The sequence below is a fragment of the Amycolatopsis xylanica genome (assembly GCF_900107045.1).
In the GTDB taxonomy this organism is placed as follows: Bacteria; Actinomycetota; Actinomycetes; order Mycobacteriales; family Pseudonocardiaceae; genus Amycolatopsis; species Amycolatopsis xylanica.
The window spans coordinates 1366444-1424114 of the sequence record NZ_FNON01000001.1 but is presented as its reverse complement, the minus strand read 5'-3'; the positions used below and the strand labels follow the sequence as shown (position 1 = coordinate 1424114).

Sequence of the window (57671 nt, the reverse complement as noted above, 5' to 3'; positions counted from 1 at the left end):
TGCGCCCGGGGTCGTGAGTGTTCTGACCGGTTAGAACCGGCCGCGCCACTCACGACCCGGCTGTACGATCCGGGCGTTGCTGCGAGCCGGTGAACTGGGGGCGTTATGAGCGGTATCAGGGTTTTGGTGGCTGGTGCGAGTATCGCGGGGCCGGCGCTGGCGCATTGGCTGCGCCGTCGTGGCGCCGAGGTGACCGTGGTGGAGCGGGCGCCCGGGCTGCGGCCGGGTGGGCAGGCGGTGGACGCGCGCGGGGTGGCCAAGGAGGTCATCGCGCGGATGGGGCTGGACACCGCGGTACGCGCGGCGTGCACCGATACCGCGGGCGCGTACACGGTGGACGCCGAGGGGAACGTGCTGGAGACGTTCCACGCGGAGGATCATGGTGGTGATGGGTACATCGCGGACATCGAGATCCTGCGCGGGGATTTGTCCCGGGTGCTCTATGAGGACACCCGGGATGGTGTCGAGTACGTCTTCGGTGACCGGATCGCCGAGGTGGCCCAGGACGCGGACGGGGTCGACGTGGTCTTCGCCGGTGGTGATCGGCGGCGTTTCGAGCTGGTGGTCGGGGCGGACGGGTTGCACTCGGCGTTGCGGGAGTTGGTGTTCGGGCCGCGGGAGCGGTTCGTGCATCATCTCGGGCTGGTGCTGGCCTTCTACAGCATGCCCAACGAGTTCGGGTTGGATCGCTGGCTGATCGACTACCAGGAGGCCGGGCGGTCCGCGGGGCTTCGGCCCATTCAGGACGCGACGCAGGCGATGGCGATGTTCTCGTTCGCCTCGCCCGATTTCGAGGTCGACTACCGCGACATCGAGGCGCAGAAGCGGTTGCTGCGTGAGCGGATGGACGGGCTGGGCTGGCTGGCGCCGCGCATGCTCGCGCATCTGGACGACACGCCGGACTTCTACCTCGACCAGGTCGCGCAGGTGAAGATGGAGCGCTGGTCGAGCGGGCGGGTGGGACTGCTGGGGGACGCGGCGTTCAGCTCGTCGCCGATGTCGGGGCAGGGCACCGGGCTGGCGCTGGTCGGCGCCTACCTGCTGGCCGGGGAGCTGGCGGCCGCCGGGTGGGACTCGGAGGTCGGGTTCGCCGCTTATGAAGGGCGGATGCGGTCGTTCGTCGAGGCCAATCAGGAGATCGGCCGGTTGCACGCGCTGAGCCGGGCGGTCCCTGAGGCGGAGGTCCAGCCTGGCTCCGAGTGGGGCCCGAAGCTGATCGAGCGGGCGATCAACGGCGTGGAGCTGCCCGCCTACGCCGGGCTGCCGGACTCCGCGTAGGCGGTCATGAGGTTGATAAGGCTGTGAGGCGCGTTCGCGTCGAAGCACAGCTTGAGGTTGTCCGCCGACTCTGCCGCCGAGGCCTCGCTTCGCGGGAACAGTGCCGCTTCGTAAGCCCCGAGGGCCTTCTCAAGGTCCTCGGGGGAAGCGAGGATCGCGGCGGCGAGTTCGGCTCCGTCGAACATGGCGAGGTTGGCGCCTTCTCCCGCGAAGGGTGACATCAGGTGCGCCGCGTCGCCGAGGAGGGTGACGCCAGGGGTGCGTGGCCAGGAGTGGCCGACCGGGAGCGCGTGGATGGCGCGGGGGATCAACGGCCCGTCGGCGTCGGCGATGAACGCGCGCAGGCTGTCGTCCCAGTCCTCGAAGTGGCTCAGCAGCGCGGTTTTCGCGGCCGCGGTGTCGGTGAAGTCGATCGTGGTGAGCCAGTCGGCGCTGGTGGCGAGCGCGCAGTAGACGTGCAGGCGGGCGCCGGGTTCGCGGTGGGCGAGGAAGCCTTGGCGCTCGCCGAGCGCGAAGAGCATGCCGCCGCCGATGATCGCGGCGGCCTCGGGGTGCTGGATGTCGGCGTCGTCGAGGTTGAGCTCGACGAAGGACAGGCCCGAGTAGGCCGGGGTCGCGGGGGAGACCAGCGGGCGGATCTTGGACCAGGCGCCGTCCGCGCCGATGAGCAGGTCGGTGGTGAAGGTGGTGCCGTCGGCGAGTGTCACCTCGTGGCGGCCGTCGCCGAGCGCGGTCGCTCCGGTGATTTTGGCTCCCCAGCGGATGGTTCCGGCCGGGAGTGAGTCGAGGAGGAGGCCGCGCAGGGTTTCGCGGTTGATCTCGGGGCGGTCGCCGGTGCCGTCGTCCGGCTCGGCGAGGTGGACCGTGGCGTGCCGGTCGATGATGCGCGTTTCCTGGCCGCCGTGGTGGACGGCGGCCAGGAAACGGTCGTGCAGGCCTGCGGCGTGCAGGGCGGCTTGTCCGGTTTCGCCGTGGATGTCGAGCATGCCGCCCTGGGTGCGGGCGGCGGGGGAGGCTTCGAGGTCGAACACGGCGGTCTCGATGCCGCCCAGGTGCAGGATGCGGGCGAGGGTGAGGCCGCCGAGTCCGGCGCCGATGATCGCGATGGGGTGATGGGTGGTCATGGTGGCTCCTTGGTGGTCAACGTGCCACCCACCCTACACGAACATGTTCGTGACGAACATGTTCGTTCACGCATTCACCTTGTCGAGGAACCCGGCCAGGTTCGCCGCGGTCCGCTCGATCAGCTCGTCGACACTGAGCGACTCGTGCAGCCGCCCGCCGTTGCCCGCGTCCTTCTTCCCGCGCAGGTACAGCGAACACGCCAGGTCGGCGCAGATGTACGAGCCCACCGAATTGCCCTGGCGCCCCTCCGGGCCCGCCTTGCGCGCGGTCATCAGCGAGACGCCGTCGCCGGAATGTGTGGTCAGGCACAGTGAGCACATGCTGCGCCGCGCCAGCCCGGCCTGCGCGGCCCGGCGCAGCGCGACACCCACGAGCCCATCGCCGGATTCGGCGACGATGTACGAGCGCTCCGGCGACGCGGGGTCGCGCCAGCCGAGGAAGTCGAGGTCGTCCCACGGGCGCTCGGCGAGGTCCTTGGGCACGGCGAGGCGCTTGGCCTCCCCCTTGGTGCAATTGATGAACGAGTTACGGATTTCCTGCTCGGTTACTGGTCTCACACGACCGAAGCTAGCTTTCCTAGTGGTCTTAGGCAAATAATTAAAGCCTCTAGGAAACGGGGGGTGAGCCATGGCACGTGCGGGCCTGACCGCGCAACGGCTGACCGAGGCGGCGGCCGAGCTGGCCGACGAGGTCGGCTTCGAGAACGTGACCGTCTCCGCGCTCGCCCGCCGTTTCGGGGTGAAGGACGCGAGCCTGTACTCGCACGTGCGGAACGCGCGTGACCTGCGAGTCCGCACGTCGGCGCTCGCGCTGGCCGAACTCGCCGACCGGGCGGCTGCCGCGCTCGCGGGCCGGTCCGGCAAGGACGCGCTGGTCGCGTTCGCCGACGCCTACCGCGACTACGCGACCTCACATCCGGGCCGCTACGCCGCCGCGCAGCTCGAGATCGACCCGGACACCGTCGCCGCCGAACCCGCGCGCAGGCACGCCGAGCTGACCCGCGCGGTCCTGCGCGGCTACGCATTGCCCGAACCCGCCGAGACCGACGCGGTTCGGTTGCTGCACAGCACTTTCCACGGCTACGTGAGCCTGGAACGCGGCGGCGGCTTCAGCCACCAGACCCGCACCGCGGACGCCTCCTGGGCCGCCGCCCTCGACGCCCTCGACACCCTGCTCCGCCAGTGGCCCGAACCCCGAAAGTGACTTTCGTCAGGTCGCATCTGACGGAAGTGGCTTTCGGGCTTTCCCCGGTACCCCGAAAGCCACTTCCGTCAGGTCTTATCTGACGAAAGCCACTTTCGGGGTTTCAGCAGGTGGTGAGGAAGCGCTCGAGGACACGGGCGCCGAAGCGGAGGCCTTCGACCGGGACACGCTCGTCCACGCCGTGCGCCATCGCCCGGTACGGGAAGCCCGGCGGCAGGTAGAGCGGGGCGAAGCCGTAGCAGTCGATGCCGAGCGGGCTGAACGCCTTCGCGTCCGTGCCGCCGCCCATGCAGTACGGGACCACGACGGCCTCGGGGTCCTCGGCGCGCAGCGCGTCGGCCATCGCGTCGAACCACGGTGAGTCGATGCGGGCCTCCACCGGCGGCTGGTGCGCGACGAACTCGCGTTCGACGTCGCCGAGCAGCACGTCCAGCTCCGCGAACAGCGCCTCCTCGGTGCCGGGCAGCACCCGCACGTCGAGTTGCGCGGTCGCGATCGACGGGATCACGTTGACCTTGTAGCCGGCGTTGAGCATCGTCGGCGTGGTGCTGTTGCGGACCGTCGGCACCACCAGCGCGCCCGCCGGGCCGAGCCGCGCGACCGTTCCGTCCACATCGGACAGATCGACCGGGACGCCGAGCGCCTGACCGGTGCGCTCGAGGAACGCGCGCACGGTCGGGGTGAGGTTGACCGGCCAGCGGTGCGCGGCGACCCGGTGCAGCGCGCCGACGAGCTTGGTCACCGCGTTGTCGTCGTTGGGGCGGGAGCCGTGCCCGGCCCGGCCGCGCGCGGTCAGCCGCAGGTGCGCGGTGCCGCGCTCGGCGGTGCCCACCGGATACAGCCGCACGTCGCGGCCCGAGGCGTCGGGCACGTGGTAGGTGTAGCCGCCCGACTCGCTGATCGACGCCACGCAGCCTTCGAACAGGTCGCGGTGCTCGGCGGCGAGCCAGTGCGCGCCGTACTCGCCCTTGTCCTCTTCGTCGGCGACGAACGCGAGCACGATGTCGCGGCGTGGGCGCAGGGTCGGCGCGAAGGACAGCACCATCGCGATGAAGTCCTTCATGTCGACCGCGCCGCGGCCCCACAGGTAGTCGTCGCGCACCTCGCCGGAGAACGGCGGGACCGTCCAGTCGGCGGCGTCGGCGGGCACGACGTCGAGATGGCCCTGCACCAGCATGCCGGGCAATGTCGGGTCGGTGCCGGGGATGCGGGCGAGCACGTTCGCCCGGCGCGGCGCCGACTCGATGATCTTCGGTTCGATGCCCGCGTCGGACAGGCGCGCCGCGACGTACTCGGCGGCGTCGCGCTCGCCCTCGGCGTCACCGCCGCCGCGGTTGGTGGTGTCGAAGCGGATCAGGTCCGCGCACAGCTCGACGACGTCAGCCATAGATTCCCTGCACAGCCCCCGCCGCGATGGCGGTCACGATCTTGAAGGCCTTCATGGCCTCGGTCATGTTCGGCGCGTCGAAGCCGACCCGGCGCACCCCGATCTGCTCGACGGTCGGGATGACCGCGGCCGCCGCGGCGAGGTGGCTCGCGTCGAACTCGACCTCGATGCGGTGCGTGCCCGGCGCGGGTTCGTTCCGCCCGGCGCGTTTCATGCTCTCCTCGGCCGCCCCCGTGAGCAGCGACGCGGTCACCGACGGCGGCGAGCAGATCGCGGCGTAGCGGCTCACGCATTCCTTGACCTGCACCATCGACGCGCCCGGCGCGTAGTCGAGCGCGTCCTCGATGGTCTTGTCGTCGCCGGTCACCATCAGGACCGGCACGCCGTACTCGGCGGCCATGCCCGCGTTGAGCCTGCCCTCGCTGGCCAGCGTCCCGTCGAGCCACACCCCGGTGATCTGGTTCTCCAGGTAGGTGTGCGACAGGACCCCGTCGACACCCGCCGCCGCGTGATAGCCGAGGAACACCACACCGTCCACGCCCGACTCGATGCCCTGCATCATCGACAGCGGTTTGTGCCGCCCGGTGAGCATCCGCGCGCGGGGGTCGAGATCCTCCAGCAGCAGGTTGCGCTGCGACGAGTGCGCCTCGTTGACCAGCACGTCCGTCGCGCCGCCCGCGTGCAGCCCGGCGATGGTGGCGTTGACGTCACCGGTGAACATCCGCCGGAATCGTTGCCACTGCTCGGTTCCCGGGATGACGTCGTCGGTCCACGTGACGCCGGTGGCGCCTTCCATGTCGGCCGAGAGCAAGATCCGCATGGCGGGCACTCTAACCGAAACTCACGGCGAAGCCCGCTCTGCTCGGCGAAGAAGACCGGGATAAAGCGGGCTTAACTCCGCGGCGGGATAAAGCCCGCTTTATCCCGGGCTCAGCCGACCGAGGGGCCCAGGCCCAGCGACTGCGGGGTGGAGGAGTCCGGCGAAGGTTGATGCAGGCCCTCGTCGAGTGGACCGAACTCCGTCATCAGCGCGGCGCTTCCACCCCAGGCGGTCTGCTCCTCGGCGACCAGCGTGTTCGTGGTCAGGAGCAGCCCGGCCACCGAGGCGCCGTTCTGCAACGCCGACCGCGCCACCCGCAGCGGATCCACGATGCCCATCTCGATCATGTTCCCGTACCGGCCCTCCAAGGCGTCGAAACCCTCGTCGGCGCCCAGCTCGCTCACCCTGGCGACCACATCGGAAGCCGGGAACCCCGCGTTCGCCGCGATCAGGTACGCGGGCAACGGCAGCACCCGGCGCACGATCTCCACCCCGGCCGCGTAGTCGTCCTTCACCTCCAGCTCGTCGAGCACGGGCGCGGCGTGCAGCAACGCCGCCCCGCCACCGGCCACGATGCCCTCGGCCATCGCCGCGCGTGTCGCCGACAGCGCGTCTTCGACACGGTGCTGGAGTTCTTTCAGCTCGGCGTCGGTCGGCGCGCCGACCTTGATCACCGCGACCTTGCCCGACAACGCGCCGATCCGTTCGGTCAGCACGTCCTCGTCGATGCCGAACGTCGCCCGTTCCAGCTCCGAGCGCAGCTGCGTCAGCCGGAACTCCACGTCACCCGAGGCGCCGATGATCGTGGTGTTGTCCGCGGTCACCCGCACTTGCGCCGCCCGGCCCAGCTGCTCGAGGGTCATCGTCTCCAGCGTGAACCCCGAATGCCGCGAATACACCGCGCCGCCGGTGATCGCCGCGATGTCCTCCAGCTTGTGCAGCCGCCGGTCACCGAACCCGGGCGCCTTCACCGCCACACACTGGAAGATGCCGTTGACGTGGTTGTGCACCAGCATGCTCAGCGTCGTGCCCTCGAGGTTCTCCGCGATGATCACCAGCGGCTTCGGCGCCCGCATGATCTTGTCCAGCAGCGGCATCAGCTGCTGCAACTTGGTGATCTTCTCGCTGCACAGCAGCAGATACGGGTCGTCGACGACCGCCTCCAGCGACGCCGGGTTCGTCACCATGTACGGCGAGAGATACCCGTTGTCGAACTCGAACCCCTCCACGAACTCCACAGCCATGCCATGGCGCGGCGACTCCTCGACGGTCACGATGCCGCCGTCGCCGACCGTGTGCAGCGCCTTCGCGATCACCGCGCCGACCGTGTCGTCGTCGTTGGCCGAGATCGCCGCGACCCGCGCGTAGTCCTCTTCGGACACCACCGGATGCGCCACCGACCGCAGCCGCTCGACCAGGCGGCTCACCGCCAGGTCGATGCCGCGCTTGATCAGCACCGGGTTGCCGCCCTCGGTGATCGCGCGCATGCCCTCGCGCACGATGCCCTGCGCGAGCACCGTGGCCGTGGTGGTGCCGTCGCCGACGATGTCGTTGGTCTTGATCGCGGCTTCCTTGACCAGCTGCGCGCCCATGTTCTCGAACTGGTTCTTCAGATGGATCTCCCGCGCGATCGTCACCCCGTCGTTGGTGACCACCGGCGACCCGGTGATCTTCTCCAGGATGACGTTGCGCCCCTTCGGGCCGAGTGTGGACTTCACGGCCTCGGCGAGCTGGTCGACCCCCGACAGCAGCAGGTCACGAGCGGCCGGGCCGAAACGCAGTTCCTTGGACATCGCTGGCTCCCTACGGGACGAGGATGGCTCGGCCGCGGACCCGCCCCGCGGCCAGATCGTCGAGTGCTTCGGCCGCCGCGGCCAGCGGATACGCCTTGGTGTGCAAGGTGACCTTGCCCGCCTGCGCCAGCTCCATCAGCTCCGCCAGCTCGGTGTAGGTCCCCACGATGTTGCCGATGATGTTGCGCTCGGTCGAGATGATGTCCAGCGTCGGGATGTGCACCGCGCCGCCGTACCCGATCACGAAGTACGACCCCGCCCGCGCGGTCATCGCGAACCCGTCGGCCTCCGCGCCCTCCTCGGCCACGAAGTCGAGCACCACCTCGGCGCCGCCGGTCAGGTCCAGCACGGCTTCGACGTGCTTGCCGTCCGCGACCACCGTTTCGTGCGCGCCGAGCTGGGACGCGAGCGCCAGCGCGTCCGGATTGCGGTCGACCACGACGATCCGCGTGGCCGTGAGTGCCGCCAGGCACTGGATGCCGATGTGCCCGAGCCCGCCCGCGCCGATCACCACGCACGACGTGCCCGGATACAGCAGCGGGATCGCCTTGCGCACCGCGTGATAGGCGGTGATCCCCGCGTCCGCCAGCGCGGCCACGTCTTTCGGCTGGGTGGCCGGATCCAGCTTCACGCAGGCCCGCGCCGACGTGAGCAGGTACTCCGCCATCCCGCCGTCGGAGTCCAGCCCCGGGAAACTGCTGGACTCGCAGTGCATGTCGTTGCCCGAACGGCACGCCCGGCACAGCCCGCATGTCGGCGTCGGATGCAGGATCACCGTGTCCCCGACGGCCACATTGGACACCGCGGCCCCGACCTCGTGCACCCAGCCCGCGTTCTCGTGCCCGAGCGTGTACGGCAGCGCGACACCCATCGCCGCCGCCCACTGCCCCTCGATGATGTGCAGATCCGTGCGGCACACCCCGGCGCCGCCGACCCGCACCACCACGTCGAACGGGTTCTTCACCACCGGCTCGGCGATCTCGTCGAGCACCGGCCGCTGGTGGTACCCGTGCAGACGAACCGACTTCATGGCTCCTCACCTTCTCCCGCGTCCGGGTACCGGTGGCGCAGCATGCCCCGGCAGATCCCGGTGTTGGCCTCGATCCCTGCCCGCGTCAGCCGCGCCTTGCCCAGATGCCGCGGCACGGCGCCCTCCTCGACCCGTGACCCCGTCACCGGGTCGATCAACAGGGCCGAGCCGGGGTACGCGGGCAGACCCAGCTCGGCCCTGCGCCGCCGGAGCCGGTCGAGCCCGGCCGAAGGCGGCGGATCGCGCAAGGTCATGGCCAGCAGCTCGGCCGGGGTCGTGCCCGCTGCCAGCAGCGGCCGGCAGACCGCATCGGTGCCGGCCAGCACGGCCTTGCGCAGGAAGTCGGCGCGCAGGCGGTCCAGCTCACCCGCGGCCTCACCCGGGAACGACCCCGCGAACCCGGCCCTCGCGGCGACGCCGGCGTTGATCTGCTCCGCCGCGAAATGATCGACCAGCACCACCTCCACGCTCGCGGCCCCGGTCGCCGCCACCGCGTCATAGGCGTCGGCGACCATCAGGAACGCGAAATTCGGCGCGCAGAAATACGTCGGCAGCCGCAGCCGGACCCGCGCCCGCCCGTCCGGGGTGACCGTGCACGCGGCCACGAAGCCGAGCGAGGTGATGGGCTCGTCCAGCTCCGGGTCTCGCACGGTGCCCAGCGCGCCGAGCAGCTCGGCGACGCCAGGCCGCTCCGTCGTCGTCATCCCTGCTCGACCAGGTGCGCGTCGTCCCGGGCCGCGGGGGTGGCGTCCTCGAGACGGCATTCGGCGGGCACTTCGAGGTCGTAGAGCTTCGCCGCGTTGAGCCCGAGGATCTTCTTCTTCGTCGCCGTGGTGACACGCGGGTAGTCGGAGTACTCGTCGCCGGGGTAGTCCCAGTCGACGAACCCCTCGATCTGCCAGCGCGGCTCCCAGATGCCGTAGTCGCTGCCGAAGGTCATCTTGTCCTCGCCGACCCAGAACAGCAGCTCACCCATGACCTTCGCGAAGAACCGCGGCCTGGCGTGCATCAGGCCGCCGATCACCACCGACAGGCCCGCGTAGACGTTGGGCTCCTGCGTGGCCATGAAGCAGAAATCCTCGATCCTGGGCAGCCCGACGTGCTCGACGATGAAGTTGAGCTCCGGGTGATCGGTCGCGGCGTGGTCGATGTCCGAGACGTCGAACGCGTCCTTGTCCAGCGGCCAGATCGTCGGTCCTTTGTGGACATGGATGTTCTTGATGCCCAGCTCCTGGCACGCCTCCAGATATCGGTAGGCGTCCGGATCGCTGAGTTTCCACCCGCGCGAGCCCTCACGCCACTCCGCGGTGTAGAGCTTCACGCCCTTCGAACCGAAGCGTTCCACGTTGTGCCGCAACGCTTTCAGCCCGTCCTCACCCTCACGCGGGTCCCAGCGGGTGTTGAGGACGAACTTGCCGGGGTGCTTCTCGCCGAGCGCGGCATTGCGCTCGGTGGTGTTGAAACCCTCCTTGTACCACTCCTTCAGATAGGTCGGCTGGAACACCGCGACGTCGACGTAACCGTCCTCGAAGACGTCCTTCAGCAGGTCGTCCTCGGAGTACTTCTGGAACTTCTCCAGCGTCCAGTGCGTCTCCGGCGGGCCGAGGCCCTGATAGGCGTGGAAGCACTCGATCCAGCCCTTCGCGTACTGCTCCGCGCCGGGCACCCAGTTCTCGGGGGAGGCGTCCCAGAAGTGCATGTGGCTGTCCACCACGAAGTACTTCTCGCCGTCTTTGACGTACATCACGTGGCCTTGAGGTCGAAGCCGATGAACTCGGCGGCGTCTTCGGGATTGGCGAACATGATCGTGCGGTCGTCCTCGTGGATCATCCGCCCGTAGTGCGTCGACATGCTCTCTTCGAACTCGGCGGCGTTGAACCAGCCCTCTTCCTCGCCTGCCTCGTCGTCGATCTCGGCGTAGACCACGTCCATCCGGCCCTTCGCGTCGACGCGGATCATCGACGGCAGTGGAGTGACCGTGACGTTGTCGAGGCGGTCCATCACCTTGGCCACGATCGCGCCGACCTGGTTGTTCATCAGCGTGAACCCGCACATGTTCGACGCGGTGTTGTCCGACTTGAACGGGCTCTCGGCCGTCTTGAAGGTCGTCTTGAGGGAGGTCACTGCTCCAGCTCCTTCGGGATGTCGAGGTCGAACCCGGCCAGCAGCGCGCTGAACCGGTTCTTCACGCGGTCGAGCCCGTCCTCGAACCTCGGCGGCCTGGTGTCCGGCTGCGACCACAGCGGCTGCAGCGTCCGCGCGGCCTCGATACAGCGCGGCACCCACGCCTGCGCCCAGTCCTGCAGCAGGTCCTTGTTGTGGCGCGCGAACTCCTTGTCCGTGACCAGCAGGTCGAACATCGCCTTCGTGTAGCGCAGGTCCCGCTCGGCGAAGTCGTACTCCTCCGCGCCGACCACCGTCGGGGTGACGAAGTCGCCGTTGCCCGGCGCCGCCTGCTGCACCAGCCCGCTGCGGAACAGCTCGCCGACCAGCGGCTCGAAGATCACGTTCGCCGCGAAGACCGCCTCACACCAGTCGTCGATCCCGGTGAGCTGCTCGGCGACCGTCCGCACGCCCTGCCACGCCGGGTCGTCGTTCCACGTGCTCAGGTGCGCCGAACCGTCGAAGTCCTCGATCTCCTCCGACAGCGTCAGGTTGTAGAGCGCGAGGTCCTGCGCCGCGCGGATCCGGTGCATGCTGTTCACCGAGATCGCGTTGTTGTGCATATTCGTCGGCGCGCGGCGGTTGGCGTTGGCGAACAGGTACAGCCCCAGGCCGTGGTCGACGTGCATCCACGCGCCGACATGCTGCGCGACGAACGCCACCCAGTTGCGGTTCCACTGCGCGAACGCGCCCGACCGCCTCGCCGCCTCGATGTTCTGGTTGAGCTGGCGCACCACGTTCGAGTTGTAGCGGTAGAGACTCAGCTCCCATTCCTCGTTCGGGTCACGGAACTCGTGCCAGCCGTGCGCGGGCCACTCGTAGCCCTTGCCGCCCGACCCGGGGAAGCGCTCCGGCTCCGGCCGGTCGCTGCCCCACGCCTTGAGCGCGGTCCACTCGAGCGGATACCCGCCGCGGCCGTCGGAGAACCCGTACAGCCAGCCCTGCGCCAGGTAGTGCCGCGGATCGGGCTGGACCTCGACGGTCACGTCCTCGTAGTGCGTCTGCTTGCGCTTCTGCGGGGTGAAATAGTTGTACTGGCGTGCGAGCGAGTCCGGGAACACCTTGGCGCCGGCCTCGGCGTCGGTGAAGACCGGTTTCGGCACGCTGCGTTCCTGCGTGGCTGTCATGGCTTCCTTTCAACTCTCGTCATCGCCGGTGGTGGTGAACTTGTCGTAGAAGACCCGCTTGCCGTCGACACCCAGCGCGGGCAGCAGCTCGATCGCCGCCTCCACCATCGGCGGCGGCCCGCACACGTACGCGTCCGCGTTCTCCAGGTTGCTTTCCCTGCGGCGCAGCACCTCGGTGATCAAGCCCGTCTCGCCGTCCCAGTCCTCTTCGGACAGTGCGGGCACATAGCGGAACCCGGGCAGCGTCCGCTCGAGCTCGTGCAGCTCCTTCTCGAAACACAGGTCCCGGCGTTTCCTCGCGCCGTAGTAGAAGACGGCCTTCCGGTCGATCCCGCGCTCGGCCATCGACCGCAGCAGGCACAGGATCGGCGCCATCCCCGCCCCGCCGCCCACGAACACCAGCCGCTTGTCCGGCGCGTCCCGCAGCGTGAACACCCCGAACGGGCCGGTCAGCGTCAGCCGGTCACCCGGGCTGATGTCCTTCGCGAGCCTCTCGGAGAACAACCCGCCCGGGTAGACGCGGATGACGAACTCCAGCCCGCGCGTCGCCGCCATCGAGAACGACCGTGTGTGCTCGGTGCCCGGCACGCCGATGTCGACGTACTGGCCGGGGAAGAACTTGAGCTCCGTGTCCGCCTTGAGCACCAGATGCCGCAGATCGTGGGTGACCGGCTCGTTCTTCACGACCTCGGCCTCGACGGTCTCGATCGGCAGCCCCGACCGGATCATCTCCTCGTCGTAGTTGAGCAGCTCGATCGTCAGGTCCTCGTACGCGTGCGCCCGGCACAGCAGCGTGTAGCCCTCCTCCTTCTCGTAGTCCGGCAGCGCGAACGTCGAATACCGGTCCAGCTCGATGTCGTCCCCGTCCAGCACGAACGACTTGCACGACGCGCACTGCCCCTCCTTGCAGCCGTGCATGAGCATCACCCCCTGCTCGGCCGCCGCCCGCAGGATCGTCTGCTCCTCACCGGCCTCGACCTCGATCCCCACCGGCTCGAACCGCACGACATGCTTCTCCGCCATCCCAATCCCTCACCCTGGTGCTCAGAAAAGCCCGAAAGTGGCTTTCGTCAGATCGCATCTGACGAAAGTGGCTTTCGGGCTATCGCACCTGACGAAAGCCACTTTCGGGGTTCGGACGCGGGTCAGGCGTCGGCCGGGGCCGGGCGACCGGCGGGACCGCCGCGGACGTAGCGGGCGTGGAAGGCGTCGCGCTCGGCCGGGGTCATCTCGTTGAGCAGGACGTTGGGCGACTGCAGCGGCGGGCAGCGGCGCAGGTGGTCCAGCGTCCACATCTTCGACGGATCCAGGTCCAGGTGCGGCTGGGCGACCATCGTCTTGCCGTCGTCACGGACGAAGCCCATGTCCGACACCACATCGGCCCAGTTCCAGCCGTGATACAGGGTCTCCCACTCACGGGCGCCGATCAGCTGGCCCATGTTCGGGGTGTTGCGGCCCTGATACGTCGGGCGGAACGCGGTCGTGTCGGTCCACCGGCACATCTCATGGCAGTACGTGCGGACCTGGCCGTCGACCTCGTCCATCACCATGTCCTCGCGCACCAGGCACGGCACCATGCAGGTCCAGCAGCGATGCGGGTACTCGTAGTCGACGTCCTCGAACACGATCGGGTTATGCCCGTTCGGCGTCGCCAGCCGGTTGTAGTTCTCCCACCACTTGCCATAGCGGTCGTACCAGCCGGGGTACTTGTGCTCGAACCACTCGAAGTCCTTGTCGGTCATCGGGTCGATCCGCCAGTAGTTGGCCAGCCACCCGGTGGCGAAGAACTGCGCGACCTCGTGCACGTAGCCCTTGTTCCAGATCTGGTTCCACGACTCCTCGATCAGGTCGTGCGGGATCACCAGCCCGTACTTCTCCAGCGGCACCAGATACGACCGGTAGTAGTCGTCGTAGATCCAGCGCCGCCACATCTCCGCGTAGCTCTCGCGGTCCTTGCGGCGGTCCTTCGTGCCGTACTCGATGAACGTGCCGATCGCCGCGTCCACCACCCGGTGGTTGTTCCACCACGCGTACCGCAGGTCCCGCTCGAGCAGCTGGTGGTTGCTCTCGTCCGACAACGCCATCAGCAGCGTCGCGTACCCGTTGGAGATGTGCCGCGACTCGTCCGACTGCACCGAGTGGAACACCGTCGGCAGCAGATAGTCGCCGTTCGCCGCCGCCTCGGCGGGCATCGCCACGAACAACGTGTTCGTGAACGCCGTCTCCGCCACGATCGTCAGATAGATCGACGCCGCCGTGATCGCGTCACCGGTGATGAAACCCTCCGCGAACTGACGGCCGATCGTGCCGCAGTAGTCGTTCTGGAAATTGCGCAGGCTCGAATTGAACCCGGCCGGGTCGATGTAGTTGTTCATGTACAGGCGCTTGAGGTTCTGCTGGATCGTCGAGTGCCGCACCTCGTCGATCATCTGGATCGCCTGCCCGTTGTGCAGCTCCGGGTTCGGCACCGTCCGGAACAGCAGCGGCATCGCCCGCGCCGCCGAGATCTCCGGCAGCGGGATGATCGACAGGAACAGCTTCTGCCACTCGAGCCACCGTTCCTGCACCTGCCGGAACATGTTCCCGCGGATCGCGCCGTCCGACGCGCCGTACACCCGGTGATCCTTTTCCTCCTGCATCGGGAAATACGACCGCAGCACCTGCTTCAAAGGATCTTTCTTCTTCGCCTTCCGGAACGTGTAATCCGTCCCGTACTGCGACACCGGCTCGTGGTAAGCCGGCTCCCAGGACAGCTCCTGGATCTTCTGATGAGCTTTGGCCACACTCTGGCGACTCATGGGCACTCCTTCAGGCCGGTAGGAGCAGTACAGCGCCGCGCACCACGAAAACGGGTCTCAACATGAGACATCAGCCGTCACCGAGCACGGTCTCCCGCAACCGCGCCAGCTCGGCGGAAATGACGGGGGAGACATAGGCGTTGCCCTCCGGCGCCGGTTCGATTCCCAAGGCGCGCAACAGATCCGCCGCCGCGTCACCCGGATTGCCCGCCTCACCGAGCACCGGGTGCAGCCCCTCCGACGCGAGCTGGGAGAACACCAGGTTCACGACGGTCCACGGGTTGTAGGTCTCCACGAAAACATGACACGACCGGCCCAATCGTGCGCCGGTCTCAATTTGAGACATGTCCCGGCGACGGCACCGGCCTACCCTCGACACGTGCCGGAGCCTGGGACAGCCGACGAGCGCAAGCTCGCCCATGCCCGCGTGCAGTTCCTCACGGCCGAGCGCGTCGATCCACGAGACGTCCGTGACACGATACTGGCGTCGTGGTGGCGCTCCCACCGCAAGAAGGTCGCCGCGGACCACATCGACCTGCCCTACGTGCGCAACCCCGACCTCGAACTCCCGCTCGCCCGCAGCGCCACCCCGATCCTGCGGCGGCTGTCCGAGCAGCTCGACGGCCAGGCCATCAGCGTCATCCTCACCGACCCCGCCGGCGTCGTGCTCGAACGGCTCACCGGCGACGGCGACCTGCACCGCCACCTCGACGGCATCAACCTCGCACCCGGCTTCAGCTACGCCGAGGAGTTCGTCGGCACCAACGGCATCGGCACCGCGCTCGAAGGCGGCCGCCCCATGCACGTCTTCGGCCACGAGCACTACGCCGAAGACCTCGAAGACCTCGCCTGCGCCGGCGTGCCCATCCAGCACCCCATCACCGGCAAGACCGTCGGCGCGGTCGACCTCACCTGCTGGCGCCGCGACGCGGGCCCGCTGATGATCGCGCTCGCCAAGACCACCGCCGACCAGATCCGCCAGGCACTGCTCGTCGACTCCGGCGTCCGCGAGCTGGAGCTGTTCCAGGCCTACCTGCAGGCCTGCCGCCGCACCACCGGCATGGTGCTCGCGCTCAACAACGACGTCGTCATCATGAACGACCCCGCACGCCACCTGCTCGACCCCGGCGACCAATCCGTGCTGCTCGAACGCGCCTCCGAGGCACTCGCCGGCGGGCACCGTTCCCCGGTGGTGGTCGAACTGCCGACGGGGGAGACCGCCCGTATCTCCTGCCGCCCGGTCGAACGGCACAACCAGGTCACCGGCGGCATCGTGCACGTCTCGCTCATCCGCCCCGGCGACGAACCCGCGGCCGCGCCCCGGCCACGCAAGCTGCTCCCCGAACTCGCCGGCACCGCGCCCGCGTGGCTGCGCTGCTGCCAAGAGGTCGACAGCGCGTTCGGAGCCCGCGAATGGCTACTACTGTCCGGCGAGCCCGGCACCGGCAAACTCGCGCTCGCCCGCGCGGTGCAGCACCGCCACCACCCCGACCGCCATATCCCCGTCGTCGACGCCGCCGCGCCCGATCCCGTGCGGCACATCGCCGCGGAATTGCGTGAGCATTCCACTGTGGTCATCACCCACCTCGATCGAATACCCGATCCTCGTCCTTTGGTGGAATTGCTCGCCGGAAACCAGGAAACCCGCTGGGTCGCCGCCACCCACACCGCCGCGATCGCCCCCGGCCTCGCCCAGTGCTTCGGCCGCACGGTCGAAGTGCCGCCGCTGCGCCACCACATCGAGGACCTGCGTGAACTCGTCCCGCTCTTCCTCGCCAGGCTCAGCCACGGCACCGGCCTGACCTGCGCGCACGAGGCGATGCAGCTGCTCACCCGCTCCACCTGGCCCGGCAACGCCGCCCAGCTCCACGAGGTGCTCAAGCAGATCGTGCGCAACCGCCGCCGCACTGGCGTGATCGGCCCCGACGACCTCCCGCCCGACTACCACGCGGTCAGCCGCCGACGGCTCAGCCAGCTCGAATCCATGGAACGCGACGCGATCGTGCGCAGCCTGCTCGCCAACCAGGGCAACAAGAAACGCGCCGCCGAAGCACTCGGCATGTCCCGCGCGACCATTTACCGCAAGATCCACGACTACGGCATTCTCGCGCCCCGCGGGTAACTCGCCGGCTCCACCAAAACGCGGCCAGTCCACCTTCGGTGGAGCCGGTCCGGCGCGTTGCCGAGGTTCTCACCCGGCGGCCGCCCGGAATGCGGCATGATCACCCGCGCGACCCATTGTCACGGGTTGGCATTGACAGGGGGTAATCATTGACAGCGAGTGGGCGCTCCCGGTTACCTGTTCGCCTTGGGGTGAGACCAATCGAGAAAACAAACGCGCCGCCGAAGCACTCGGCATGTCCCGCGCGACCATTTACCGCAAGATCCACGACTACGGCATTCTCGCGCCCCGCGGGTAACTCGCCGGCTCCACCAAAACGCGGCCAGTCCACCTTCGGTGGAGCCGGTCCGGCGCGTTGCCGAGGTTCTCACCCGGCGGCCGCCCGGAATGCGGCATGATCACCCGCGCGACCCATTGTCACGGGTTGGCATTGACAGGGGGTAATCATTGACAGCGAGTGGGCGCTCCCGGTTACCTGTTCGCCTTGGGGTGAGACCAATCGAGAAAACAGAGGTGGTCATGGTGCGATTTTCCGGCAGAAGGCTCGGTGCGGCGGTACTCGCGGGGATGCTCGCGGCCGCTCCGTTCGCGGCGCCCGCGCAGGCACAACAGGGCAAGACGCTGCGGGTAGCGCTGGTCACCGGTATCGACCACCTCAACCCCTTCACCGCTGAGCTGCTCGCCGCCACCCAGGTCGGGCGCCTGAACTACGAGTTCCTGACGCTGCCCTCGGCCGAGGACACCCAGCCGACCGGCGGCATCGCCGAGTCCTGGAAGGCCTCCGACGACAAGCTGACCTGGACCTACACCATCCGGCCGAACATGAAGTGGTCCGACGGCAAGCCGATCACCGCCAAGGACGCGGCCTTCACGTTCAACAAGATGCTGACCGACGAGACCGCGCGCACCGCCAACGGCAGCTACGTCACCAACTTCGCCTCGGTCGCCGCGACCGACGACAAGACGCTGGTCATCAAGACCAAGACGCCGCAGGCCACGATGACCGCGCTCGACGTGCCGATCGTGCCCGAGCACATCTGGGCGCCGATCACCGACCTCAAGGACCCCAAGACCGACACGATGGACGTCGTCGGCGTCGGCAGCGGCCCCTACGTGCTCACCGAGTACAAGCAGAACGAGTACGTGAAGTTCAAGGCCAACAAGGACTACTGGCGTGGCGCGCCCAAGATCGACTCGCTGCAGCTGCTGAAGTTCAACGACGCCGAAGCCGCCGTGAACGCGTTGAAGCAGAACGAGGTCGACGTCATCAACCGGCTCACCCCGACCCAGTTCGACGCGCTCAAGGGCCAGCCGGGCATCACCACCAACGAGGCGCCCGGCCGCCGCTACAACGAGATCAACATCAACTTCGGCACCACCACCAACGCCAACGTCCCCATCGGCAACGGCAACCCCGCGCTCAAGGACATCAAGCTGCGCAAGGCGCTCGTGCAGGCCATCGACCCGCAGACCATTGTGGACCGGGTGATGTCCGGCCACGGCAAGGTCGGCACCGGCGTCGTCCCCGCGGCGTTCTCCGCCTACCACTGGACGCCCGCCGCCGGTGAGCTCGGCAAGTTCGACCTCGCCGCCGCGGGCGCCGCGCTCGACGCCGCCGGCTACGCCAAGGGACCCGACGGCGTCCGCACCGTCCCGGGTGGCGGCAAGCTGGAACTGCGACTGACCGGCCACTCCTCGCGCCCGTTCGACCAGCGCACCGCCGAGTACGTCAAGGGCTGGTTCAAGGACCTCGGCATCACCGTCACCCCCGACCTCGTCTCCGACGAGGAGCTCAACGACCGCACCAGCGCGGGCAACTACGACCTGGCCATCGGCGGCTACTCGACCAGCCCCGACCCCGACTACGCGCTCTCGCTGCACACCTGCGCCCAGCGGCCCAACGCCGAGGGCAAGGGCGGCAGCACCGACACCTTCTTCTGCGACGCCGAATACGAAGAGCTCTACAAGCAGCAGCTCTCCGAGTTCGACCCGGCCAAGCGCGCCGACATCGTCAAGAAGGCGCAGGCCCGCCTCGCCAGCCAGGCCGTCAACGTCGTGCTCGACTACGACAACGTCCTCGAGGCCTACCGCTCCGACAACTTCTCGGCGTTCACCAAGCAGCCGCAGCCCGAGGGCGCGATCCTCGAGCAGATGGGCTACTGGGGCTACTACGGCGCCACCCCCGTGGCGGGTCAGGCGGGCTCGTCCGGTGACAGCGGCGGCGGCAACACCGTGCTCTGGATCGTGATCGGCGCCGTCGTGCTGATCGTTCTCGTCGGCGGCGGGGTCGTGCTCGCCAAGCGCGGCAAGTCCGCGGACGACCGGGAGTAGGACCCACACCTTGTCCACCGCACTCAGTTCGCTGGACCCGGCCGCGGCGCTCACCGACCCTGATGAGCGCCGCGGCGGCACCGGCACCCTCAAGTTCGTCCTCACCAAGGTCGGCGGCGCGCTGGTCAGCCTCGTGCTGGTCATCACGCTCGGCTTCCTGCTCTTCCGCGCGCTGCCCGGCGACCCGCTCGCCACCCGCGTGCGCGAACGGCCCACCGACCCCAAGCAGCGCGCCGAACTGGCCGCCAGCATGGGACTCGACAAGTCACTGCCCGCCCAGTTCGTCGACTACTTCCGCGGCCTGCTGCTGCACGGCGACATGGGCAACTCCTACGGCCAGAACCGGCCCGTCATCGACATGATCGGCGAACGCGTCTGGCCCACCGTGCTGCTGGTCGGCACCGCGACCGTGCTCGCGGTGCTGCTCGGCGTCTGGCTCGGGGTGCGCTCGGCGTGGAAACGCGACAGCTTCTTCGACCGCGCCAACACCGGCATCGCGCTCACCCTCTGGTCGGTGCCGCAGTTCTGGCTCGGCCTGCTGCTGCTCGTCTCCACCGGCGGCCTGTTCCCCAGCCGCGGCATGCACTCACCCGACGCGGCGCCGGACTTCTGGTCGCAGACCACCGACGTCATCCACCACCTGGTGCTGCCGTGCGTGACGCTGCTGGTGGTGTTCTACGCCCAGTACATGCTGATCATGCGCTCGTCGCTGATCGGCGAGATGAACGCCGACTACCTCACCACCGCCCGCGCCAAAGGCCTGCGCGACGAACTCGTCCGCAAGCGCCACGCCGTGCCCAACGCGCTCCTGCCGACCGTGACGCTGGTGTTCCTCCAGTTCGGGCTCGTCGTCTCCGGCGCGGTGTCGGTCGAGGCGGTCTTCAGCTGGCCGGGACTCGGGCTGCTCACCTACGAGGCGCTGAAGGTGCCGGATCTCCCGGTGCTGCAAGGGGTCTTCATCGTGCTGGCCGGGTCCGTGGTGACCATGAACCTGTTCGCGGAACTGCTCTACCGCGTGCTCGACCCGAGGGTGCGTACCGCATGACCAGCACCGAAAACGCCCGCGCGATCACCTGGCGGCGGCGCCGCGAGTCGGCAGCCAAGGTGTGGCACGAGTTCGCCCGCAACAAGGGCGGGCTCATCGGCCTGGCGCTGCTCGCGGTCATCGTCGTGGCCGCACTGCTCGCGCCGCTGCTGACCGACGAGTCTGATTTGGACGTCACCAAGGTGACCGCCGGTCCGTACCAGGATCCCGGGAACGGCTACCTGCTCGGCACCGACATCGCGGGCCGGTCCGTGCTGCTGATGTCCTACTGGGGCGCCAGGGCGACCCTGCTCGTCGGCTTCTCCGCGACCATCCTGTCGGTGCTGATCGGTACCATCGTCGGCATGGCCGCCGCGCACTTCGGTGGCTGGCTTTCGGCGGTGCTGCTGCGGTTCACCGACTTCTTCCTGGTGCTGCCGTCGCTGGTGCTCGCGCTCGCGCTCGGCGCGGTGCTGCCCAAGAGCCTGTGGACCATCGTGTTCGCCATCGGCATCACCGCGTGGCCCACCACCGCCCGCCTGGTCCGCGCACAGACGCTCACCATCGAGAGCAGGCCCTACATCGAGCGCGCGAAAGCGCTCGGCGGCGGCCACGCGCACATCCTCGGCAAGCACGTCCTGCCCGGCGTCATGCCGCTCGTGCTCGCCAACACCACCCTCGTCGTCGGCAACGCGGTCATCGCCGACGCGACACTGGCGTTCCTCGGCGTCGGCGACCCGAACGTCATCTCGTGGGGCAACATGCTGCACGAGGTGCTCGCCAACGGCGGCGTCAGCCGAGGCGCCTGGTGGAACGTGCTGCCGCCCGGCCTGGCGATCGTCGCCGTCGTGCTGTGCTTCACGCTCGTCGGGCGCGCGCTGGAGACCGTGTTGAACCCGCAGCTCAAGGGGGAGCGGTCGTGACCGCGCTACTGGAACTCAAAGACCTCACCGTCACCTACCGCACCGGCAGCGGCGACGTCGACGCCGTGCGCGGGGTCAGCCTCAAGCTCGAACCCGGCGACACGCTCGGCGTGGCGGGGGAGTCGGGGTCGGGCAAGTCGACCGTCGCGATGAGCGTGCTGCGCCTGCTGCCCCGCTCGGCCAAGATCACCGGCGAGATCCTGCTCGACGGCGAAGACGTCACCACCATGAAATGGGGACGGCTGCGCGCCGTCCGCTGGGGCGAGGCCTCGGTGGTGTTCCAGGGCGCGATGCACGCGCTCAACCCGGTGCGCCGGATCGGCGAGCAGATCGCCGAACCACTGCGCATCCACGCCACCGTGCCCGAGCCCCAGATCAAGGCCCGCGTCGCGGACCTGCTGCGGCAGGTCGACCTTCCCGCCTCCCGCGCTGGCGCGTACCCGCACGAGCTGTCCGGCGGGCAGAAACAGCGCGTGATGATCGCGATGGCGCTGGCCTGCGGGCCACGGCTGATCATCGCCGACGAGCCCACCACCGCGCTCGACGTGATCGTGCAGGCCCAGGTGCTCAACCTGCTCGGCAAGCTCGTCGCCGAACAGGGCATCGGCCTGATCATGATCAGCCACGACCTGTCGGTGCTCGCGTCCACCTGCGCCCGCACCGCGGTCATGTACGACGGCGAACTCGTCGAACAGCGGCCCAGCGCCGAACTGATGGCTTCGCCGGAGCACCCGCACACCCAGGCCCTGGCCGCCGCGTTCCCGACGGTCGGCGACCCGGTGTCCCGCTACGCGCCCGCCACCAGCACCCCGCTGCCACCCGAACCCGACCGCGAACGCGGCACCGAGGCGCTGCTGTCCGCCCAGGACGTGCGCGTGACGTTCAAAGACCGCACCGGCGCGCGGATCAACGCCGTCGCGGGCGTCTCACTCGACGTGCACCGCGACGAGATCGTCGCGCTGGTCGGCCAATCCGGCTCCGGCAAGACCACACTCGCCAGGACACTGCTCGGCCTGCAACAGCCCACCTCGGGCACCGTGCGCTACCGCGGCGAGCCGATGCCGTCCACCGCGGCCGGGCTCAAGGCCTACCGGCGGCACGTGCAGCTCGTCCTGCAGGACCCGACGAGCGCGCTCAACCCGCGCCACAGCGTCTACGAGGCCGTGGCCGAGGGACCTCGCATCCACGGCGTCGGCGACGAGCGCGCGGTCGTCACCCGCGCGCTGGAGGCGGCCGAGCTGCGGCCCGCCGAGAAGTTCTTCGCGCGGCTCCCGCACGAGCTGTCCGGTGGCCAGCGCCAGCGGGTGGTCATCGCGGGCGCGCTCGCGCTCGACCCCGGCGTGATCGTCGCCGACGAACCCGTCGCCTCACTCGACGCGTCCGTGCGCGGCGAGATACTCGCGCTGCTGCTGCGGCTGCGCCGCGAACTCGGCCTCGCCGGCCTGGTGATCACCCACGACCTGGGCCTGGCCTGGAACATCGCCGACCGCGTCGCCGTGATGTACCGGGGCGAACTCGTCGAGGTCGGCACCGTCGAAGAGGTGCTGCTCGACCCGAAACACAACTACACGAAGTCGCTGCTCGCGGCACTGCCCGGCGGTGTCAGCGTCCGAACGGCGGTTGACTGATGCGTGCATACACCCTGTCAGAATCGGGAAAAACAGCGTCTGCCGACAGGCGTTACGGCACTGGTGTGTAATCTTCACCATCGACATGGCGACCACTACAGACCCAGCGCCGGAGGCAGACGGCTCGGCGCAGCGCACCTCGGCGGCTACAGCGAAACCGCTGGCCGACCGCATCAAGGTGCCCTCACGCTTCCCGTACCGGACCATCGCGATGGGCACCATCGGTGCCGCGCTGCTGATGATCGCCGCGCTCGGCGCCGGTGGCATCCTGATCCGCGACCCCGTCCTCGGCCACGGCCCGTTGTCGTGGATCCGCTACGGCCACGGCCGGGCACTCGCGAACGTCTTCCTCTACAGCGGCTTCGCGCTCGTGGTGTGGGCCTGGGTGCGCCTGGGCCGCTACGTGCTCGCCGGCCGCATCGGCACCCGGCCCATCCTGGTCGCCGCCGGCTGCTGGATGGCGCCGCTGCTGGTGTCGCCGCCGCTGTTCACCCGTGACGTGTTCTCCTACCTCGGCCAGGGCGCCCAGCTGCTCTACGGGCTCGACCCGTACGACCACGGCCCCGCCGAGCTGAACGTGCTCCCGGACGTCGTGCAGAACGTCCACCCGCTCTGGCAGACCACGCCCGCCCCGTACGGCCCGCTGTTCCTGCTGGTCGCCAAGGGCATCGTCTCGATCACCGGCAACAACATGATCGCCGGCGTCATCCTCACGAGGCTCGTGCTGCTCATCGGCCTCGCGATGATGCTGTGGGCGCTGCCTCGGCTGGTCAAGCACCTCGGCGGCCGCCTCCCGGTCACCATGTGGCTCGCCGTCGCCAGCCCGATGATGGTCATCCACCTCGTCGGCGGCCCGCACAACGACCTGCTCATGCTCGGCTTCCTCACCACCGGCGTGCTCGCCACCCTCGAGCGCAAGCACGCGCTCGCCGTGGTGCTGGTGACCATCGGCATGCTGATCAAGCCGACCGCGGCCATCGCGCTGCCGTTCATCGTCTGGATGTGGGCCAACCACCTCGAAGGCGGCACGAAGACCCGCAACTTCTTCCGCGCCCTGCTGCCCGCGCTCGGCATCTTCGTGCCGGTGTTCGTCGCCGGGACCTGGATCTCGCTCGGCTCGTTCAACATCGGCTGGGCCACCGGCCTCAAGGCGCCGACGCTCATCGCGAACTGGCTCAACTTCCCGACCGGCATCGGCGAGATCTTCTACTCGCTCGTGCACATCGTGGTGAACGTCCCGTCCTCGCCGTTCGTGACGGTCTGCCGCGCGATCGCGATGGTCGCGCTCACCGCGTACCTGGTCCGCCAGTGGTGGCTCGCCCGCGACGGCGGCAACAAGGCCGTCTTCCACATGGCACTGGCACTACTGGCCGTCGCGATCCTCGCGCCGCCCACCCTGCCGTGGTACCTGACCTGGGGCTTCGTCATCCTGTCCACCTTCAAGTGGCAGCCGAAGCACATGGCCGTCGTCGTCGGCGTCTCCGTGTTCCTGGTCTGCGTCTACTACCCGACCGGCGAGCAGGGCCTCTACGACTGGTGGTTCATCGCGCTGGTCGTCGCCGCCTCGCTCTACTCCGCGGCGTCCCTGCTGCGACCGGACCCGTTGCGCCTGGTCGCCGCCTTCCGCAAGAACTGAGCACCGGGGTCGTGAGCGTTGCGGGCGGTTAGAACCGCCCGCAACGCTCACGACTCCGACGTGCTGCTCCAACCACGCCAGACCGCGACCCTCGTGAGCACGACCGGCCCTTGCGGCGGATGTTCCTCGTACTGCGGATACTTCGCCCGCAACCAGCTCACCGGCTCGGGCCGGTCGGTCACCGCGGCCTCGCCGTCGGCACGGACCCACCACAGCCGGTCCCAGTCATCGTCGTAGTGGTCGACGAGAAAGCTCACCGCCGGGTTGGCCTTGATGTTCGCCAGCCGCTTCAACGCCAGGGTCGACTTCGGCTTGTGGTCGACCGCGAACACGATCTCGTCGCCCGCCACGGCGAACGTCACCGGCACCAGATGCGGCACCCCGGCGGCGTCGGCCGTGGCGAGCCTTGCCACGCGTGCGGCGGCGAACCGGGCTCGTGCTTCAGCGATCTCCACTGTCCACAGCGTACTGACCGAGGAGTCAGAGTTCCGCCGAATAATGCGAGGCGTGGCTCAAACGGCCTGGTCAGCGAGGATCTGCTCGCGCAGGATGTCGGCGTGCCCGCAATGGTGGGCCAGTTCCCGCAGCACCTGCAGGTACACCCAATGCACCGTGCGCGGCCCAGACCGATGCCCGGTCACAACAGTGTCCAGCGGCAGATCCGCGACCGCCTTCCGCGCCGTGGCACAGGCCTCCCGGTAAGCCGCCGTGACCGAGGCGATCGTGTCGTCCTCGGTGAGCCGGAAGGAGTCGTCCGGAGTCTGGACCAGGCCGAGGTCGCGGCGCGACGTGCCGCCGACGCACTCCTCGAACCACACCCGCTGCATCCACGTGACGTGCTTGAGCAGCCCGAGCAACGTCGTCGCCGACGGGACTAGGCTGCGGCGGACCTGCGCCTCGGTGAGACCGTCGAGTGTGGACTCGATCTCCGTGCGGTACTCCTCGATGAAAGCCTCGAGTTGCGTACGTTCGTCGTCCAGCGGCACGTCGAACGAACCCATCGGAATCTCCTCTCACCCACGGCACCTGTCGCCCCGAGTCAACCAGCTTCTCGCCTTCGTCGTGAGTGTTCCGGCCGGTTCTATTGGGCAGCAAGCCAAACGTGGCGTGGCTGGGTGAGGGCCTCCTTCACCCAGCCACGCGGGCCGGAGGTCGTGAGCGAGTGGTACCTCTGCTCCGTTAGACGCAGCAGAGGTACCACTCGCGCCGACAGCCACCCTGATCCGAGCTTGGTCGCGAAGCGAGGGTGCCCCCGAGTGCTTACTACGCACTGAAGGGCACCCTCGCTTCACTGCGCACCCACCTCGAAATCAGCCGAGGAAGTCCACACTGGCCAGCCCTGGAACACGCCGTATTCGGCCTTTCCCCTCAATAACCGGCCGGAACACTCACGACCCTCGAGCGGAGCCGCGTTAGGCTGGACGCGATGTTCACCATCGGGGATTTCGCCAGGCTCGGCCAGGTTTCGGTCCGCATGCTGCGGCACTACGACGCCATCGGCCTGCTGCGCCCGGTCGAGGTCGACCCGTCGTCCGGATACCGGTTCTACGGCGCCGAGCAGCTGCGCAGGCTCAACCGCCTGGTCGCGCTGAAAGACCTCGGCTTCACCCTGCGGCAGGTGGGGGAGATCCTCGACGACAAGGTCGGCGCCGACGAGCTGCGCGGCATGCTGCGCCTGCGCCAAGGTCAGCTCGAAGCGCAGATCGAAGCCGACATGGCCAGGCTCGCCGGCGTCGAGTCGCGGCTGCGGATGATCGACCTCGAAGACTTCCCGCGCACCGCCGAGGTCACCGTCAAGGCGATCCCCGCGGTCCGCGTCGCCGAGGTCAGCGCTCTCGCGGCGGGTTACGAGGGGTCGGCCATCGGGCCGGTGATCCAGACGTTGTTCCCGCGCCTCGGCGAGGTGGTCACCGCCGCGGGCCTGGAGCCGGACTACCCGGCCATCGCGTACTACACCTCAGCGGGCAACGAAGTCGCCGTGCACGCCGCGGTCCCGGTCGCCGCCGACCCGGATCCCGCGCACGGGTTCGACATCGTCGACCTGCCCGCCATCGAGTGCGCCGCGACGATGCTGCACCACGGCCCGATGGACGACATCGGCGCGTCCTTCCAGGCGCTGGCCCGCTGGATCGACCACAACGGCCACCGCACCCTGGACTTCGCCCGCGAGGTCTACCTCGAGTGCGGCGAAGCCATGATCACCGAACTCCAGGTCGCGATCACGAAGGGGCGGGGGAGTCCGCCCGAAAGTACGTCCGCGGGCTGATCGCCGGTGAGGTGCGCCCGCGCCAGGGTGGAGCGAGCATTCGCCTACCCGAAGCGGGAACCATGAGCACCTCCACCGCGGCAGCCGCAGCGCCGGTCGCCGATATCCCAGTACCCGCCGACTACGACGGCGACGGACGGCTCGACGAGGCGGTGTGGCGGCCCGGCGACGGCACCTGGCGCGTCCAGCCCGCGGCCGGTGGCCCGGCGGTGACCCGGCAATGGGGGCAGGCGGGGGACCTTCCCGTGCCCGGTGTCTACGGCGGCGCGGCGCACCTGGCCGTGCTGCGCCCCGCCGACGGCAAGCTGTACGCCAAGCCGTTCACCGGTGACGGGCCCTCGTGGGACCGGCCGTGGGCGACCGCAGGCTACGTGCCGACACCCGAGGACCACTCGGGCATGATCACCCTCGCCAACGCGCTCAACGTGCTGGCGAACGTCCTGTCCTCTGCCGGACGGCACGGCGAGGCGGTCGTGGCCGCGCGGTACGGGCGGGATCTGTGGCGCTCGCTCGCCGGAGTCGATCACCCGGGCTACGACGCGAGGTTCGCGTGGGCGTCGGTGATGCTGGGCGCTTACGCGAGCAACGCCGGTCTGCACGACGAAGCCTTCCAGGTCACCACCGAGGGCGCGGAACGCTATCGCGCGCTCGGTGACCGGCCCAACCTCGCCTGGGCGCTCGACAACCTCGCCATGCGCTACAGCACGGCAGGGAAACTCGCCGAAGCCGTGCCACCCGCACGCGAACGCCGCGACATCTGCCGCGCGCTGGCCGAGGCGGATCCCGCTCAGCGCGGCGGGTTCGGCCACGCGGCCGTCATGCTCGGCGCGCACGCGAGCAACGCCAAGCTCCACGACGAAGCCATCGCCGCGACCATCGAAGGCGCGGAGGCGTTCCGGGCCATCCCGGATCAGCCGCAGCTGGCGTGGGCGCTGGACAACCTCGCCATGCGGTACAGCACCGCGGGCAAGCTCGCCGAAGCCGTGCCGCCGATGCGCGAATGCCGTGACATCTACCGGACGCTCGCCGCGACCACCCCCGCCTACCGATCCGACTGGGCACACGCGGACGTCATGCTCGGCGCGCACGCCAGCAACGCGAAGCTGTTCGACGAAGCCATCGAAGCGAACAAGGACGGCATCGAGGCCTACCGCGCGCTCGGGGACAAGCCGAGTCTCGCGTGGGCCCTGGGCAACCTCGCCATGCGCTGCAGTACCGCGGGGAGACTCGAGGAAGCGGTGCCGCCCGCGCGGGAATGCCGCGACGTCTACCGCGACCTGGGCCAAGCGCACAGGCCCGACTGGGGCTGGTCCGCGGTCATGCTGGGCGCGCACGCGAGCAACGCCAAGCTCTACGACGAGGCGATCGCGGCGACACGGGAAGGTGTCGAAGTCTTCCGCGACCTCGACTTGCGGCCGAATCTCGCGTGGGCACTGGGCAACCTGGCCATGCGCTACAGCACCGCCGGGAAACTCGCCGAAGCCGTCCCGCCCGCGCGGGAGTGCCGCGACGTCTACCGCGACCTCGGCGAAGCGCACAGGCCCGACTGGGGCTGGTCCGCGGTCATGCTCGGCGCGCACGCCAGCAACGCCAAGCTGCACGACGAAGCCATCGAGGCGACCAAGGAAGGCGTGCAGGTCTACCGCGACCTCGACGCTCGGCCGAATCTCGCGTGGGCACTGAACAACCTCTGCCTGCGCTGCTGGACCGCAGGCAGGCTCGCCGAAGCGGTCGACCCGCAACGCGAATGCCGCGACATCTACCGCGCACTCGCGGAAACGGACCCGGCGGGCTACCGCCCCAACTGGGCCGAAGCCGCGCTCCAGCTGGCCTACCTGCTCGTCGCGCTCGAGCGGCGTTCCGAAGCCGTCAACGCCGCACTCGAAGCGGTCCGGCTGTTCACACTGCTCACCGCGGCCAACCCCGTGTACGCGCCCCGGCTCGAAGCCGCCAAGAAGCTCCTGCTTTCCTTGCAGGGCACCTACACCGGCGGTGGCCTGATCACCGCCGTGCACGCACCCGCCACCGCCACACCCGGCGAGACCATCCAGGTCAGCGTCGAGCTGGCGAGCACGGCTCCCGAGGGAACCGTGGTGACCGTCAACGGGCTGACCGCGCGCGAGGTCCGGCTGCAGGCCTCGACCCGCCCCGGTATGTGGCGCGTCCCGATCACCGCGATCGGCGACGGCCAGGCCGAGGAACGCGTGCTGATCATCGAGATCGCCGGGCAGCCCGCCACCGCGCTGCTCGAGATCGCCCGCAACCCGTTCCGGCCGCTGAGCGTGTTCATCCGCGCCAGTGAGATCGACACCGCGAACCCGGTGCTGCGCCAGGGCGACGTCTACCACTGGCGGGTCGGCTCTGTCGCCTACTCGACCGGCGAACCGGTGTTCGCCGCCGACCTGAGCGCCGACGTCGACCACGGGCGGCAGTGGACCACGGTGCTCGCGCAGCTCGATGTGCAGCGCGGCGACGCGACCGTGCTGACCGTGAGCCGATCACTGGTTCTCGGCAGCTCCTACCGGGTCCTGCGCGACCAGGCCGGCCAGATCCGCCCGCCGGTGGAGACCGACGGGCGCGCGGTGCAGATCGCCGACCGCGACTCGCACTACCGGGGCACGTTCACGGTCCGCAACCTGGAACCGGTCGCTGTCTCGTTCACCAAGAAGCGGGTCGAGTGGACCGGCGACGAGGACGAGCTCACCCGGTTCTCCGACGAGGAGACCCACGACGTCACCGTCGCGCCGGGTGCGTCGGCGACCGTCGAGGTCACGCTCGACCGCGCCCAAGGTCACGGCGCGCACGGCGCCGTGGTGCACCTGTTCGGTCAGACCGCCGACGCCAAGCCGGTGCACACCAGCGCCGCGTTCTCCCTCGTCCGCGCGACGCGGGCGCTTTTGGCGCCGCACAAGGGTTTCGTGGTCGACGGGGTGGCCGATCCCGCACGGTTCGCCACGATCGTCAACGAGCAGCAGGCGCTCCCGCTTTCGGTCGAGGTCGAGAAGTCCGGCACGGTGCGGGTACGCACCAGCGCGCCGGAAGGCCTGACGCAGGAACATGTCTGGGCGTTGCGGCGGGCGGCGGACTACTCGCAGCAGGCGTCGGCCGAATGGTTCGCCCCGCTGAGCGAAACCGGCATAGTGGCCGCGGACGGCGACGTCGTGCAAGGCGCCGACTGCGACCCCGACAACCCGCCGGCGCAGATCCCGGAGAACTTCGCCTGCCAGTTCACCGGCGAGACCAAGACCAAGGAGATCCCGGCCCGCGTGGTCAACGCGCGCAAGGGCGACATCGTGCTGGTGCCCGGCGGCAACGGCATGATCGGCGGCCTGCTCTCGCAGGTCACGCCCGCGCAGCGGTACGCGCACTGCGGGATCATGACGAAGAACTTCGTCGAGATCTCCCACTCGACGGCCTCCCAGGACTGGCTGGTCCAGGAACACCCGCGCGGGATCTACTCCGGTGGCAAGAAACAGCCGACCGACGGCTTCGAGCCCGACGCGCTGCGCTTCCAGTGGCCAGGCGGGATCACCCAGTCCGTGGCGGAGGCGTACGGCGGCAGCCAGTTCACCAGCCCGGAGGGCAAGCAGTTCGGCATCTCGGCGTTCAACCTCGTCGACGCGGCCGTGCTGGACGGGCAGTGGCAGATCATCGAGCCGATGGTCATCAAACCGCATCCGCTCGCCGAGCTGGCCGATCCGACCATCCGGCAGCGGCTGCACAAGGTGGCCGACGAGGCACGCAAGCTCACGGTCACCGCCGCCGACACCGCGGCGGGCCGCCAATCCGGCACGCACTACCGGTTCTACAGCTACAGCGACTCCGCGGTCGCGCTCCGGCCGAGCCCGAGCGGCGTGGTCGGCCCGGCGCCCGCGAGCGCGGGCTGGGCCGCGGGCACCGTGCCGAGCGAATGCGCGTCGTTCATCTGGCTGGCCGCCAAGCGCGCGGGCATCCAGCTGGAGGGGCCGGGCGCGGTCACCGCACCGGGCGATCTCGAGCCCGCGGACGTGCTCGGCGGCGCGCAGACCGACGGCGAGACGCTCGACGGCCTGTACTTCTACACCGCCGAGGAGCGCGCCCGTGCCGCGCGCTGGTTCGTGCCCTACATCGAGGAAACGATCTTCAACAAGGTCGTGAAGGAGGAAGGCTGGCTCGTCGCCGCGCTGAACGAGCTGTTCTCCGACGTCGGCGACGACTGCGCTTACCAGCTCGCGAACACCTTCGCGTTCGACTGGGCCGACGGCGACTCGAAGAACGACGACCGCTGGGAGAACCCCGGCATCGGACGCGCGATCAGCCCCGATCACCTCATGCTGTGGGACCGGCCCGACCAGACCGGGTTCGGGCTCTGGGGGTACGCGGAACCGCTGATCCACCACACCACGCGCCTGGAGCTGGTGCCGGAGACCAAGTGGCGCAAGACGAACGGGCCCGCGCTGCTCAACGGGACCGTGGTCTTCAACGGCGCCAGGATGGCGGGGGTGGAGGTCAACGCCGGCGGGGTCACCGCGATCACCAACGCCGACGGCTGGTTCTCGATGGACGTGTTCGAAGGCCGCTACGCGCTCAAGGCGTCGAAGTTCATCGACCGCGAGATCGGCGTCGCCGAAGCCGTGCTGGACCTGACGGTCGCCGCGGGCGAGGTCAAGACGATCGAGGTCCAGCTCGCGCCGCCGCCCGAGCGCTACCGGCTGCTGCAGGTCGACGCCCAGATCGAGATGAACGACGACGAGACCTTCGGCGACGATCACTTCTCCGACCACAAGTACTGGGAGCTGCCGGTCGGTCCCGGCCACACCGTGCACCAGATCAGCTTCACCCGAGGCTGGGGCGGTGAGCTGCGCGTCGAGATGACCCTCACCGCGTTGTACAACCCCGACGACCTCAGCGTCGGCCTCCAGTTCGCGGGCAAGCTGTACGAAGGCACCAGCGAACAGACCGACGACCTGGGCGGCACGGCCGGCAACTTCTGGACCATCCCGAAGGACGCGATCAAGACGACGCGCGCGGCGGACGGCCGGGAGCTGAAGATCAAGATCACGAACACCGAAGACGACGTCGACGACGACTACATCGAGTTCGCGTTCACCATCACCAACCGGAGGCAGGCCTAAAAGGGCTCGTGAGCGTTGCGGGCGGTTAGAACCGCCCGCAACGCTCACGACCCCAAAGTGAGGGTGCCCGCGGTCGCGTCCAGCTCCGCGGCCAAGCCCAGCGGAATCGTCGGCGACGACTCGACGTGCCCGAAGCCCAGGTCCGCCAGCACCGGCACGCCCAACGACCCGAGCCGGTCGAGCATCAACGCCTCCACCCGCTCCGGCGTGCCACAGCCCGTCCACGAGCCGAGCACGATCCCGGCGACCCCGTCGAACCAGCCGGAGCGCAGCAGCTGCGTGAGCAGGCGATCGAGCCGGTAGACGCTCTCGGTCACGTCCTCCAGCAGCACGATCCGCCCGCGCGCCGACCCCTGCTCAGGCGTGCCCAGGCCGGCGGCCAGCAGCGCGAGATTGCCGCCGGTCAGCACACCCCGCGCCCGCCCGGGAACCAGCGTCCGCGACGACGGGCTGCTCAGCAGCACGACCTTCTCCGGCTCGAACAGGCTCTGCCGCAGATGCTCGGCCGCGAACGTGTCGAACAACGGACTCGCCGGCATCGGCGAGAACAGCGACACCAGCCCCAGGTGCACCGAAACGGCCTGGTGCAACGCCGTCACGTCACTCGACCCCGCGAAGATCTTCGGCGGCGCGTCGGCCAGCGCGCGCCAGTCGATCAGGTCCAGCATGCGCTGGCTGCCGTAGCCGCCGCGGGCCGCCAGCACACACTGGACCGACGGGTCGAGCCAGGCGGCCGTGAACTCCTCGGCCCGCTCGGCGTCCGCGGCCGACAGATACTCCAAAGTGGAGTGTCTACTGCGGACACAAGGGCCGACCGAGACCTTCAGGCCCCACGACTCCAGCACCGGCAGCGCGGCCTCGAGATGGGCTTGCGGGATCGGGCCGGACGGTGCGATCAGTGCCAGCGTGTCGCCGGGGACGAGTGGCCTCACGAGCGCAGGTCCAGTGCGCGCACGCCCGGGGTTTCGAAGCCGAAAACCTGGCCGTAGAACGACAATTCCGCCTCCAAGGCCGCGATGATCGTCTCCGCCTTGCGGAAACCGTGCTGCTCGCCCTCGAACGTCAGGTACGCGTGGCGCACCCCGCGCCCGCCCAGCGACGCCACGAACCGGTCCGCCTGCTCCGGCGGGCAAATCTGGTCCTCCAAGCCCTGCAAGAACAACACCGGCCCGGCGAGCGCGCCCGCGTTGTTGATGGGGGAGCGCTGCCGGTAGCGGGGCTCGGTCTCCGGCAGCGGCCCGATCAGCCCGTCGAGGTAGCGGGACTCGAAGTCGTGCGTCTCCCCGCCGTCCGCGGTCCAGGTGTAGAGGTCGAGTATCGGGTACTTGATGGTCGCCGCGCTGAACGTGCGCACGGTCGTCATGGCCGCCGCCGAGGTGAACCCGCCCGCGCTGCCGCCACGGATCGCCAGCCTCGCCGGATCCGCGAGCCCCTCGGCGACCAGCGCCTCCGCGACCGCCACGCAGTCCTGGACGTCGACGAGTCCCCACTGCTCGCGCAGCCGCTCGCGGTAACGCCTGCCGTAGCCGGTCGAGCCGCCGTAGTTGACGACCGCGACGCCGATGCCGCGGCTGGTGAAGTAGGCGATCTCCAGATCCAGCGTCGGATACGCGCGCCCGGTCGGCCCGCCGTGCACGTGGATCATGAACGGCGGCGCCGAGCCGTCCGGTCCCGTGAAGTCCGGATTGGACGGCAGGTAGACGTACGCGGGCACGGGTCCGTCCGCGGTGTCGAACATCCGCTCCGACGGCACCGGCAGGTACTCGTGCGACGGCAGCTCGGCCGGCTGCGCGGTCAGTTCGGTCACGTGCGCGCCCACGTGCACCAACGCGGATTCCCGGCGCGGACCGGCCGCGACCCCGGCGACGCCACCGTCGTACGCGGTGATCGTGGCGTCCCACTGGGTCAGCTCCGGCGCCAGCGGGGACAGCGTGCCGGTCGCCTCGTCGAGCACCGCGAGACGGCCCGAGCTGAGCACCGCGTGCTTGCCGCCGCCGAGCGGGGTGAACCAGCGCGAGCCGAGTTTCCACAGCGCGCCGCCGAGTTCCTCGGCCACCGGCGCGAGGTTCACCGACGAGCCGTCGAGGCCGACGCGGTGCAGGTTCCACCAGCCGCCGGGGTCCAGCAGCGCGAGCAGCGAGGCCGGGCTCTCCCATTCGAGCTGGCACACCGCGACGGTCGCGCCGCCCGCGATCACCTCGGGCGTGCCGAGCGAGCCGTCCTCGAGCACCGGCGCGACACACAGTTCCGTGCCGTCCCACGGCATCGCCGGATGATCCCAGCCGAGCCACGCCGCGTGCGCGCCGTCCGGCGACAGCTGCGGCGCGGTCAGGAAGTGATGGCTGGCCGCGAGCGAGCGCGGCGCGGCGCCGTCGAGTGACAACTCCACCAGATCGCGTGAGACGTCGGCGCGCCGCGCGCCGACGCTGGCCTCCCGGACCGCCCACACGGTGCCGCGCGGCCCCGGCCGGAGGTCGCCGAACCGGACACCGTGCGGCACGTCGGGTTCGGCTGTGATCGGCGTCACCTGGCCGGACGTCAGGTCACGCACATAGACCCGCTGGTCGTCCCAGTGCGTGAAGACGAGCTTGTCGCCGATCGCAACCCAGGGCCGCCCGCCGTATTCGTGGACGCGGTTGCGGGCGTTCCACGGCGCGGGCAGCACCTCTTCACCTGCCCTCACCAGCGCGACCCTGCCGCCTTCGGCCGGTCTGGCCTCGGCCCACCAGAGCACGCCGCCGACGGCGTCGACCCACTGCACGCCCCCTCCGGCGGCGGCCGCGTCGGCGGCACTGATCGGCGAGGTCCAGGTTCCATAAGACGCGATCTTGGGCACCAAGCGAGCCTAGGGCATACTTCTCGGCTCTCAATCGCGATAGCCGAGCCCAGGTGGTCTCTGGCGGCACCGCGGAATCACCCGAGTACAACCCGGTACGAGGGTGATCCCACGGCACCGCCAGAGACCACCTGGATCTCGACTCTCATCGATTGAGAGCCGAGAAGCACGCCCTAATGGCACAGAACACGGGGCGGCAGATGCCGATGATCGTGCGTTGGCCTAGGGTCGAGGGTGCCATGTCTCGCGTAATTCACGTCTTCCGCCAGCCCGACCGGTTCGTCGCCGGGACCGTCGGGGAGCCCGGTGACCGCACTTTCTACCTCCAGGCGTCCGAAGATGTGCGCACGATCAGCGTGACCATCGAGAAACAGCAGGTCGCGGTGCTCGCCGAGCGCCTCGGCTCGCTGCTCGAAGAGGTCGCGACGCGCTTCGGAGCGGACGTGCCGGAGGACGTCCCCGACGACCTCGTCGACGTCGACCCGCTCAGCGTGCCCGTCGAGGAGGAGTTCCGCGTCGGCACCATGGGCCTCGGCTGGGACGCCGACTCGAAGGCCGTGGTGATCGAGCTGCTCGCCATCACCGAGGGCGAAGTGGACGAAACGGTCGTACTCGACGACACCGAGGAAGGCCCCGACGCCGTGCGGGTGTTCCTGACCCCGGTCGCCGCCCGCGCCTTCGCCGAGCGCGCGGACCGCGTGATCAACGCGGGCCGCCGCCCCTGCCCGCTCTGCGCCGAGCCGCTCGACCCCGCCGGTCACATCTGCCCCCGCCAGAACGGCTACCGCCGCGACGTCGACGTGATCGAAGACTGAGCCACCCGTGGACGACCTGCTCACCCACGGAAAGCTCGAAGTCGAAGGCAGGCTGGTCGAAGCCTCCAACCTGACCTTGTTCTGCCAGGTCGAGCTCGACGGCGTGACCGCCAACGCCGTCTACAAGCCGGTCCGTGGCGAGCGCCCGCTCTGGGACTTCCCCGACGGCACGCTCGCCGGCCGCGAGGTCGCGACGTACCTGGTCGCCGACTCGCTCGGGCTCGGCGCGATCCCGCAGACCGTGCTCCGCGACGGCCCGTTCGGCGAGGGCATGGTCCAGCGCTGGATCGAGACCACCGACGACGAGCTGGTCGACGTCCGGGCCCCCGAAGATCTCCCGCCCGGCTGGAAGGTCGTGCTGCACGCCCACGACCGCAACGGCGAGCCCGCGGTGCTCGCGCACGCCGACCACCCCGGCATCCGGGACCTGGCACTGCTCGACATCGTGGTCAACAACACCGACCGCAAGGGCGGGCACATTCTCAATGGCGCCGATGGCACCGTCTACGGCGTCGACCACGGCATCTGCCTGCACACCGACCCGAAGCTGCGCACCGTGCTCTGGGGCTGGATCGGCGAGCCACTGCCCGAGGACGCGATCGTCAAGCTCAAGGCGCTGCGCGGCAAACTCGAAGGCGAGCTCGGCGAGGCGCTCGCCCCGCACCTGACCAAGTTCGAGATCCTCGCCATCCGCGACCGCGCCGAGCAGCTCGTGTACGAGGGCGTGTTCCCGTCACCGGGCGACGAGTGGCGCGCCATTCCCTGGCCGCTCTTCTAGTCACGACCGACTTTCGGACGTAGCCGCATGCACGAACGGCTACGTAACGTCCACCGGGTTTGCGTTTCCACCCGTTGACGAGGGGAAGTCGTGCGAAGAGTTCTGGCCGGAGCGGCCACGATCGTGCTGCTGAGCGCCGGCGTCACGCCGGCCGCGTTCGCGGCGCCCGCACCACCACAGCAAGTTGCCGACCAATCGGTCGCCCAGCTCGACGAGCTGCCCAACCCGCTAGAGGACAAGCGCCGCGCGCTGCGCCAGGAAGCGCTGTCGAAGGTGCTGACCGGTGAGGCCACCGCGCAGAAGCGCGGCGCGAGCACCGTGGCCAAGGTGGGCAAGAAGGCCAAGAGCCAGACGGACAAGACGCCCACCGACCAGTACGTCGAGCTCGCGCGCGAGAAGACCGACAAGGTCTTCGTCGTGCTCGCCGAATTCGGCAACGAGCGGCACCCGCAGTACCCCGACAAGGACCAGGACCCGGCGACGCCCGGCCCCAAGCGCTTCGACGGGCCGCTGCACAACCAGATCCCGGAGCCGAACCGCGCGGTCGACAACACCACCATCTGGCAGCCGGACTTCAGCAGGCAGTACTTCCAGAACCTTTACTTCTCGACCGCGCCCGGCGCGAACTCGGTCGCGAACTTCTACGACAAGCAGTCGTCCGGCCGCTACAGCATCGACGGCACGGTGACCGACTGGGTCAAGGTCAAGTACAACGAGGCCCGCTACGGCCGTTCCAACGGTTTCCCTTGCGGTGGAACGGTCTGCAACAACTCCTACGACCTCGTGCGTGACGGCGTGACCGCGTGGGTCGACGCGCAGAAGGCGTCCGGCAAGACCACCGAGCAGATCCGCGCCGAGCTGGCCGCGTTCGACCAGTGGGACCGCTACGACTACGACGGTGACGGCGACTTCAACGAGCCGGATGGCTACATCGACCACTTCCAGATCGTGCACTCCGGTGGCGACCAGGCCGACGGTGACCCGTGGCAGGGCGAGGACGCCATCTGGAGCCACCGCGGCTACGCGTTCAAGAACTACAGCTCCGGCCCGGGCAGCAACAAGCTCGGCGGCGCGCCGATCGGCGACACCGGCCTCTGGGTCGGCGACTACACCATGCAGCCCGAAAACGGCGGCGTGAGCGTGTTCGCGCACGAGTACGGCCACGACCTCGGCCTGCCCGACCACTACGACACCAGCGGCGGCGGCACCAACGGCGTCAACTGGTGGTCGATCATGGGCCAGACCCGGGTCGGCGAGCCCGGCGAGGCGCCGGGCACCCGCGCCAACGAGTTCTCCGCGTGGGACAAGCTGCAGCTCGGCTGGCTCGACTACGAGGTGGCCGTCGCGGGCCAGGAACGCACGTTCGAACTCGGCCCGCACGAGTACAACACCGCCAAGGCGCAGGGACTCGTCGTCGTCCTGCCGGACGTGCCCAAGACGTTCGACTACGGCGCCCCGTTCGCGGGCTCGAAGATGTGGTGGAGCGACAAGGGCAACGACCTCGACAACTCGATGACCACGCCGCTCGACCTGACCGGCAAGTCGTCGGCGTCGCTGAGCCTCAAGACGCGCTTCGACATCGAAGAGGACTTCGACTACCTCTACGTCGAAGCGGCCAACGCCGACGGCAGCTGGACCCAGCTCGACGGCACGGTCGACGGCAAGCCGTTCATCCGCGACTCGGGCAACTCACCCGCCATCAGTGGTTCCTCGGCGGGCAAGTGGGTCGACGTGAAGGTGCCGCTGGACGCCTACGCCGGCAAGAACACCAAGCTGCGCTTCGCCTACCGCACCGACGGCGGCCTCGCGCTGCAGGGCTTCTTCGCCGACGAGATCGTGGTCACCGCCGACGGCGCCCCGGTGCTCACCGACGGCGCCGAAGCCGCCGGACCGTGGACCCTCAAGGGTTTCCGCACCGCGGCTGGCAAGGAGACGAAGGTCTTCGACCAGTTCTACATCGCGTCGAACCGGACCTACGAGTCCTACGGCAAGTACAACCGGACCGGCCCGTACCGCTACAGCTTCCCGGACAAGCCGGACTGGGTGGAGCACTTCCCGTACCAGGACGGCCTGCTCGTCTCGCTGTGGGACACCAGCCACCTGGACAACAACACCAGCGAGCACCCCGGTGAGGGCCTGATCCTGCCGATCGACGCGAACCCCGCGCCGATCTACAACCTCGAAGGCAAGGCGTGGCCGCCGACGGTGGCAGGCTACGACGCGCCGTTCGGGTTGCAGAAGTCGGACTCGTTCACCTTGCACATCAACGGAAAGGCCTCGTACGTGCGCGGCCAGTCCGCGCAGCCGGTCTTCGACGACACCAAGCAGTTCTGGTACCCGGAGACCCCGACCACCGGCGTCAAGCTCTCCGGCGTCGGCGTCGGCCTGCGCGTCCTCTCGCAGTCCGGCACCTCGATGAAGGTCAAGCTCTTCAAGACCAAGTAGAAGTAGGTCGTGAGTGTTTTGGCCGGTTAGAACCGGTCGAAACACTCACGACCCGGGCCTGGGAGCCGGGTGAAACCCCGAAAGTGGCTTTCGTCAGATCGCATCTGACGAAAGCCACTTTCGGGCTTCTACGGCCGCCAGAACTTGACCTCGGGGAAGCGGGGCGAGGGTCTGGCCAGTAGCGGCTGCGGCCGTCCGCGCAGGTGCAGGTCCAGGAACGCGGTCACGTAGTCGCGCGTGATCCGCAGGCCGCGCGCGGCGGGGAGTTTCTGGTCCGGCGGCAGGCCGAGCTGGTCGGCGAGCATCGGCAGGTCGGTGCACATCGACGGCCCGCCGCGTTCCACGGTCAGCCAGCGCTTCCAGCCGGTCAGGCCCGGCCACAGCCGATCCCAGCTCGGGTCGGCCTGGCCGCCGGGCGCGTGACGCGGTGTGCCGAGCAGCAGCAGCGGCCGATTCAGGCCGGCCAGCACGGGAAACGAGCCGTCGAGCGTGACGCCGGCGCTGATCCGCGGGTCGGCGAGCATCGCCGGCAGCACGCTGCCGCCGCCGATCGAATGGCCGACCATCGCGATGCGGCGCGGGTCAATCAGCTTGCCCCGGCCCCAGACCGGGGTCTTGCCGATCAGCCGGTCGAGCACGAACGACACGTCCGCCGCGCGGCCGCGGGCGATCTTCACGTCGTCACGCGCGAGACAGCCGGTGGTGCGGCCGTCGGGGAACGTGGTCGCGACCGCCTCGTGGTTGTGGCCGATGGCCGCGACGACGTAACCCTGGCTCGCGAGGTCCTCGCCGAGCGTGCGCAGCGTGCCGCGAGGCCGCTCGCGGCCGGGGGACAGGACCACCAGCGGCGCGCGGGAGCCGAGCGGGGGCGCGTTCACCCGCGCGTGCGTGCCGACTGTGGTCAGCGCGTCGCCCGCGATGTCCGCGCTCAGGCCGTGCGCGATCCGCTCCGACTCGGCGAGCGTCAGATAGGGCGCCTGCCTGCCCGTCTCCACCAGGGCCGGGTACCAGATCGACACCATCAGCTCGCGCCGGTCGTGCGGCAGCCACGGGTCGGGCCTGGCGACGTCGCGCAGGTGCAGGGTGATTTGGCCGATCGGGGTGCGACCGGAGGGCTCGGGCAGCTTCATATGGGTATGATCATACGTCCGTCAAAACTGCGGTATCCGGAAAAACCCGGATAATTCCCTGGTTCGCTGCCAGGCTAACGGTCATGATCGTCTTGGATACCGCCGCACGGGCAAGGTTGGTCGACCGATTCGGGCCCGGCGTGACCGCGTGGTGTGACGGTCTCCCCGCACGGGTGAACGAGTTGTGCGCCCGCTGGGGACTCGAGGTGCTCTCCGCGATGCCGGGCAACACCGGCCGGACCCTGCTCTGCCGCGACGCCGGCGGCCGCTCCCGGGTGCTGAAACTGACCCCGGACACCGAAATCGCCGCCACCGAGGCCGCCGCACTGCGCGTCTGGGCCGATTCCCCGTACGTGGTCGACCTCCTCGACGCCGACGGCGACGCACTCCTGCTCGACGGCATCGTCCCCGGCACCCCGCTCAGCGACGACGACATCCCGTACGACCAGGTCGACGCCATGCTCGCCGAGCTGGCGGGCCACACGCCCCGGGATAAAGCCTGCTTTATCCCGCTCTCGGAGCGCGTCGACTTCATGTTCACCCTCGCCGCGCGGCGCAACCCGGACGTGCTCGCCGATGTGCAGCGCCGGTCATGGGAGTTCGCCGGACAGCTGGCGCGTCGTGACGCGACCGCGTTGGTGCACGGCGATCTCCACCCCGGCAACGTGCTCTGGGGCGCGGACGGGATCGTCGCCATCGACCCGCGGCCCAGCATCGGCGACCCCGCGATGGACGCGGTCGACTGGGCGTTGCACCCCCTGCTCACCGGCGGCTCGCTCGACGACGGCATCGCGGCGCTGCCGAGCCTCGACGGCGACCGCGTGCGTGACTGGTGCGCCGCGCTCGCGGTCCTGCTCGCGCTCTCCGCGATCCGCCGGGGCCTGCCTGCCGAGTACACCGAGGCGCTGCTCGGCGTGGCGCGCTGACGAGTCACCCGAAGCGGACTAGCGTCGGCGCCCGTGCGCTATGACGACGTGCTGGCCGGACCACGCAAACGGGTGATCCCCGAGGTGCCCGCCGAACCCGGCCTGGTGGTCGAGGAGGCGGGCAGCGGGTTCTGCGGCGCCGTCATCCGCATCGAGTACGGCAACGTGGTGCTCGAGGACCGCAAACTCAACCAGCGCGTCTTCCCACTGAACCCGGCAGGCTTCCTGCTGGAGGGCAAACCGGTCACGCTGGTGCCCGTCAAAGCCGCGCCACAGCCGACGCGCAAGATCTCCGCGTCGGGATCCGTGCACGTCCAAGGCTTGCAGGCCCGCGTCGCCAAGGACTCCCGCATCTGGGTCGAGGGCAAGCACGACGCCGAACTCGTCGAGCGCGTGTGGGGCCACGACCTGCGTGTCGAGGGCATCGTCGTCGAACCGCTGGACGGCGTCGACGTGCTCGCCGACCGCATCGCCGAGTTCGGCACCGGACCCGAGCGCAGGCTCGGCGTGCTCGTCGACCATCTGGTCGAAGGCAGCAAGGAATCCCGCATCGTCGACGCGGTGCGCGACGAGAACGTGCTGGTCGCCGGGCATCCGTACATCGACGTCTGGCAGGCGGTGAAGCCCGCGGCCGTCGGCATCAAGGCCTGGCCGGTGGTCCCGCGCGGCATCGAATGGAAGCAGGGCATCTGCGACGCGCTCGGCTGGGGTGAGCCGTACGAGGGCTGGCAGCGCGTGCTCGCCGCCGTTAGCAGCTACCGCGACCTGGAGACACCGCTGATCGGTGCCGTCGAACGGCTCATCGACTTCGTCACGGCCGGCTGAAAATCAAGTGTCCATCAAGCACGGGTCCGTATCCGGGTGCGAACCGTCACTTTCTGAGACGATGAGCGCATGACTGCGGCGGTGGTATGGCTGATCGTGGGCTTCGTCCTGATCGTGGCCGAGGTGATCTCCGGCGAGTTCGTGCTGCTCATGCTCGGGGCGGCGGCGCTCGTCACCGGCGGCGTCTCCGCGCTGACCGGCAACCCGTACCTCGACGCCGCGGTGTTCGCGGCGTCCTCGGTCGGGTTGCTGTTCCTCGTCAGGCCCGCGCTGAAGCGCAAGTTCCTCGGCGGTGAGGGCGCCAAGACCAACACCGAGGCCCTCATCGGCACCCATGCGATCGTGCTGTCCACAGTGGACGGCCACGGCGGCACCGTGAAGATCGCGGGCGACACCTGGTCGGCGCGCGCCTACGTCGAGCACGACCGGCTCCAGCCGGGCACGAAGGTGACCATCATGGAGATCTCCGGCGCGACGGCCGTGGTGAGCCCCGACCCCTGACCGAGAACGACCTGGCGAAAAGTACATGAGCACCAGAGCGGAAACCCGCGCTGAGAAGGGAAGAAAGTCTTGTCGACGATAGCGATAGTCGTTGTCGCGCTGATCGTGCTTTTCGTGATCATCACCGTGGGGAAAGCCATCATGGTGGTCCCGCAGGCACAGTCGGCCGTCATCGAGCGGCTGGGCCGGTTCCGCACGGTCGCGTCGCCCGGTCTGACCTTCCTGGTGCCGTTCCTGGACAAGGTGCGCGCCAGGATCGACCTCCGCGAGCAGGTCGTCTCGTTCCCGCCGCAGCCGGTGATCACCGAGGACAACCTGACCGTGTCGATAGACACCGTCGTGTACTTCCAGGTCACCGACTCGCGCGCGGCCGTCTACGAGATCTCCAACTACATCGTCGGTGTCGAGCAGCTCACCACCACGACGCTGCGTAACGTCGTCGGTGGCATGAGCCTGGAGCAGACGCTGACGTCGCGCGACTCCATCAACACCCAGCTGCGCGGCGTGCTCGACGACGCCACCGGCCGCTGGGGCATCCGCGTCGGCCGCGTCGAGCTCAAGGCGATCGACCCGCCACCGTCCATTCAGGACTCGATGGAAAAGCAGATGCGCGCCGACCGTGAGAAGCGGGCCATAATCCTTACTGCGGAAGGTCAGCGGGAAGCGTCGATCAAGACCGCGGAAGGCCAGAAGCAGAGCCAGATCCTCGCGGCCGAAGGCGCCAAGCAGGCCACTATCATGGCGGCCGAGGCCGAGCGGACCTCCCGCATCCTGCGCGCGCAGGGTGAACGGGCCGCCCGCTACCTGCAGGCGCAGGGCCAGGCGAAGGCGATCGAGAAGGTGTTCGCCGCGATCAAGGCAGGCAAGCCGACCCCCGAGGTGCTGGCGTACCAGTACCTGCAGACGCTGCCGCAGATGGCGCAGGGCGACGCGAACAAGGTCTGGATGGTCCCGAGCGACTACGGCAAGGCACTCGAAGGCTTCGCCCGCGCGCTCGGCGCACCCGGCGACGACGGCGTCTTCCGCTACGAGCCGCCGAAGGAAGAGGACACCGAGCGCCCGGTGCTCGACGACGACGAGGTCTCCGCCTGGTTCGACACCTCGACCGACCCCCGCATCGCCGAGGCCGTCCGCGCGGCCGAAGCCGTGGCCCGCCAGGAAGTCCCCGGCCCGCTCGGCTCGACCCCGCCGCCCGCCGCCCGTCCGACCCCGCCGGTGCTCGCCGGCCTGCAGGGCGGCGAAAAGCCGGACCAGGAAGCCCAGGAGACGGAGCGCACGGAGGTCCAGCAGTCGCCTCCGCCGCCCCCGCAGCCAGCGCCGCCGCTGCCCCAGCCGCACCCGCAGAACTTCCAGCCGCGGCAGCCGGGACAGTTCAACCCGCAGGGCAACCCGCCCAGCGGACCGTTCCCGCAGCAGGGCCCGTTCGGCGGCTCCCGCTAAGCGTTTCCGGGGTCGTGAGTGTTCCCGCCGGTTCTAACCGGCCGGAACACTCACGACCCCTTTTCATTTAGCCCGCAGGTAAACGGAGTCGTCGGTGATGTCGGCCCGCGACCGGTCGGGGATCAGCAGTACACAAAGGACGGTCACGGCCGCGGCCACGACCATGTAGACCGAGATCGAGTACGGCGTCTCGGTCGTGTGGAACAGCCAAGCCGCCAGCAACGGCGCGGGACCACCCGCGAAGACCGAGGCGAGCTGATAGCCCAGACCCGCGCCGCCGTACCGCAAATGCGTCGGGAAGCTTTCGCCGATCAGTGACGCCTGCGGCCCGTACTGCATCGAATGCGGCACCATCGCGAGCACGATCGCCAGGAAGATCACCAGCTTGTTGCCATTGGTGAGCAGCCAGAAGTAGGGGAACGCGATCACCGCTATCCCGATCGCACCCGTGAGATAAACCCGTTTACGCCCGATCCGGTCGGAAAGCCTGGCGAAATACGGGATCATGACCAATTCCAGCGCCGCGCCGACGAGCACCGCGTTGAGCACGAACGTCTTGGTGAAATGGTGTGCCGCCACGACGTACACGAGCACATAGCTGGTGAACAGGTAGAACGGCATCTGCTCGCTGAACCGCAGCCCCGCCGACAGCAGGATCTCCCGCCAGTGCTTCTTGATCACGTCACCGACCGGATTGCGCGCGGCCCGTTTCTCGGCGACGACCGTCGCGAACATCGGCGTTTCGAGAATGCGCAGCCGGATCATCAGCCCGACACCGACCAGCACCAAACTCGCCAGGAACGGGATACGCCAGCCCCACGAGGTGAACGCGTCATCCGAGACGAGCGCGGACAGCAAGGTCATGCCACCGGTGCCGAGCACCAACCCCACGGGCACCCCGACTTGCGCGAACGCGCCGAGCATCCCGCGTTTGCGTTGATCGCCCCATTCCATCGCGAGCAGCACCGAGCCACTCCACTCGCCCCCGATCGCGATGCCCTGCAACAGCCGCAGCAACACCAGGATCAGCGGCGCGGCGACCCCGATCTGCGCGGTCCCCGGCAACATGCCGACGACGCCGGAGGAGATGCCCATCAGGAGCAAGGTGACGATCAGTGTCGTCTTGCGCCCGATCCGATCACCCCAATGGCCGAAGATCGCCGCACCGATCGGCCGCGCCGCGAACCCGACCGCATAGGTCGCGAACGACTGCATGACCCCGGCATAGGTGCTGGAGCTCGGAAAGAACACGTGCGGGAAGACCAGCGCCGCCGCCGTGTTGTACAGGAAGAAGTCGTACCACTCGATGGTCGTGCCGATGGCGCTCGCCGCGGCGGCCCGCCGGGCTTGCGTTTTCTGCTCGGACTCCGCCCGCGCGGCGGCCAGCGCCCTCTCCGCTTCGTCCTGACCGAGAACCATGCGCACCTCCTGTGACTACGCCGTCACTCGAACGTGCACCTTCTCACGGCCACCCCCGGGGATGTCCAGACCAAGGTTGCGATTGCGTCGTGAGCGTTGCGGCCGGTTGGAGCCGGCCGGTCTTTGACGATCTACGCCTGCTGTGGTCTCGGCTGGTCGGCACGAGCGGGGCGTGTGTCACGCTCTGCGGAACGAAAGTGACTTATGTGTGGTCGTGTGTGGGAAACGAGGCGTTCAACGCTCCGTTTCCCACACGCCGCGGTCTGGGTGACAAGGGCGGCCTTTGTCACCCAGAGCGTTGCAAGGGCGGCCCTTGTCACGTGCAGCAGGGGAACCCCTCGCCCGCGGCCTGGCCACGGGAGGTCAGGGGTCGTGAGTGTTTAGGCCGGTTAGAACCGGCCGGAACACTCACGACTCTTGCTCGACGCGGAGCTGGTCGCGGACCTCCATGAGGGCGAAGCCGAGGAGGTTGGAGCCGCGCCAGTAGTCGGGGTTCTTCGCGTTCTTGTCCTCGCGGGCGAGGCCGCTGCCCCAGATGATGTCCTTCTTCGACGCCTCGACCAGCACCTGGTCGCCGGTGCCGAGCAGGAACTCGCGCAGGTCGGCGTGGTAGCGGAACTTGCCGAGGTTGCCGTCGACGACGATGTCGAAGCGGTGCCTGGCCCAGTGGGCCGGGTCGAAGTCCGCGACCGAGCGGCCCAGGATCTTCGCGGCCTTGGGCTCCGGTTCCTCGCGGATCTTGGCCGCGGTCTCGAAGTCGCCGAACAGCTCGGCCTTGCCCGCCATCATGTAGTGCTCGGCCGTGGGGTAGCGGTGGCCGTCACCCGCGACGAACGGGGCGTGCCACCACTGGCTCAGGCAGGTTCCGTTGACGATGCCGCCGTACGGGGGCCGGTGGCCGTAGAAGAGCAGGTACTCCGCCTCGGCACCACCGTGGATCAGTTCGCGCAGCGCCTCGACGTCACGTACCGCGTCTATCTTGCTCACCATGGAATAGTCGTACCACTACGCCTCCGGTGGCGCGTCACACGGTGTAGCTGATGTCCTTCGCCGCGATGGATTCCGGACGCACGTGCAGCCAGATGGTGCCCTTCTCGACCGGGTCGTCGAGCAGGTAGGAGCGGAAACGTCCGTCCCAGCGTGACTCGTCGGCGCCCAGGTAGCGGACGAGAAGCCTGCGGCCACGAGCCACGTCGAACGGCAACTCCTCGGCCTTGCCGCGGGCGATGACCTGGCGGATCAGGCCGGTGGTGACGTCACCCTCGTCGACGACCAGCGCGACCGCGGGGTCGGCGCGGACCTTCGCGGTCAGGCGGGCCCAGGGGCCGGTGAGGATCCAGAAGGCCCCGTCTTCCCAGAGGTACCAGGTCGGCCGCACGGTCGGCCCGTTCGTGGCCACCCTGGCGATCAGCGGGCGGGCGAGGAACTCGTCAAGATCGAAATCGGTCACCGCGCCACTATCGAACCTCCAGTGCGGTGGAGGTCAAGAGCTCGCCAGGCAGCAGGCTGAAGATCACCGAGTCACGGCGGCCGCCTTGGAACGGGATGTGCGAGCGCAGGACGCCCTCGCGGACGAACCCGCACCGTTCGGCCACGCGCTGGGAGGCGACGTTGGCGGGTTCGCAGACCAATTCGAGCCGGGCGAGGGCGAGATGCTCGAACGCCCAGCCCGCGAGCAGGCGCGTCGTGCGGGTGGCGACACCTCGGCCGCGTGCGCCGGCGGCGACCCAGTAGCCCACCGACGCGCGTGCCTCGCCGGGTGCGAAGTCATAGAGCGAGCAGCCGCCCCACAGGTGATCCTCGGCGTCGACGATGGCGAGCGGCAGCTCGTCGCCGCTGAGCCGCGCTTCCTCCTGCGCGGCGAACCGCTCGCGCACGTGCGCGAGACTCGGCGTTCCCGTCAGCGGCCACGAGAAACGCAGGCACAGCGGGTCGGAAAAGGCCTCGAACCGCCGTTCCAGATCGGATTCGCGCCACGGGCGCAGCGTGACGAGACCGTCGGTCAGTGCCGGGTCGGGGAACTCCAGTGCGGGCATGGCGGCAAGCTAGCACGCGGAAAATCGGCTGCACGACTGGAAATTCGACGCTAGTGTCCACTTTCGACGACATGGAGTGGCTCAGCGGCAGAGCACCTGGCTCGGGACCGGGAGGGCGCGGGTTCGAGTCCCGCCTCCATGTCCATCCTGGGGTAGCTCAGTGGAGAGAGCACCCGGCTCCTATCCGGGAGGGCGCGAGTTCGACCCTCGCCCCCAGGTCTGTTTCGTAACCGAGGAAAGAGAAATCCGTGATGGAGGAGCAGCTTCGAGCATCGTCGGGATACGCCGTCGCGCAGCTGGAGCGCGCGCTGAAGCAGGCCGTTTCGGCGGGGGACCGCGACGCGAGGAACCGTGCGCGGGCGAAGGCGGACCGCTGGCGCGCGGTGATCGACGGCATGAACGGCGGAACGCTCGAAGTCGGCTCGCGGACCCCGGTCGCCGACACACCCGCCTGGGTGACGCTCGAGGTCGCGCACGGCGGTTTCGCCACCGGCCGCTACCTCGCCGAGGAGCCGCCGACGCCGGATGAACTGCGCTGGGGCGCCGACCGCGAGAGCGTCAACCGCTACTTCCTCAGCGACCAGGGCCGCGCCGAGCTGCTCGCCGCGCTGCGCAGCGAGTCGTACCGGATCGACGTGCCGGAGGAGGCCGCGCTGCCGGTCGTCGCCTGGCTGATCGACCGCGGCCACCACGAGCAGGCACTCGACCTGGTGACCGAGCTGTGGCCGCTGCTGGGCCGCCTGCGGTTCACGCCGCGCTTCCAGCCGCGCCCGAAGCCCGCGGGCGACCTGGTCCGGCTCTCGACGGTCGGCGCCGTGCAAGACGGACTGCGTGCCAAGGTGAGCTCGGGCCAGATCGAGACGATGCTGACCACGCTGCGCGTCTGGAACCCGTTGTACGACAGGCTGGTCGAGCTGTGGTGCGAGACGGTCGAAGGCGAGCTGCCGAGGCTCGACGGCGACCACGTCGTCGGCGGCTGGCCGTGCCGGACCACGCCCGAAGGCTGGGCGGAGCGCCGCGCGCGGTGGCTGCTGGACCACGCGAGCGCTGGTGCGTCGCCGCGCAACGCCAAGAGCAACTTCGAACGGCTGCGCCGCGCGCTGGAGAACAGCGACGTGCTCTCGGCGCGTGACGTCGGCTGGGTCCGGCGTGCGCTGGCGAACACGATCACCAAGCACGGCGCCCCGGGTTCCGAGGCGCGGGCGGCGTTGCGCGGTGCGCAGGCGGTGGTCGCGGCCAAGCCGACGCACGCCGAGCTGGCACGCGTGCTCGCCGGACGGCTCGACCGCTACCCGGCCGACGGCGGGCTCACCGAGCTCGACCCGCTGGCCGAGGACGCGGCCGAGGGTGTGCCGATCCCGCCGCGGCTGCTGGCGAAGCTCAGCCGCGCGCTGGAAGCGCCGGTGGAGACGCTGGTCGAGCGTGGCGTGATCGGCTCCGGCGAGGTGCTGGCGACGGTGTTGCCGCAGCTGTCCTCGCGGGCGCTCGCGGCGAACATCGCCGATCCGGAGCTGGCGGCGTTGTTCACTCAGGCCTACGGCGCGTTCCGGCGTCGCCGTGGCCTGCTCCTGCTGAACCTGGAACACCAGGTCCGGCTGGACGAGCTGCCGTGGATCGCCGCGCTCGCCCCGCTTCGTGCGGGACGGGCCGACGCGTCGCGGCAGGCCGGGGTGGTGCTGCGCCGGGCGACGCTGCTGGCACTCGACGCGTTCCCGCAGACGATCCTGCCGAACCCGCTGGTCCGCGAGCTGGGCGCGCTGGCCGTCCAAAGCGGACTCAAGGTGCCGCTGGTGGAGGAGGTCGCGGCCGACATCTTCATGGGCACGTTCACCGTGAAGTGGCGCGCGGCGGCCGAGATCACCAGCCGGGTGCTGGCCGGCACGCTGTACGCGCGCTACTACGACCTGCCCGAAACCTGGCAGGCGCCGAGGCTCGTGCGGCGGTGGGGCAAGCCGGTGGCCGCCGACTTCGCCGAGCTGTGCCGGACTCGAGCGGATGAGGCGGGCAGGCGCGGCTCCGGGGTCGCGGCGAACGGAATGGTGCTGGAGCAAAGTCAGATCCTGACCACGCACAACCTCGCGCCGCTCGTCGACGCGCTGGACCTGACACCCCGGATCCGTGAGCTGGCGCCGAGTTTGGCCGAGCGCTCGTTCGACTGGCTGGTACGGCGGCTGGCCATGCCCGCCCCGCATCGGCACGCGGCGCTGCACGCGGTGAAGAACGCCGCGTACGCGTGGCGGCAGGCGATCTTCTACCTCAGCTTCGCCGACGTCGCCGCGCAACGCGAGTGCGTCGCCGCGCTGGCGACGCGGGCAACGGCCGTCCCGCGGCTGGCTCCGGCGGTCGAAGGACTCGCCCGGGTGGTCGACGGCGGCCCGTGCGCCACGCGTTTCGTCGGCTGGTCGACGGGCGGGCACTGGCTGCTCGGCGATCACGCCTGATCGACGACACGGAACACAAGGTTCCCGGGTCCACATCACGTGGCACCCGGGAACCCCGCGAGAGCGCGAAAACGGTGCCCGGCAAGGGAAACTCGGGTAAAGCTCTTTCCTGGCAAACAGAGTAGTAAAGATCGGATGAATGGTCCTATCCGGACTGCGCCACCACCGCCAAGATCATCCGCATGAAGCTGAGATCGTCCACCCGACGCCTGCTCGTTCTGGGGCTGCTCGCCGTGCTCGGAACCACCGGGACCACGACCGCCGCCCACGCCGACCCCGAAGCCACCGGCCGCGGCGCCTGGGAGGCGGTCGGGCCCAACAGCATCGGCGGCCTGCTGGCCGTGGCCGGGTCCCAGGTCGCCATGATGCAACCCGGTCCGCCCGCGCTCTGGCTCTCCGACGACCGCGGCGCCTCGTGGAAGGTGCGCCGGGATCTGCCGCAGGACACCCTGATCCAGGGTTTCTTCGCCGATCCCGTGAACGGGAACCGGATGCTGGCCGTCGGCAACAAGCCCGCCGGGTTCAACGGCGAGTGGGCGGGCATGCTGCTCGCGACCGACGATCGCGGCGTGCACTGGCGGACGCTGCGCGAGTGGTACCCCGACGGCGCGTTCCAGCTGGCCACCGACCCGACCGGGCGCACGGTCGTGGTGTCCAATCTGGACAGCATGAGCGTCAGCCCCGATGGCGGCGAGACCTGGAACGACGTCCCGCGAACCTGGCCGCGCGAAGGGATCGCGGCGCCGGTCGGCAGCCAGAAGCTGGTGCTCGTCGGCGACGACGCCTACTTCACCACCGTCTACCCGGAGTACTCGCTCTGGGTGATCCGCGGAGTCACCAGCGCCGAGCCGAAGGCCGAGCTGGTCTACCGGACCAACGACGAGATCAACCAGGTCGCCTCGGACGGCCGCCAGCTCGTGGTGACCGTCGGCGCGGAACTGCGCGGCAGCACCGACTTCGGCCGCACCTGGACCACGCTGCGCCGCGACCCCGGCGGCCAGCCGCTGCGCGAGCCGCGTTTCGCGGGCGGGCGCCTGTACGTCGGCACCTACCAGGACCTCGACGTCAGCGCCGACGGCGGCCGGACGTGGACCCGCAAGCCGGTGCCCGCCGCGGGCGAAGGCGTCACCGACATCGTGGAACTGCCCGGAAAACCGGCCACCACGCTGATCTCCGCGGTCTACCGGGGCGTCTACGCCGACACGGGCAAGAGTGGTTACCAGCAGCTCGGTGTGCCGGGTGAGTCGATCCGCGACCTCGTCACGGCAGGTCCGTTCTGGAAGCAGAGCCTGGTCGCCGCCGGAGTGCAGGAGATCTACAATTCCCCGCTGCCGCAAGGAAAGCTCACCCCGTCGGACCGGGTCTGGCAGTCACATCCCGGTGATCGCCTGCACGAGGACTCGAAGTTCTCGGTCTCGCCGAGCCGCCCGGACGTGGTCTGGCAGGTCACGCGCAACGGCTTCGCGCTCGACGTGCTGCGCAGTGGTGACGGCGGCCGCACCTGGCAGCTGGTCGGCAAGCCGAAGGAAGGCTCACCCCGCGCGATCCTGGCCAACCCGGCCGACCCGAACCGGATCCTGGTCACCGCGTTCGCGCCGAGTGGCTACGTGCTCTACCGCACCGTCGACGCGGGCAAGACCTGGGAGACGATCCCCGGTGGCGGTTTCCTGGCGATGGCAGGGGATCCGTGGAACCGCAACCGGATCTGGGGCGGCGACGGCACCGGCCTGTCCCGGTCCGACGACGGCGGCAAGACCTGGACGCACGTGTCCGACGAGCCGGTCAGCGCGATCACGGTGAGCGCCTGGGGCGGCCGCGTCCTGGTCGGCGGCGCTGGTCTGCTGCTCAGCGAGAACAACGGCCGCTCGTTCCGGCGCGTCCGCGACGGCGGGAACCCGCGCGAGATCGGCCGGATCGTGGCGCACCCGCTCGACCCGCGCGTCTGGTACGCGGCCAGCACGACCGGGGAAGGGGTGCTGCGCAGCACCGACCTCGGCCGCACCTGGGCGCCACTGGCCGCTCCGGTGCCCGACCGCGCGGTGCTCTCGCTGGCGATCAGCGGTGACGGCCGGTACCTGTTCGCGGGCACCGAGCAGGCAGGCGTGTACCGCCTGACCTTGTAGGAGCCCAGGATTTAGCGGGCTTTATCCCGGGAAAAGCGCCCGGGATAAAGCCCGCTAAATCACGAGTCCTTGCCCATGGAGCGGCGGATCTCGGCGAGCTTGTCCTTGGCCGCCTCTTTGTTCTTGGCGATCTTCTCGTCCAGCGAGGCCATCGTGTGCTCGGTGCCGAGCCCGGCCAGTTCGCTCGCGCCGACCGAGGTGGCGTGGCGGTTCTCGATCTTGTCGCGCACGTAGTCGAAGCTCGGCACGCCGCCCTCGCTGTAGTCGGCCTCGGGTAGCACCGGCTCGACCGTCGCGGGCAGGTTCGGCGCGGCCGTCTCCTCGACGACTTCGGCGTCGACCACGTTGGGGTCGTTCGTCCCGCTCATAGCTGCTCCGTCCGTCGGGTCCTCACCACGACCATAGCCTGGCTTCGGTCATCAACCCGATCATGCCGGAGACCAGCCGCATCTGGTCGACCGTCCGGATGTCGGCCTCGACCAGCCGCGGCGAGCAGACCATGATCGCGAGCGCCTGCGCGCGCGAGAGCGCGACGTTGAGCCGGTTGCGGGAGAGCAGGAAGTCCAGGCCGCGCGGCAGGTCCACCGCGGACGACGAGGTCATGGTCGCGATCACCACCGGCGCCTCCTGGCCCTGGAACCGGTCGACCGTGCCGACCCGCACGCCGGGGTATCCAGCCTGCGCCAGCGCGTTGGTCACCACCCGTGCCTGCAGGTTGTACGGCGCCACCACGAGGAAGTCGCCGTCGTCGAGCGGCCGGGCGGCGCCGTGGTCGGTCCAGGTCCGGCCGTGCAGACCGGCGACGATCCGGACGACCTCTTCGGCTTCCTCCGGTGAGCGGGTGGTGTTGCCGTGATGGTCCACTTCGGACAGATACAGCCCGGCGTCGACGCCGCTGACCGCGCGCTCGGCCGCGGACGGGTGCGCGCGCAGCCGTCCGGCGTAGGAAAGCCGGGAGACCGGCTCGCAGACCGCCGGATGCATGCGCCGGGTCTCATCGAGGAAGTAGCCGAGCTCCGGCGGGATGATGTCGGCCTCGCCGATCAGGTGCCCCAGCGCGGACGCCTCCGCGCCCGCCGGGTGCGTGCCCTGGACCACCTGCGGCAGCTGCTGCGGGTCGCCCAGCAGCAGAAGGTTCTTGGCGCACAAGGAAACCGCGAGCGCGTCGGCGAGCGCGAACTGGCCGGCCTCGTCGATGATCAGCAGGTCGAACGGCTCGTCGCGGATCGCGGTGTTGGCGAACGTCCACGCGGTCCCGCCGACCAGATGCCCGCTGTCGTGCTCGCGGCGCCATTTGACCAGCGTCGGGTTGGTCTTCGGCTGGTCCCACTTCGCGGCGGGGTCCGGCGTCTTCTTGGGCCGCTTGGCACACGGCAGGTCCGGCGCGGTCTTCAACGCCGCGGAGAGCACGTTCTCGACCGCCTTGTGGCTGGTCGAGGTGACCGCGACGGTCTTGCCCGCGCGGACCAGGTGCGCGATGAGCCTGCCCGCGAGGTAGGTCTTCCCGGCGCCGGGCGGGCCCTGCACGGCGAGCACCGAGCCGTCGAGCGCGTCGACGGTCTCGATCACCGTCCGCACCAGGTCTTCACCGGGCTGAGGGCGTTCGCCGCGGAGCCGGGGCGGGGTCCGCTTGAGCAGGTCGATCCCGGCGTGGCGGGGGAGCACCGGCAGCTCGTCGACGGCCAGCCTGGCGAGTTCGGCGACGGCGTCGTCCTTGGGCGACGGCCGGACCGGGCTGCCGGGCAGCACCGCCATCGGGCGGTCGAAGGAGGTGGACTCCGGCGGGCAGCTCTCCTCCAGCGTCAGCTCGACCGCGGACGAGGCGATGACCTTCGCGTCGCGCGCGTCGGTGCCGTACCGCAGGCGGACGGAATCGCCGGGGGAGAAGGGATGTGGTCGATCCGGGTCACAGGCGAGCACCAGCGTCCGCTTCGCGAGCTTGGTCCGCCCGCTCGGCTGCACCCACGCGTCCGACCGCACCGAGACGGGAACGGCGCAGGTCGTGTCGACCTCCAGGTCACCCAGCGGCGCCGCGAGCTGCCGGAAGTACTCCCACCAGGCCGGGTTCGTCTCACGCCGGTGATAGCCGACGGACGCGGCGAGCAGCGCGCGGGCGTGCTCGTCGGGAGTGAAGGCGGTGGGATCGTCCGGCAGCCCGTCGAGCAGCGGATCGACGAGCGCGGCCAGCCGCGCCGCCCGCTCGGCACGGCGATCGGCGTTGACGTCGTCGTCGATGACATCGGTAGGTTCCGGCTCGATCAGCTCGATCCCGGCCTCGGCGCGCACCTTGTGCAGGAACTCGAACAGCCGCAGCGTGGAGACGCAGTCGTACTCGTTGTAGTCGCTGATCCCGCGCAGCACCTCGTCCGCGCGCTCGCTCTCGCCGCTGTGCGAAAGCGTGAGGTACTCCTCGTAAGCCTCGATGCTCGAAACAGCGGTCTTCACGTCACCGTCGCGCGCGCCGGGCATGTAGAGCGGCTCGAGGTACTTGATCGAGTACGACCGCTGCGAAACCCGCAAAGCCTTACGCACCACGGCATAGAGGTCGACCATCGCCCCGCTGCGCAGCAGCTGGTCGACCACCTCCTCGCGCGTGCCGTGCACCGCGGCGAGCCGTTTGACGGCCGTGACCTCGTACGGCGCGTAGTGGTAGACGTGCGAGCCGGGATGCGCGGCCAGCCGCGCGACCGTGAAGTCGATGAACTCCTCGAACGCCCGCTTCTCCTGCGCTCGGGTGTGCGCCCAGAACGGGGTGAACCGCTGCATCCCGTCGGCGGTGACGGCGCCGAAGAGGTACTCGAGGCCCTGCCCGGCCAGCGCGTACGGATCGCCTTCCATGTCGAAGAAGACATCGCCGGGCTGCGGTGGCGGCAGCGTCGCGAGCGCCTCGGGCTCGATGATCTCGTAGGCGATCTCGCCGGTCGCGTCCTGCTTGACCTGGATCGAAGCCTGCGCCCGCAACGTCGTGAACGACGTGACCGAAAGGTCGCGCGGCCGGTCCTCCGGCTTCGCGACGGCCAGCGCGTCGATCGAGCCGAGCCCGGCGGCGACCAGCTTGCGCCGCTGGTCCCCGCGCATGCCCGCGACCAGCGACAGATCCCGATCGGCTTCGCGTGCGCTCGCGCAGTGGTCGGCGAACGGGCACCCCGAACACGCGGGCCGCTCTTCCGCCCACAACTGCTCGGGCAGCTTCGGTTCGCGTCCGCGCAGCCGCGCGCTCAGCCGGTCGAGCAGCGGCACGAAGTCGTCCACCCGCAGCGACCGCGTGCTCCCGTCGCCGAGCAGCAGGTGCATTTCGGGCCCGGCGGGCCATCCCGCGCGCCGCAGCGCGTCGGCGTACGCGGCGAGCTGGACGACCGCGGCGGGCTTGGCGTGCCGGGCGAGCTTGGTGTCGTAGACCTCGTACCGGCCGTCTTCGTCCCGCATCAGGAAGTCGGCCCGGCCGGAGAAGTCGCCGTCGTGGAAAACGGCCTGGTAGACCACGGGCGCCCCGGCGCTGAGCGCTTCGGCGGTCTCCCGCGCGGCCACGACCGGGTCCCGTTCGTCGATCTCCACGACGACCTGCTTCTCGCCGCGCAGCCGGGTCAGTGTCGCGACTTCGTGCGCCCGCCCGTGCTTGACGGCGAGCTGATCAGCCCCGCTGCCGGGCCGGGGCGCACCCGGCAGACCAGCGGCGAAAGCCTGCTTCAAAACGCTGCGGTGCTCGCATTCCAGCAGGTCGGCGAGATCGGAAGGGGTGTACATCGCCGCGCAGTCTCGCACGCAGAGGCCCCCAGGCCCGCCCGCGACACGCGTCCCCCGGGGTCGTGAGTGTTGCGAGCACACCCAGGCCTGGGTGACAAGGGCGGCCTTTGTGACCCAGAGCGTTGCAAGGGCGGCCCTTGTCACGTGCCCAGGGTGGACGAGGTCGAGCGAGTGGAAGGATTTCTGCATCTAACGGAGCAAACCTTCCACTCGCGCCGAGACTCGGGCGGCAGGCAGGCGAGTACCGGCCGCGGCACTCACGACCCCAGTGCTGGTTCGAGCGTCGTGGCGAGGTCCCCGAGCGTGCCGCCGAGCTTGGCCCGTTCCGCGTCGGAGAGCGTGACCGCGTTCGCCTTGGCCAGGAATTCGCGGGCACCGCCGGGGTCTCCGAGCCGCACCGCGAGTTCGGCGCGGTAAGCCAGCGCCTCCACCAGATCGGCGGGCGGCGCGTCCTGCTCGCGGTCCAGCGCGTTGTCGAGCATTTTCGCGGCCGACTCCTCGTCGCCCTTGGAATCGCCCATGACCACCGCTCCGCGTACCGCGACGGCGAGCCGGTTCCGCGCGGGCTCGTCGTCGGCGGGATCCGCCTTGGCCGCGATGATCCTGATCCAGTTGCCTCCGGGATCGACCACGCTGAAGCCGGGCAGGTTGTCGGCGTTCTTCCGCTTGCGCGGCCTGGTCATCCGCGGGATCCCGGAGACGAGGACCTTGCCGTGCGCCGCCCGCATCCCGGCGGCGAAGGCGTCGAACAGCTCGCCGGGGTCGGGCACCACCACCAGGCAGGTGCTGTAGGAGTCCTCCGGCTTGTAGTCCGGCAGGCCGAAGAAGTGCAGGTTGATGTCCTCGCGCCGCACCGCCACATACGTGTAGGGGCGGCGCTGGTAATAGGTCTTGGTGAAGCCGAGCATCTCGTAGAACTCGAGCATCTCGTCGATCGACCGGCAGGGCAGCAGCGGCACGGTGATCTCGTCGGCCATTTCGTCCTCCAGGTGGGGTACGCTGTACCGTACAGCGTACTGAAGCCTACGGTACAGCGTACGGAAGCCGCAAGGAGGCCCATGACCAGCCGTTCCCCTGAGCTGGCGCGCAGCATCTATCTGCTCTGGGGTCATCACCCCGCGCCGGGGCGCTCCGGTCTCACGGTGACCGCGATCGTCGGCGCCGGTGTCGAGATCGCCGACGCCGACGGGCTCGACGCCGTGTCGATGCGCAAGGTCGCCGAGCATCTCGGCGTCGGCGCGATGTCGCTCTACGGGCACGTGCCCGGCAAAGAGGACCTCACCGCGCTCATGGTCGACTCCGTCTGCGGCGAGCTCTACGACCACGACATCGAGGCCGACGGCTGGCGCGCGGCGATGCGATACGTGGCCGCGCGGAACTGGGCACTCTACGAACGCCATCCCTGGCTGCTCGACGCCCGGTCGACCCGGCCGGCACTCGGCCCGAACGTCAGCCGGAAGTACGAAACCGAGCTGCGGCCGCTCGACGGGATCGGCCTGTCCGACGTCGAGATGGACGCCGCGCTGACCTTGGTGCTCACCCACGTCGAGAGCACGGCCCGCGTCCACCGCGGCAGCGCGCGGACCAAGGCCGACTCGGGGATGTCCGACGCCGAATGGTGGGCGGTCGTCGCGCCGGTGCTCGAGCAGGTGATGGCGGGCGCGGACCTCGCGCTGTCCGCGCGGGTCGGCGGCGCGGTCGGCGCGCGGTTCAACGCGGCGCAGAGTGCCGAGCACGCGCTGGCGTTCGGGCTCGACACCATTCTCGACGGCATCGAGGCCCGGATCAGCCGAGGCCGGGCAGATCCCTGAGCTGCCTGCGCGAGGTGATGCCGAGCTTGCGGAAGATGTTGCGCAGGTGGGCGTCGACCGTGCGCGGGCTGAGGAACAGTCGCGCGGCGACCTCCTTCGACGTCGCGCCGGTGGCGACCAGCCGCGCGATGTGCACCTCCTGCATGGTGAGCTGGTCCAGCGTGCCGGTGGACCGGGCGCGCGCGACCTCACCGGTGGCCCGCAGCTCCTCGGCCGCGCGCTGGGCGAACGCCTCCATGCCCATCCCCGAAAGCTGCTCGTGCGCGGTGCGCAGGTGCTCGCGGGCGTCGCGGCGGCGGCCCGCGCGCCGCAGCCATTCGCCGAACAGCAGGTGCGCGCGAGCCAGTGAGACGCGTGCCGGGCTCGCGGTGAGCCGGTCGATGGCCTCGCGGTAATCGGCCTCGTCCCCGGTGACCAGCGCACGCGTGTACGCGGTGACGCCGAGCGCCCAGTGCGTTCCCGCCGGGGTCGTGCGGTCGGTCAGCGCGGCGAGCGCCTGGGCGGCCGTGCCGGGTTCGCCGCAGCGGACGGCCGCCTCGGCCAGCTCGGGCAGTGCGATCCCGGAGAGGAAGAGGTCGCCGGACGCGGTGGCCTGCTCGGCCGCGGTCAGTGCCGCGCGGTAGTCGGCGAGCC

48 protein-coding genes and 2 tRNA genes (2 of these 50 only partly in view) are annotated in these 57671 nt (G+C 69.5%); 24 read left to right on the top strand and 26 right to left on the bottom strand.

Annotation, left to right across the window (positions count from 1 at the left end; translation table 11 throughout):
- A protein-coding gene (locus BLV57_RS06305) for a VOC family protein (RefSeq protein WP_091287553.1) crosses the window boundary here: on the top strand, positions 1-17 show its final stretch. 415 nt of this gene lie to the left of the window's left edge; only the last 17 of its 432 coding nucleotides appear in the window; its start codon lies beyond the left edge, outside the window; the stop codon is at positions 15-17.
- An 88-nt stretch (positions 18-105) separates the two neighbouring features.
- Positions 106-1278 (top strand): FAD-dependent monooxygenase, encoded by a 1173-nt coding sequence (locus tag BLV57_RS06300; RefSeq protein ID WP_176968508.1) that lies wholly within the window; start codon positions 106-108, stop codon positions 1276-1278.
- On the opposite strand, the gene BLV57_RS06295 is transcribed toward BLV57_RS06300, so the two are convergent.
- Both BLV57_RS06295 and BLV57_RS06290 read right to left on the bottom strand, forming a co-directional pair.
- Entirely contained in the window at positions 1251-2402 is a 1152-nt protein-coding gene (locus tag BLV57_RS06295) for an FAD-dependent oxidoreductase (protein ID WP_091287552.1), read from the bottom strand. The two genes, BLV57_RS06300 and BLV57_RS06295, sit on opposite strands and share 28 nt — an antisense overlap.
- Positions 2403-2468: 66 nt before the next feature.
- On the bottom strand, positions 2469-2960 hold the full coding sequence (locus BLV57_RS06290) for an FBP domain-containing protein (RefSeq protein ID WP_091287551.1): 492 nt from the start codon (positions 2958-2960) through the stop codon (positions 2469-2471).
- A gap of 70 nt (positions 2961-3030) precedes the next feature.
- Between BLV57_RS06290 and BLV57_RS06285 the strand changes: the two genes are divergently transcribed.
- Positions 3031-3606 (top strand): TetR/AcrR family transcriptional regulator, encoded by a 576-nt coding sequence (locus BLV57_RS06285; protein WP_091287550.1) that lies wholly within the window; start codon positions 3031-3033, stop codon positions 3604-3606.
- A 103-nt stretch (positions 3607-3709) separates the two neighbouring features.
- Here the strand turns inward: BLV57_RS06285 and BLV57_RS06280 are convergent, their stop codons facing one another.
- From BLV57_RS06280 to BLV57_RS06230, 11 genes are all read right to left on the bottom strand, one after another.
- Complete coding sequence (locus tag BLV57_RS06280; protein ID WP_091287549.1) at positions 3710-4993, bottom strand: M20/M25/M40 family metallo-hydrolase; 1284 nt, start codon at positions 4991-4993, stop codon at positions 3710-3712.
- Positions 4986-5813 (bottom strand): M55 family metallopeptidase, encoded by an 828-nt coding sequence (locus BLV57_RS06275; RefSeq protein ID WP_091287548.1) that lies wholly within the window; start codon positions 5811-5813, stop codon positions 4986-4988. Before BLV57_RS06275 ends, BLV57_RS06280 begins: the two co-directional genes overlap by 8 nt.
- A gap of 110 nt (positions 5814-5923) precedes the next feature.
- Positions 5924-7606, bottom strand: coding sequence for a chaperonin GroEL (groL, locus tag BLV57_RS06270; protein WP_091287547.1), 1683 nt, complete (start codon positions 7604-7606; stop codon positions 5924-5926).
- 10 nt (positions 7607-7616) lie between these two features.
- Positions 7617-8636, bottom strand: a complete 1020-nt coding sequence (locus BLV57_RS06265) for an NAD(P)-dependent alcohol dehydrogenase (RefSeq protein ID WP_091287546.1) — start codon at positions 8634-8636, stop codon at positions 7617-7619.
- Complete coding sequence (locus BLV57_RS06260) at positions 8633-9340, bottom strand: iron-sulfur cluster assembly protein (protein WP_091287545.1); 708 nt, start codon at positions 9338-9340, stop codon at positions 8633-8635. The genes BLV57_RS06265 and BLV57_RS06260 overlap by 4 nt, the downstream gene beginning before the upstream one ends.
- On the bottom strand, positions 9337-10380 hold the full coding sequence (locus BLV57_RS06255) for an amidohydrolase family protein (protein ID WP_091287544.1): 1044 nt from the start codon (positions 10378-10380) through the stop codon (positions 9337-9339). The genes BLV57_RS06260 and BLV57_RS06255 overlap by 4 nt, the downstream gene beginning before the upstream one ends.
- Positions 10380-10760 (bottom strand): propane 2-monooxygenase effector subunit MimD, encoded by a 381-nt coding sequence (gene mimD, locus BLV57_RS06250; protein ID WP_425425951.1) that lies wholly within the window; start codon positions 10758-10760, stop codon positions 10380-10382. Before mimD ends, BLV57_RS06255 begins: the two co-directional genes overlap by 1 nt.
- Positions 10757-11926: a ferritin family protein gene (locus BLV57_RS06245; protein ID WP_091287543.1), complete on the bottom strand. Its 1170-nt coding sequence runs from the start codon at positions 11924-11926 to the stop codon at positions 10757-10759. The genes mimD and BLV57_RS06245 overlap by 4 nt, the downstream gene beginning before the upstream one ends.
- Positions 11927-11935: 9 nt before the next feature.
- Complete coding sequence (locus BLV57_RS06240; RefSeq protein ID WP_091287542.1) at positions 11936-12949, bottom strand: NADH:ubiquinone reductase (Na(+)-transporting) subunit F; 1014 nt, start codon at positions 12947-12949, stop codon at positions 11936-11938.
- Positions 12950-13071: 122 nt separating this feature from the next.
- Positions 13072-14724, bottom strand: a complete 1653-nt coding sequence (locus BLV57_RS06235; RefSeq protein WP_091287541.1) for a ferritin family protein — start codon at positions 14722-14724, stop codon at positions 13072-13074.
- A gap of 70 nt (positions 14725-14794) precedes the next feature.
- Positions 14795-15019, bottom strand: a complete 225-nt coding sequence (locus BLV57_RS06230; RefSeq protein WP_425425950.1) for a hypothetical protein — start codon at positions 15017-15019, stop codon at positions 14795-14797.
- An 84-nt stretch (positions 15020-15103) separates the two neighbouring features.
- On the opposite strand from BLV57_RS06230, the gene BLV57_RS06225 reads away from it, so the two are divergent.
- From BLV57_RS06225 to mptB, 7 genes are all read left to right on the top strand, one after another.
- Positions 15104-16846, top strand: a complete 1743-nt coding sequence (locus BLV57_RS06225; RefSeq protein ID WP_245757174.1) for a sigma-54-dependent Fis family transcriptional regulator — start codon at positions 15104-15106, stop codon at positions 16844-16846.
- A 145-nt stretch (positions 16847-16991) separates the two neighbouring features.
- Positions 16992-17144, top strand: coding sequence for a helix-turn-helix domain-containing protein (locus tag BLV57_RS44380; protein WP_143047008.1), 153 nt, complete (start codon positions 16992-16994; stop codon positions 17142-17144).
- A 221-nt stretch (positions 17145-17365) separates the two neighbouring features.
- Positions 17366-19177, top strand: coding sequence for an ABC transporter substrate-binding protein (locus tag BLV57_RS06215; RefSeq protein WP_091287911.1), 1812 nt, complete (start codon positions 17366-17368; stop codon positions 19175-19177).
- Positions 19178-19187: 10 nt separating this feature from the next.
- Positions 19188-20222, top strand: a complete 1035-nt coding sequence (locus BLV57_RS06210) for an ABC transporter permease (protein WP_091287539.1) — start codon at positions 19188-19190, stop codon at positions 20220-20222.
- Entirely contained in the window at positions 20219-21124 is a 906-nt protein-coding gene (locus tag BLV57_RS06205; RefSeq protein ID WP_091287538.1) for an ABC transporter permease, read from the top strand. The genes BLV57_RS06210 and BLV57_RS06205 overlap by 4 nt, the downstream gene beginning before the upstream one ends.
- Complete coding sequence (locus BLV57_RS06200; RefSeq protein ID WP_091287537.1) at positions 21121-22752, top strand: dipeptide ABC transporter ATP-binding protein; 1632 nt, start codon at positions 21121-21123, stop codon at positions 22750-22752. The genes BLV57_RS06205 and BLV57_RS06200 overlap by 4 nt, the downstream gene beginning before the upstream one ends.
- An 85-nt stretch (positions 22753-22837) precedes the next feature.
- Entirely contained in the window at positions 22838-24388 is a 1551-nt protein-coding gene (mptB, locus tag BLV57_RS06195) for a polyprenol phosphomannose-dependent alpha 1,6 mannosyltransferase MptB (protein WP_176968507.1), read from the top strand.
- Positions 24389-24435: 47 nt separating this feature from the next.
- On the opposite strand, the gene BLV57_RS06190 is transcribed toward mptB, so the two are convergent.
- Together BLV57_RS06190 and BLV57_RS06185 are read right to left on the bottom strand one after the other, a co-directional pair.
- Positions 24436-24843 carry a TIGR03668 family PPOX class F420-dependent oxidoreductase gene (locus BLV57_RS06190; protein ID WP_091287536.1) on the bottom strand — a complete coding sequence of 136 codons (408 nt, stop codon included), beginning with the start codon at positions 24841-24843 and terminating at the stop codon, positions 24436-24438.
- 57 nt (positions 24844-24900) lie between these two features.
- A complete protein-coding gene (locus BLV57_RS06185) occupies positions 24901-25389 on the bottom strand; it encodes a DinB family protein (RefSeq protein WP_091287535.1) in 489 nt (162 codons plus the stop codon).
- A gap of 425 nt (positions 25390-25814) precedes the next feature.
- Between BLV57_RS06185 and BLV57_RS06180 the strand changes: the two genes are divergently transcribed.
- The gene (locus tag BLV57_RS06180) at positions 25815-26654 is read left to right on the top strand and encodes a MerR family transcriptional regulator (protein WP_091287534.1); all 840 of its coding nucleotides are present in this window, start codon (positions 25815-25817) and stop codon (positions 26652-26654) included.
- A 62-nt stretch (positions 26655-26716) separates the two neighbouring features.
- Positions 26717-31768 carry a tetratricopeptide repeat protein gene (locus BLV57_RS06175; RefSeq protein WP_091287533.1) on the top strand — a complete coding sequence of 1684 codons (5052 nt, stop codon included), beginning with the start codon at positions 26717-26719 and terminating at the stop codon, positions 31766-31768.
- A 44-nt stretch (positions 31769-31812) separates the two neighbouring features.
- On the opposite strand, the gene BLV57_RS06170 is transcribed toward BLV57_RS06175, so the two are convergent.
- Both BLV57_RS06170 and BLV57_RS06165 read right to left on the bottom strand, forming a co-directional pair.
- Positions 31813-32700: a S66 peptidase family protein gene (locus BLV57_RS06170; protein ID WP_091287532.1), complete on the bottom strand. Its 888-nt coding sequence runs from the start codon at positions 32698-32700 to the stop codon at positions 31813-31815.
- Positions 32697-34604 carry a prolyl oligopeptidase family serine peptidase gene (locus tag BLV57_RS06165; RefSeq protein WP_091287909.1) on the bottom strand — a complete coding sequence of 636 codons (1908 nt, stop codon included), beginning with the start codon at positions 34602-34604 and terminating at the stop codon, positions 32697-32699. Before BLV57_RS06165 ends, BLV57_RS06170 begins: the two co-directional genes overlap by 4 nt.
- A 239-nt stretch (positions 34605-34843) precedes the next feature.
- Here BLV57_RS06165 and BLV57_RS06160 point away from each other — a divergent pair, with 239 nt between their 5' ends.
- The 3 genes from BLV57_RS06160 to BLV57_RS06150 all read left to right on the top strand — a co-directional run bounded on the left by BLV57_RS06160 (position 34844) and on the right by BLV57_RS06150 (position 38642).
- Complete coding sequence (locus BLV57_RS06160; RefSeq protein WP_091287531.1) at positions 34844-35419, top strand: DUF3090 domain-containing protein; 576 nt, start codon at positions 34844-34846, stop codon at positions 35417-35419.
- A gap of 7 nt (positions 35420-35426) precedes the next feature.
- The gene (locus tag BLV57_RS06155; protein ID WP_342741161.1) at positions 35427-36197 is read left to right on the top strand and encodes an SCO1664 family protein; all 771 of its coding nucleotides are present in this window, start codon (positions 35427-35429) and stop codon (positions 36195-36197) included.
- A gap of 90 nt (positions 36198-36287) precedes the next feature.
- Positions 36288-38642, top strand: a complete 2355-nt coding sequence (locus BLV57_RS06150) for an immune inhibitor A domain-containing protein (RefSeq protein ID WP_091287530.1) — start codon at positions 36288-36290, stop codon at positions 38640-38642.
- A 128-nt stretch (positions 38643-38770) separates the two neighbouring features.
- Here the strand turns inward: BLV57_RS06150 and BLV57_RS06145 are convergent, their stop codons facing one another.
- The gene (locus BLV57_RS06145) at positions 38771-39772 is read right to left on the bottom strand and encodes an alpha/beta hydrolase family protein (protein WP_091287529.1); all 1002 of its coding nucleotides are present in this window, start codon (positions 39770-39772) and stop codon (positions 38771-38773) included.
- 83 nt (positions 39773-39855) lie between these two features.
- Between BLV57_RS06145 and BLV57_RS06140 the strand changes: the two genes are divergently transcribed.
- From BLV57_RS06140 to BLV57_RS06125, 4 genes are all read left to right on the top strand, one after another.
- Entirely contained in the window at positions 39856-40698 is an 843-nt protein-coding gene (locus BLV57_RS06140) for a phosphotransferase (RefSeq protein WP_091287528.1), read from the top strand.
- A 33-nt stretch (positions 40699-40731) separates the two neighbouring features.
- On the top strand, positions 40732-41523 hold the full coding sequence (locus BLV57_RS06135) for a DUF3097 domain-containing protein (RefSeq protein ID WP_091287527.1): 792 nt from the start codon (positions 40732-40734) through the stop codon (positions 41521-41523).
- A 69-nt stretch (positions 41524-41592) separates the two neighbouring features.
- The gene (locus BLV57_RS06130; RefSeq protein ID WP_091287526.1) at positions 41593-42024 is read left to right on the top strand and encodes an NfeD family protein; all 432 of its coding nucleotides are present in this window, start codon (positions 41593-41595) and stop codon (positions 42022-42024) included.
- Positions 42025-42165: 141 nt separating this feature from the next.
- Positions 42166-43464 carry an SPFH domain-containing protein gene (locus BLV57_RS06125; RefSeq protein ID WP_425425962.1) on the top strand — a complete coding sequence of 433 codons (1299 nt, stop codon included), beginning with the start codon at positions 42166-42168 and terminating at the stop codon, positions 43462-43464.
- A 63-nt stretch (positions 43465-43527) separates the two neighbouring features.
- Here BLV57_RS06125 and BLV57_RS06120 read toward each other — a convergent pair whose 3' ends face one another.
- From BLV57_RS06120 to BLV57_RS06105, 4 genes are all read right to left on the bottom strand, one after another.
- Complete coding sequence (locus tag BLV57_RS06120; protein WP_091287524.1) at positions 43528-44883, bottom strand: MFS transporter; 1356 nt, start codon at positions 44881-44883, stop codon at positions 43528-43530.
- A 408-nt stretch (positions 44884-45291) separates the two neighbouring features.
- Positions 45292-45873, bottom strand: a complete 582-nt coding sequence (locus tag BLV57_RS06115; protein ID WP_176968506.1) for a riboflavin biosynthesis intermediates N-glycosidase — start codon at positions 45871-45873, stop codon at positions 45292-45294.
- 34 nt (positions 45874-45907) lie between these two features.
- Positions 45908-46333 carry a pyridoxamine 5'-phosphate oxidase family protein gene (locus BLV57_RS06110; RefSeq protein WP_091287523.1) on the bottom strand — a complete coding sequence of 142 codons (426 nt, stop codon included), beginning with the start codon at positions 46331-46333 and terminating at the stop codon, positions 45908-45910.
- 7 nt (positions 46334-46340) lie between these two features.
- Positions 46341-46919, bottom strand: a complete 579-nt coding sequence (locus BLV57_RS06105; protein WP_091287522.1) for a GNAT family N-acetyltransferase — start codon at positions 46917-46919, stop codon at positions 46341-46343.
- 70 nt (positions 46920-46989) lie between these two features.
- Between BLV57_RS06105 and BLV57_RS06100 the strand changes: the two genes are divergently transcribed.
- The 4 genes from BLV57_RS06100 to BLV57_RS06085 all read left to right on the top strand — a co-directional run bounded on the left by BLV57_RS06100 (position 46990) and on the right by BLV57_RS06085 (position 51483).
- A tRNA-Pro gene (locus BLV57_RS06100) sits at positions 46990-47064 on the top strand.
- A 1-nt stretch (position 47065) separates the two neighbouring features.
- A tRNA-Arg gene (locus BLV57_RS06095) sits at positions 47066-47138 on the top strand.
- A gap of 32 nt (positions 47139-47170) precedes the next feature.
- Positions 47171-49360, top strand: a complete 2190-nt coding sequence (locus BLV57_RS06090; RefSeq protein WP_091287521.1) for a hypothetical protein — start codon at positions 47171-47173, stop codon at positions 49358-49360.
- 182 nt (positions 49361-49542) lie between these two features.
- Entirely contained in the window at positions 49543-51483 is a 1941-nt protein-coding gene (locus tag BLV57_RS06085) for a sialidase family protein (RefSeq protein ID WP_091287520.1), read from the top strand.
- 59 nt (positions 51484-51542) lie between these two features.
- On the opposite strand, the gene BLV57_RS06080 is transcribed toward BLV57_RS06085, so the two are convergent.
- The 3 genes from BLV57_RS06080 to BLV57_RS43865 form a co-directional block, all read right to left on the bottom strand.
- Positions 51543-51851 carry a hypothetical protein gene (locus BLV57_RS06080; protein WP_091287519.1) on the bottom strand — a complete coding sequence of 103 codons (309 nt, stop codon included), beginning with the start codon at positions 51849-51851 and terminating at the stop codon, positions 51543-51545.
- A gap of 22 nt (positions 51852-51873) precedes the next feature.
- On the bottom strand, positions 51874-55227 hold the full coding sequence (locus BLV57_RS06075) for a TM0106 family RecB-like putative nuclease (protein ID WP_091287518.1): 3354 nt from the start codon (positions 55225-55227) through the stop codon (positions 51874-51876).
- A 257-nt stretch (positions 55228-55484) separates the two neighbouring features.
- Positions 55485-56204 carry a VOC family protein gene (locus BLV57_RS43865; RefSeq protein ID WP_091287517.1) on the bottom strand — a complete coding sequence of 240 codons (720 nt, stop codon included), beginning with the start codon at positions 56202-56204 and terminating at the stop codon, positions 55485-55487.
- A gap of 81 nt (positions 56205-56285) precedes the next feature.
- Here BLV57_RS43865 and BLV57_RS06065 point away from each other — a divergent pair, with 81 nt between their 5' ends.
- Entirely contained in the window at positions 56286-57038 is a 753-nt protein-coding gene (locus BLV57_RS06065) for a TetR/AcrR family transcriptional regulator (RefSeq protein WP_091287516.1), read from the top strand.
- Here the strand turns inward: BLV57_RS06065 and BLV57_RS06060 are convergent.
- Positions 57013-57671, bottom strand: partial view of an ATP-binding protein gene (locus BLV57_RS06060; protein ID WP_091287515.1) — the 3' portion only. It continues 1990 nt past the right edge of the window; 659 of the gene's 2649 nt are visible here — the last part of the coding sequence; its start codon lies beyond the right edge, outside the window — the gene reads right to left on this strand; the stop codon is at positions 57013-57015. The two genes, BLV57_RS06065 and BLV57_RS06060, sit on opposite strands and share 26 nt — an antisense overlap.

Excerpts from the sequence above, each read along its gene's own strand:
- BLV57_RS06285 (WP_091287550.1), top strand. The coding sequence starts at position 3,031 with ATGGCACGTGCGGGCCTGACCGCGCAACGGCTGACCGAGGCGGCGGCC.
- BLV57_RS06265 (WP_091287546.1), bottom strand. The coding sequence starts at position 8,636 with ATGAAGTCGGTTCGTCTGCACGGGTACCACCAGCGGCCGGTGCTCGAC.
- BLV57_RS06145 (WP_091287529.1), bottom strand. The coding sequence starts at position 39,772 with ATGAAGCTGCCCGAGCCCTCCGGTCGCACCCCGATCGGCCAAATCACC.
- BLV57_RS06080 (WP_091287519.1), bottom strand. The coding sequence starts at position 51,851 with ATGAGCGGGACGAACGACCCCAACGTGGTCGACGCCGAAGTCGTCGAG.
- BLV57_RS06075 (WP_091287518.1), bottom strand. The coding sequence starts at position 55,227 with ATGTACACCCCTTCCGATCTCGCCGACCTGCTGGAATGCGAGCACCGC.
- BLV57_RS06185 (WP_091287535.1), bottom strand. The coding sequence starts at position 25,389 with ATGGGTTCGTTCGACGTGCCGCTGGACGACGAACGTACGCAACTCGAG.
- BLV57_RS06140 (WP_091287528.1), top strand. The coding sequence starts at position 39,856 with ATGATCGTCTTGGATACCGCCGCACGGGCAAGGTTGGTCGACCGATTC.
- BLV57_RS06115 (WP_176968506.1), bottom strand. The coding sequence starts at position 45,873 with ATGGTGAGCAAGATAGACGCGGTACGTGACGTCGAGGCGCTGCGCGAA.
- BLV57_RS06255 (WP_091287544.1), bottom strand. The coding sequence starts at position 10,380 with ATGTACGTCAAAGACGGCGAGAAGTACTTCGTGGTGGACAGCCACATG.
- BLV57_RS06160 (WP_091287531.1), top strand. The coding sequence starts at position 34,844 with ATGTCTCGCGTAATTCACGTCTTCCGCCAGCCCGACCGGTTCGTCGCC.
- BLV57_RS06205 (WP_091287538.1), top strand. The coding sequence starts at position 20,219 with ATGACCAGCACCGAAAACGCCCGCGCGATCACCTGGCGGCGGCGCCGC.
- BLV57_RS06120 (WP_091287524.1), bottom strand. The coding sequence starts at position 44,883 with ATGGTTCTCGGTCAGGACGAAGCGGAGAGGGCGCTGGCCGCCGCGCGG.
- BLV57_RS06260 (WP_091287545.1), bottom strand. The coding sequence starts at position 9,340 with ATGACGACGACGGAGCGGCCTGGCGTCGCCGAGCTGCTCGGCGCGCTG.
- BLV57_RS06245 (WP_091287543.1), bottom strand. The coding sequence starts at position 11,926 with ATGACAGCCACGCAGGAACGCAGCGTGCCGAAACCGGTCTTCACCGAC.
- BLV57_RS06085 (WP_091287520.1), top strand. The coding sequence starts at position 49,543 with ATGAAGCTGAGATCGTCCACCCGACGCCTGCTCGTTCTGGGGCTGCTC.
- groL (WP_091287547.1), bottom strand. The coding sequence starts at position 7,606 with ATGTCCAAGGAACTGCGTTTCGGCCCGGCCGCTCGTGACCTGCTGCTG.
- BLV57_RS06280 (WP_091287549.1), bottom strand. The coding sequence starts at position 4,993 with ATGGCTGACGTCGTCGAGCTGTGCGCGGACCTGATCCGCTTCGACACC.
- BLV57_RS06235 (WP_091287541.1), bottom strand. The coding sequence starts at position 14,724 with ATGAGTCGCCAGAGTGTGGCCAAAGCTCATCAGAAGATCCAGGAGCTG.
- BLV57_RS06105 (WP_091287522.1), bottom strand. The coding sequence starts at position 46,919 with ATGCCCGCACTGGAGTTCCCCGACCCGGCACTGACCGACGGTCTCGTC.
- BLV57_RS06175 (WP_091287533.1), top strand. The coding sequence starts at position 26,717 with ATGAGCACCTCCACCGCGGCAGCCGCAGCGCCGGTCGCCGATATCCCA.
- BLV57_RS06065 (WP_091287516.1), top strand. The coding sequence starts at position 56,286 with ATGACCAGCCGTTCCCCTGAGCTGGCGCGCAGCATCTATCTGCTCTGG.
- BLV57_RS06240 (WP_091287542.1), bottom strand. The coding sequence starts at position 12,949 with ATGGCGGAGAAGCATGTCGTGCGGTTCGAGCCGGTGGGGATCGAGGTC.
- BLV57_RS06090 (WP_091287521.1), top strand. The coding sequence starts at position 47,171 with ATGGAGGAGCAGCTTCGAGCATCGTCGGGATACGCCGTCGCGCAGCTG.
- BLV57_RS06125 (WP_425425962.1), top strand. The coding sequence starts at position 42,166 with ATGGTGGTCCCGCAGGCACAGTCGGCCGTCATCGAGCGGCTGGGCCGG.
- BLV57_RS06180 (WP_091287534.1), top strand. The coding sequence starts at position 25,815 with ATGTTCACCATCGGGGATTTCGCCAGGCTCGGCCAGGTTTCGGTCCGC.
- BLV57_RS06295 (WP_091287552.1), bottom strand. The coding sequence starts at position 2,402 with ATGACCACCCATCACCCCATCGCGATCATCGGCGCCGGACTCGGCGGC.
- BLV57_RS06215 (WP_091287911.1), top strand. The coding sequence starts at position 17,366 with ATGGTGCGATTTTCCGGCAGAAGGCTCGGTGCGGCGGTACTCGCGGGG.
- BLV57_RS06300 (WP_176968508.1), top strand. The coding sequence starts at position 106 with ATGAGCGGTATCAGGGTTTTGGTGGCTGGTGCGAGTATCGCGGGGCCG.
- BLV57_RS06275 (WP_091287548.1), bottom strand. The coding sequence starts at position 5,813 with ATGCGGATCTTGCTCTCGGCCGACATGGAAGGCGCCACCGGCGTCACG.
- BLV57_RS43865 (WP_091287517.1), bottom strand. The coding sequence starts at position 56,204 with ATGGCCGACGAGATCACCGTGCCGCTGCTGCCCTGCCGGTCGATCGAC.
- BLV57_RS06130 (WP_091287526.1), top strand. The coding sequence starts at position 41,593 with ATGACTGCGGCGGTGGTATGGCTGATCGTGGGCTTCGTCCTGATCGTG.
- mptB (WP_176968507.1), top strand. The coding sequence starts at position 22,838 with ATGGCGACCACTACAGACCCAGCGCCGGAGGCAGACGGCTCGGCGCAG.